Source organism: Neobacillus sp. plas4 (genome assembly GCF_057221695.1).
The window spans coordinates 3,308,015-3,365,685 of the sequence record NZ_CM170152.1 but is presented as its reverse complement, the minus strand read 5'-3'; the positions used below and the strand labels follow the sequence as shown (position 1 = coordinate 3,365,685).

The window sequence follows — 57,671 nt, the reverse complement described above, 5'->3', positions numbered from 1 at the left end:
TGCTTCTTTAGGATCAGATGTAGATAAATTATTTGCGGAAGCAGGTATTCTTGGAAAAAGACTACCGTTTCAAGCAGATCCAACCATGAGAAAAAAGATCAATAGCGGTGAACTGTTATTTGTCGATCAGCATTTGTCACACACAGCAGAATTGGTGCGCGCAAACGTGATTGCCCCGATTGATTTCGCTATTTTGGAAGCGGTGTCAATAACGGAGGATGGAATGGTGATTCCAACAACCTCCGTTGGAAATTCATTATCATTCGCGCTAAATGCGAAGTCAATCATCATTGAAATCAATTTAGCTCAAAATGAAAATCTTGAAGGACTCCATGATTTATATGACCCAGGTAAACAGGGCGAGAGGGAACCAATACCATTAACAGCCACAGATGACCGTATAGGAACAAACGGAATAACCATTGATATCAATAAGGTAAGAGGGATCGTTTTTACCAACCAGCTAGATTCTCCGTCAACCATTGTACCGCCTGATGAGGAAACGGAAATCATGGCTCAGCATTTGATCCAATTTCTACGTAAGGAAATTAAGGATGGTAGACTTACTGAACGTTTGGCACCACTGCAGTCAGGGATTGGATCTGTCGCTAACGCAGTCCTGCATGGAATGATTGATTCTGAGTTTCAAGATTTAGAGGTATATTCGGAAGTATTACAGGACGCTGTGTTTGACCTGATTGATGCCGGGAAAGTGCGGACTGCCTCCTGCTGCTCGATTACCCTCTCAGATGGAAAAATGAAAGAGGTATTTGGTGATTTTGATAAGTATCGTGATAAATTAATCATGCGACCTCAGGAAATATCGAACCATCCGGAAATTATCCGTCGTCTTGGGCTCATTTCGATTAACACTGCTTTGGAATTAGATATATATGGAAATGTTAATTCTACCCATGTATTAGGTACTAAAATGATGAATGGGATTGGCGGTTCTGGAGACTTTGCACGTAATGCCCGATTGGCCATTTTTGTGACAAAATCCATTGCTAAAGGCGGTAACATTTCCAGTATTGTTCCATTTGTTTCACATGTTGATCATACAGAACATGATGTGGATGTCATCGTTACCGAGCAGGGCTATGCAGATTTGCGCGGGCTGGCACCAAGGGAACGTGTGGAATTAATCATCGAGAATTGCACCCATCCTATGTACCGGGAGCAGCTTCGGGAATATTATCAAGAAGCCTTAACTAGAGGTGGTCAAACTCCTCATATTTTAGAAAAAGCTTTTTCATGGCACACCAATTTTGCGCAGCGGGGAACAATGTTGGAAAAGGTACTTGAAAAAGTTTAGGAAAAAGATTTTATATATTCGTTTGCTTTAACAGTAAATCTCTGTTATAGTTAAGGAGAATTATTTTTGTCAGTCAGTTTGATTAAAAAGTTTACAACTTTACGTCTAAAGAACTGAGCAAGGATAGTAACACAATGTGTGCACAGCACACGAGGAGGAAACAACAAATGGAACAAGGTAAAGTAAAATGGTTTAATGCAGAAAAAGGTTTCGGATTCATCGAAAGAGAAGCAGGAGACGATGTATTCGTACACTTCTCAGCTATCCAAAGCGAAGGTTTCAAAACTTTAGACGAAGGTCAAGCAGTTACATTTGAAGTAGAACAAGGTCAACGTGGACCACAAGCTACTAACGTTCGTAAAGCATAATTAGAACCAACCATATATAAAAAAGACTCTCACTAGAGAGTCTTTTTTTCTTGTCTGATAAAATGCATACAAAAAACCCTGCTCATAAAATGAGCAGGGCGGTTACTCGAAAAACGTAAAACGTAAAGCAAATGGTAGACACAGTATAGCACACATTCGGCTCAATCCCTAATCTTTTTTAAAAAATTTGCTTTCACGGCAAATATAGCATGGAAACCCCTGCCAAAAGTAGAATTTCTAATGGAAAATATCAAATTTTAAAGGTTTAGAACCATTTATGTTGAAATAAGTATAGTAAGTTTTCCATTGGTGAGGTGGGATAAAAATTGAATGATATCCAATATGCTTTTATTAATGAATTTGGTCATTACGGATTCGATTTTGATCAACCAGAGACTTCGACTCACTTTGTAATCGCATGCATACTTGTAAAAGGTTCTGATAAAGAAATTCTTGAACATGAAGTTGAAAAAATAAAGCGAAAACACTTTCAAAATGCGAAATTCGATGAACAGAGTATAGACGATGCTGTTCGAATAGAAATCTTACATGATTTAAAGGATCTCCCCTTTAAAGTCTATGCGTACGTCATCGACAAGCGAAAAATTAGAGAAGACAGCGGCGTTACATATGAAAAAACGTTTATTAAATTTTTCAACCGAAATGTATTTGATGATTTGCATCGTACCTTTGATCATCTTGATCTTATAGTTGATGAACAAGATTCCAAGGAATTTATGCAGGAATTTTCCTCTTATGTTAAAGAGAAGTGCATACCAGATCTGTTTAATTATTCAACCTTTGGTTTTAACAATAGCAAATCTGAAATTCTCCTTGATCTGGCAGAATTAATCGCTGGTACAATTGCAAAAGGTTATGACGCCAAACATCGCTCCAATCACTATCCATCATTTTATAATCTTATCAAAAATAAACTCATCACGATTAATCTTTGGCCGCATGATTATAAGCACTATCTTTATGACTATCATTTTGATAAAACCGACTCAGAAACCGATCAAATTATCATTAAACAAGCTGTCAATTTGGCTTATCAATACATTGAAGAGCATAGAAAGAGTGAAGACGAGGATGAAAGAGTCCGAATTGATTTACTAAAATTTCTTCTATTTAATCTGAAAGAAAATCCAGATGAATATGTGTACACAGAGGAAATTCTTAATAACCTTAACTCCATTAGAATTAACAAAATTAAACAGCATTATTTTCGGTCTAATATTGTTTCAAAGCTGCGCGATCATGGATTGTTACTTGCATCTAGCAATAAAGGCTATAAACTTCCGGTTTGTTTAAATGACTTGTATGACTTTGTAAATCTTTCCAGTTTAACGATACACCCGATGATTCAAAGAGTCGCCAAATGCCGAGAACAAATTCTGCTGGCTACAAACCGTGAAATTGATATTCTCGAAAAAGAAGAATATGACTATTTAAAAAAAATGATTGAGATGGAAAAAATAAAGGTTATGAATGAGTAAAGAGGGATTCAGCAACCAGCTGATTCCCTCTTTCGTCAAAACCATTTCTTAGCGATATTCTGTAACGTTCACCGCTTGTATTTTCCTCTTAAATAACTTCGTATTCGTTCCAATATAAACTCCACTTAAAACAAACGCAGCTCCAATTCCATGAGCCCAAGTAAAGGTCTCATCTAGATAGATAGTAGCCATCAACACAGCAGAAACCGGCATGACATTAATAAAAATCGAAGCTTTGGCCGCACCTACTTCTTTGATTCCGTAATAATACATAATAAAAGAAACAACGGTTACAAATATACTCATATGCGCAATTGCCACCCAGGTTGAAAGGTCAGCCTGCATAACATCTTGCCATGAGGTTTCAACCAAAGCAAACGGAGCTAAAAAAACTGTACCAAACGCAACTGCGTATGTGGTAGATTCAACCGCGCTATATTTTTTTAACACCACTTTGCCAACAACACTGTACAACGCCCAGCTAATGACCGCACCGAGTAAAACAAAATCAATGGTCTCAAAGCCAAGCTGGAACAATGTAACGATATGCCCATCTGTGATAATAAAAGCCGCTCCCGAGAGCGCAATTATCATACCAATGATATGGTTCTTTGTTATTTTCTCTTTTAAAAATATGCCTGATAAAAGGACGATTAATACTGGGTTTGACGAAATAAACAGTGAACTCTTAATAACTGGTGCCTGTTTGGTCGCAATAAAAAAGCAAATATTATAGAGTGCGATTCCGGTAAATCCTAGTACCGCAAATAATCCATAATCTTTGAGTGTTGGTTTCTTTCGGTTTTTTTCCATGAGCCACATAAGTGGAAACAAAAGGACAGCTGCCCCTAAAAAACGTAAAAAGGCGACGGTTGCTGGTTCAAAGCTTTGGACAGCTATTTTACCCGCAATAAAGGCACTGCCCCATGTTGCCGTTGCAATAAACAACATTCCGTAAATTATCCATTTATTTTTCATTCTATTCCCCAATCCAATCATATTAATATCTAGTATTGTACCATCATTTTCGTATGTCGAAATATTTTTTCTTTAAATATATGGAATATAAGCCCAAAATACTTTTTAGTCTCCCTAACATACATAAAAATCCTATTAATGGAAAACGATATAAAAACTGGGAGGGGTTTAGGATGAAGAAAAAGATCTCCAAATTATTGATTAAAAGTCTTACGAAAGAACCTGAATTTAGTGAACAATCCAATACGGATGTTATTGAATTAAAAAAACAAGACATAAGCAGTGATTATGAACAAAATTTAGAGACCTTTAAGTGGATATTTTCTATACCAAAAAATATGGATGTAAAACTACATGAGTTTACCATCCCTTCACGAGAACGACGTGCATTTATCATCTATATAAGTACTGTAGTAGATCTTAAATCCATTATGGAAGGCATTGTAGAAAAACTTATTGATAACAATCAATCTACTGGTAAAATTCAAGATATCATTTCATACCCAGTAACGAGTACTTCCACCAATATTGGAGATATAACGGAATTTATTACATCTGGAAGTACTGCCCTTTTTATAGATGATGATCGTCAATGCTATTTATTTGAAACAACGAAAATTCGCGGCCGTTCGATTGAAAAATCAGACAATGAAGTGATTGTTAAAGGAGCAAAAGAAGCATTTAATGAAAAGGTTATCGATAATATTTCCTTGCTTCGAAAAAAAATTAAAAATGAAAACCTTATTGTTGAAACTCATGCCATTTCAAAACGGTCAAGAAATAATGTGTTCTTAGTTTATCAAAAAGACCTTATTAACGAGGAACTGATTCAAACAATTCAGGATAAATTAAATTCTTTTGATGTTGATACCGTTATTGATTTAAGTGTGTTAGAGCAATACTTAGAAGAAAGGCCGAGGTCTTTATTCCCGACGCTATTATATACGGAACGCCCTGACCGTGCAGCAGCTTTTATTCAGGAAGGTCATATAATCTTATTAATGGAAAATTCTCCTGCCTGTTTAGTCCTGCCTGCTACCTTCTGGGCTTTGCTCCATTCTCCGGAAGATCATTATCTGCGAGCACCGTATGGTAATTTCATCAGAATACTTAGGTTTTTAGCCCTATTTATTGCTATATTCACATCGCCTTTTTATCTTGCGATTACCAACTATCACGTCGGAATGATCCCGCCTGATTTATTAATGGCGATTGCAGGTACAAGGGAGAGGGTACCGTTTCCATCCATTGTTGAGGTAATTATGATGGAACTTGCCTTTGAACTGATTCGAGAAGCTGGATTGCGGGTACCATCTCCGATTGGTCCAACCATTGGAATTGTAGGTGCGTTAATTTTAGGTCAGGCTGCCGTCCAAGCAAATATTATTAGTCCGATAGTTATTATTGTAATTGCTTTAAGCGGGTTAAGTTCGTTTATTATAATCGATGTCAGTATGAATTTTGCAATCCGGATTACTCGTTTCCTATTTATTTTTGCAGCTGGATTCATGGGCATTTATGGAGTGACGGCATTGGGTATTGCTGGACTCTTTTATTTAGTGTCATTGAAGTCATTTGGCACAGATTATTTTGCCCCAATGACACCACATTTTTTCTCTTCCAAAGACATGCTGATTCGGCATGTTCCGATGAAAGAAAGATTTCGACCGGGATATTTAAGACCAAAGGATATGGTGAAACAAAGAAAGGGATAAAACATATGAACATGCAACCTGAAAAACTTGGAGTTCGAGAACTTGCAGCGATTGCAATATTAATGGTGGGGTCAAAAGCCACGGAGGATACACCATCCCTCATATATAACCAGGTGCAAAATGCTTCCTGGATGATCCCGCTTCTTTCAGCAGGTATCTTTTTTATCCCTTTTTATTTATTGATGAAAACGTTGTCGCTCTATCAAGACAAAAATCTATTTGCTGTAATTCAAAAATTACTTGGAAAATACATTGGTTTTTTTGTATGCCTGCTTATATTTTGTATCAACTCATTTGCTATTTCCATTGATTCAAGAACGTATACGAATATCATTCGGTCGTTTTATTTTACTACGACCCCTAACGTGATTCTTTTTGGGATTTTAATGTTTATTTGTGCATATGGAGCTAAAAAGGGAATTTTACATATTGGATCTGTTTCCTATTTAATTGTTTTCTATGCGGTAGTTTCTTTGTACCTCGTCTTCATAATCAGTACGCAGGACATCATTATCCAATCAATATTTCCAATTTGGGGCTCGGGAATCGTCGAGGTGATCAAGGGAAGTTCGCAGAAAACAACCATTTTTGCTGACTTTTTTCTCATGACCATGCTGTTACCTTATATGAAATCTTTTAAAACGTTTAAAAAAGGAATTTGGTTTTCCTATATTTACGTCAGTTTCCAAATTTGCCTGACCATTCTCGTTTTTATTTGTATGTTTGATACCTCCTTAGGAGGAATTGGATATCCCTTCCATACAGCTATCCGTTATATTTCACTGGGAACATATATTCCGAATGTCGAAATCATCTTCTTCATTATTTGGGTCATGTCTGCAATTATCCGTTTCTCTGCATTTTTGTATATAAATGCACTCATGTTTGGCCATATTTTTAAGATAAAAGACTTCGAATACTTAATACCATCACTGGCGACTATTTATTTATTAATTGGAATGGTTCCGGAAACACCCATGGAAGTGAGTATTGATATTAAACCAGTTATAATAAGTGTTGCAGGCCCAATTTTTGCTGTAACATCGATGATCCTATGGGCGACAGCATATATAAAAGGAGAATTTAAAGGTGCTAAAAATAAAAACATTCTTTAGATTATCGTTGTTGTTCGTCCTAATTGGCTTATTAACGGGATGTTGGGATCGAGAAGAGCTTGAGGATAGGTCGTATGTTATTGGTATAGGTCTTGATCAGTCTAAAGAGAAGGGGAAAATTAAGGTAACCTTGCTTCTTGCAAATCCCGAAGTTGGAAGTATGCAAGGAGGCGGAGGTTCAACGGAAAAGCCCCGGGAGATTATCACCTTCGATGCAAATGATTTCATTGTGGCCAAAGCAACGGCAAACGCAGTGATCTCGCGTGATATTAGTTATGAACTATTAAGTGTCTTTGTCGTATCTGAGGAGTTTGCCAAGGACCCGGTTTTCGCACAGACGTTTACCGATGTTTTAAAGGATAAAGAAATCCGCTTAAGTAGTTATCTTGCCGTTTCGAAGGAACATGCTTATGAATTTTTTAAAAGAAATCGCCCTAAAATGGAAACACGACCCCATAAATACTTTCAATTCATGATTAGCCATGGAATTGAAAATGGTTTTATTCCTGATTCTACCCTTTTTCGCTACTTTCAAACTACGGAAAGAGGGACAGACCTCTTTCTAGCGATGTATACAACGACAAAAAGACAAAAGCACCCAAAAATAAAAAATGATGACCAGTATCTTGCTGGAGAATTGAATGTAACAGGTGAACTTGATGATACTCAGTTTATTGGGTCTGCCGTATTTAAAAATGGAGTAATGACGGCAAAACTCACGGGTCAAGAAACGAGGATTGTTAATATTCTGGATGACACCACAAATATTAAAGACATTTTGGTGAATATACCTAACCCTTTCTCAGACAACAAGAAACAAATGGCTGCAAGGATTCTAAAAACAGAAAACAATAAAATAAAAATGAATTTGATAAAGGACAGGCCAAAAATTTATTTTACCATTCCTTTACAATTTGAAATTATGTCAAACCCGTCTGCAGTCGATTTTAGTGATAAAAAAAATCGAGAAATCTTAAAAAAGCAACTTCATCAACATTTAAAATCGATTACAGAAAAATTTCTTAAAAAAACGCAAATAGAATTAAAAGGTGCCCCATACCCTTTACCTATGTATGCCAGGAAATATTTTACTAATATGCCGGAATTCCAGAAGTATAACTTTCCTAAAGCTTACCTAAATGCCGATATATACGTTAGGCCGAAAATTGAAATTATTGATTATGGGAAGAAGGTAATAAAACCAGTAAAGGTGGGAGAGTAGCTTGCAAGGTTTCATTATTATTACAATGTTATTGATTTGCAGCTATACGATAGGATTTGCTATAAGCCTATGGAAGGCAAAACAGAAAATAGGCGCTTTGGTCGTTTTTTTTCTGTCCATCTCCATTATCGTCCTCCCTTTTTTTACAATCCTATAGGTTTATTTTGGGCGGCAATTCAAGCTTAATTAAAAGTATTTAATCGGTTGATTTTGGAAATTATATTATCGAGGTGATAGAATGGCTAACGCACAAATTGGTGATAAGATTTCCTTTAAACGAGAGGGGAGCTCTTTAGAAGGTGTTGTAACGGGTGTAAGGGAAAACTCTGTGATGGTACAATATGGTGTTTCAAAGGATAAAGATGAACCGCTGATAACCATTGTTAACCATAAGAATTACAAAATAATTAAATAAGTCCAATAAAATAAAATCCCTTCATTGGAAAGGGATTTTTACTTGGAATTGCTTACATATATTTTAATTAATCATTACTGCGGTCTCTATTGTTTCCATTATCGGTTAAATAATCTGCAGCATTTTTAGTGGCATCTACTGCATTCATAGCAACATTCTCGGTGGTTTCTAAGGCACTATGAAGAGTATGGAAGGCAGCACCTGCTGTTTCTTTAATTCCTTCTGCTATACCTTTATTATTTTGATTCTTGTTTTGGTTAGACATCTGTTTTTCACCTCCTGAACAGAAATAGGTTATGTAGAAAAATAGGAACTATTCAGGTGCCTTGTTGATAGTAAAACTTCAAATATTTCCAAATATCCTTTTCGATGTAAAGGGAACAGTAAAGGTAAGGTAATTACGAAGTTCTCCTTAAAATGCATCAGGAGGTAATCATTTGGATAAACATAAAAAAATGGAAAAACTGCTTCGTGATTATGGCTATCCTGAAAAAGCGATTCCAAGATTAATGCAAGAAATTAGTACGATGAACTATGATCGAGTGGAAAAGCTTATTTTGCCATATAACGATTTTACAGCCAATCGCACCTGACGATTGGCTGTAATAAAAATGGATTGAATTTTTTCTAAGCAGCTATTCGTAACATCTTGCAGGAAATTTGTTACTATAATACTAGAGAAATAGATAAGAGAGGAATAACTGGATGAATAAAATTTACTTTGATTACAACGCCAGTACGCCACTGGCGCCGGAGGTGGTTGATGCTATGCAGCCGCTGCTGAGTGATTTCTATGGAAATCCTTCAGCACTTCATTGGGCAGGAAAACCTGTGAAAAAACTATTACAAAATGCGAGAATTCAGGTTTCTGAGTTGATTGGCTGTTCTCCTATAGAAATTACATTTACATCAGGTGGGAGTGAGGCAAATAACCTGGCATTAAAAGGTTTTTATTTTAAGAATCAGCATAAAGGGAAGCACATAATTACCTCAACAATTGAACATCCTGCAATAGTAAATCCTTGTAAGTTCCTAGAAAAGGTGGGGGCAAAAGTTACATACATTGGTGTTGATCAATATGGGAGGGTTTCCCCTGAGGAAATAGAAAAGGCAATAACAAATGATACGCTTCTAATTACGATTATGCATTCAAACAATGAAACAGGAACCTTGCAGCCAATCAAAAAAATTGGGGAGATAGCTGGAAGGTATGGGATTGCCTTTCATACAGACGCTTCACAATCAGTTGGTAAGGTACCAGTCAATGTGGATGACTTAAAAGTAGATATGTTAACTATAGCCGGTCATAAGCTTTATGCTCCGAAAGGAATTGGCTCACTGTTTATTCGTGATGGTGTGGAGCTTGAACCACTTATTCATGGTGCGGGGCATGAAAATGGACTTCGGGCAGGAACTGAAAATACATTAATGGCAGTTGGGTTAGGGAAGGCATGTGAAATCGCCAGTACGCAAATAGGGGATCCTAAATTAAAGGACTTAACTGATTATTTTTGGTCAAAATTAACGAGTGAATTTGGTGAAAAGGTTGTCTTAAATGGACATCCGGAAGACCGTTTGCCGAATACATTAAATGTGAGTTTTGTTAGAAAGATAGGGCAAGATTTGTTGGACGCCATTCCACATCTTGCCGCTTCAACTGGATCCGCATGCCATGCTGGCAGTATTGAATTATCTCCGGTATTAAAGGAAATGAACGTACCTGGAGAAGTCGGCATGGGTGCGATTCGATTTAGTTTGGGAAGATATACCACGAGGGATGAAATTGATACAGTCATGAATTGTCTCATACAAATCGTGAGGTAGATTTGGAGTTAAAATCCTTTGTGAATTGGAAATGGAGGGTTAAGATAAAGATAAAGTAACAATTACAATGCGTAATACATAGGAGGAAAGTTATTGTGGAAATCGGGTTAAGTACATTTGTGGAAACCACACCGGACGTGGAAACCGGTAAGGTGATTAGTCATGCACAACGAATCCGTGAAGTCGTTGAGGAAATAGTACTCGCAGATCAAGTGGGGTTAGATGTATACGGTGTAGGGGAACATCATCGGGAAGATTACGCGGTCTCTTCCCCAGCTGTTGTACTCGCTGCGGCGGCGTCAAAGACAGAGCGGATTCGACTGACCAGTGCGGTGACCGTCCTTTCTTCGGCGGATCCAGTCCGAGTTTTTCAAGATTTTGCAACAGTCGATGCGATTTCAAATGGCCGTGCCGAGATTATGGCAGGTCGAGGTTCTTTTATCGAATCCTTTCCACTGTTTGGATACGATTTAAAGGATTATGACCAGTTATTCGATGAGAAGCTTGAACTGTTGTTGAAAATTAGGGACTCCGAGAAAGTAACTTGGAAAGGCGGGCATCGACCTGCGATTCAAAATCGTGGTGTGTATCCAAGACCAGTTCAGAATCCATTGCCAGTTTGGATAGGCAGCGGCGGAAGTCAGGATTCTGTCATCCGTGCGGGTCTGCTAGGATTACCACTTGTTCTTGCCATCATTGGCGGCAGTCCCCAGCATTTTGCGCCACTGGTTCAGCTTTATAAGAAGGCTGCGGAACATGCAGGTCATGACGCTTCAAAGCTTCCAGTTGCTTCTCATTCACATGGATTTGTTGGTGAAAGTACAGAAGAGGCAGCGGCGAAGTTTTTCCCTTCTACTCAACAGGCAATGAATAAATTAGGCCGCGAGCGTGGTTGGGGAAAATATGATCAAGCAGCCTTCGATTCTGCGCGTAGTTTACATGGAGCTTTGTATGTAGGTGATGTGAAAGATGTAGCAGAAAAAATCATTAACCTTCGTAAGAATGTTGGAATTACAAGATTTATGCTGCACTGCCCAGTTGGTACCATGCCGCATAAAGATGTCATGCGGTCCATCGAACTATTAGGTAAAGAAGTAGCGCCGATTGTTCGTGAAGAAGTAGCTAGGTGGGAAAAGGAAAATGAGGGACTTTAATAGATAAAACAAAAAACTCGCCAATAATTTGGCGGTTTTTTTAATATGCAGCCATCAATTTGTAGATATCGGTTGATAATTTGTAGAAATCTACAGAGGAAATCATAAAATTTTCCTGTAACTAGATAAACAACGCAGCTACTAAATAGATCGCAATCGAAATAACTCCACCTATCACGGAAACCTTTAACTTATAACGTGCATATTCAACAATCGGTAAATCTAGGATCGAGGCTGTTGTAATCGTTGTGTCCCCCAATGGTGATGCTAATGCTCCAAAAGCACCACTTGCAAATACAGCACCTACTGTTAATGGAATCGAGGCACTGGTAGCAATTGCCAATGAAACTCCCAATGGCATGAACAATCCCCAAGTTCCCCATGAAGAACCGATAAAGTAACCGACAACTGAGCCCAGAAGAAAGATAGTTGCTGGAGTTAACCAAGCCGGTAAAAATGAACCTAGGCTTGAACTAATGAAGGCGGAGAAACCGAGATCCTCAGCTGAAAGTGTGAGTGACCAAATTAGAATCAACAAACTAATTGCTTCCATCATCTGATTCCCGCCATCATAAAAATGGTATAGCAGTTCGCTTAGAGATTGCTTGCGAATCAAATAAAAAATAATTGACAAGATGAGCGTAATAAATACTGCTAATAGCATGACAAAGGTGGCGTCAGCAATAGAAAATGCTTCAAATACAGTTTTTGCTCCTTTTTCCCGACCATCCTTCCACAAAAGATATAAAGATAATCCAAGAAGTAAAAAAACAGGAACAATCAAATTCCACGGTTGTGCCTTTACCAAGGACAACTCTCTCTTTATCCCGATACGGTGATATTCATGCTCTTCCTCTTCCATCTTTTCTTGCTCACCTTTTATATTGGCCTCTTTTTTAGTACGATTCCAAATGGTTTGCACCAATCCAATAACCAAGGTAACAATTGCAAAAAAATTAAACAAAATACTGAGCAGGAACACTTCATAGGGTGACATATTTAAGCCCAATCCGCCAATACTGCCTTCTACAAGAGAAACCATAAAACCAACAAATGCAGTGGCAACCGGGAGAAGCACAATAACTGACTCTGTTGAAATGTCCATCGTCAGTCCAACCTTTTGTTTAGATACGTTCATTTTTTTAGCTAAGGATTTAACCACAGGGCCAATCATCATGATTCGAAACATCGGCATCATAAAGGTAAAAGGGAGGGTGAGCCAGATGAGGCCAAGCAGCCCGCGTTCATTTTTAATCTTTGTCCCTACCCATTCCGAAAACCCTTTAATTCCGCCAGAAATGTTCATCATCCCCACAAGACCGCCAAATAAATATAGAAAAGCAATAATTTTTATGTTGGTCTCATCCGAGAGTGTGGTAACCATATAGGTAACACTCTTGATTGTTCCATCCAACAAATCTGTTGTATAAATCATTGAACCAACAACCAGCCCAACGATTAGCCCGGGTAAAATGTTTTTTAACCAGATAGACATTCCTATTACAATTAGAAATGGTAGTAGAGAAAGCCAAGTATGTTCCAATGTTCTTCCCCCTATTACTGAATAAGGTTATTGTTTGGATATCTCGTCATAAATACTCTTTTTTAGTTGTTATCAGAAAAGTCTATTATTTGATAGTAATAAATATATAAATTATAATATATATGAATCATATATATATTGTGTTATATAAGCAAATGGAGGTAACCATGGATGTCATTGATTTTAAAAATATTATTTGGAATAACTCGAGAAAAATAAGTGAGAAAATCACTAGTTTAATTAACACTTTATGTGAACATCATGGGATAACCACACTGCAAGGAAGGATACTAATAGAAATACAGCACCATGGTGCACATACAATTGGCACTCTAGCCAGCACATTAAATATTGCCGGAACCAATGTCTCGACGATGTGTAAAAAACTTGAAAGTAAAGGTTTTATTGAACGTGTAAGAGATGAGGGAGATGAGAGGGTCGTAAAGGTTGCTCTCTCGGAGAAGGGGATAAAGGTTGTAGAAGAGATTAATGAAGAACTAATTGAAAAAATTACATATGCCATTTTAGGGGAATCGGATCAAACCTTGCATGAAATTATCAATGGTCTTCAAAAACTGAATCAAATATTGGAAAAGATGAATTAAGCTGAATTGAAATTATAAAGGAGAAATGTAAAATGTGGGAAGGAATTTTATCAACCTATGCTTCCATGTTTGATTGGCATATGTGGGCAGAGGTTTTATCATCGCCAAAAGCATGGGGGTTAATACTTTCATTAGCCGTGCTAGAATGTATTTTATCTGCAGATAATGCATTAGTGTTATCTGCTTTTGTAAAGCCATTACCTAAAGCGCAGCAAAAGAAAGCTTTGGTTTATGGTTTATGGGGAGCTTATATTTTCCGTTTTATCTTTATCGGATTAGGAACTTTTTTAATTAAACTTTGGTGGATTAAATTAATTGGAGCCCTTTACTTGTTGTGGCTTGCCGTTAAATTCTTTAAAGACAAGCTAAGCCACAAGGAGACAGGTGAAGAGGAAGAACAAGTTCAACCAAAAGGCTGGTTAGTGAAAATATTTGGTGTCTTTTGGGCAACTGTAATCAGTGTAGAGTTAATGGATTTAGCCTTTTCGGTCGACAGTATTCTGACTGCACTTGCTGTGTCGGAGGAAGTATGGGTCATTTTACTTGGTGGTATGATTGGTATTCTTCTTATGCGGGGTGTGGCGACATTCTTTATCTTATTAATGGACAGAGTACCTGAGCTTGAAACAACCGCCTATATTTTAATTACCTTTATTGCGATTAAAATGGGATTAACACTGGTAGATATTCATATCCCGAATGAAATCTTTATCGGATTCTTGGTTTTGTCATTTGTCGTTACATTTATTATCCATTATATTCGCAAATCGAAAGCAGAAAAGTATACTCATTAATATAAGAGTGTCTTTTATTATCTAAAGCAGATTTATTTAAGCAGTTTGTATAAGAGAAGATCATATAAACAACGATAAAAGCAGTGTGATTCCTCCAATCACACTGCTTTTACTATTAATAACAACAATCTACCATATATCACCGCGCTCTTGTTTCAACGCTTTCATCTTTTCGACCCATTCATCCACCCTCTGACGAATTTCCTTGCTTTTTGCTTCGGCTTTTTCACGATTCTTCTTGGCCATCGCAGTATAAACTTCTCTCATGGCTTCACTACGTTCCATAGCCCAATCTCTAAGTTCGGATTGCTGGTCATCGGTAATTAAATTTTTCTCGCCCATTATAGTTATGGCATCTCGTAAACGATGTGACTCGCGTCTGCCAATTGTCCATAACTGTTTTGGATAATGTTCTCCAATTTTATACTCATCCAACATCTCCCAAGCATCGGGTGCCATGGTGAAAGCCCAAGCAAGATCAAGTGTGGAGGGAAGCCACTCATATTGAATGGTATTTTTCAATTCTTCAGAACTGTCGGCTTTAAAGTACTCGCCGTTTCCTGCTTCGGCAACAGCTTTTAATTGATTTTCTGTTTTGCCATCAACATCAAAGCCGATAATGTTGACCGTATTGTTACTGTTCTTCGCAACTAAATCTTTGCTTGCTTGGATAGGATCTCCGTCACAGGTTTCGGCTCCGTCACTGACTATGTAAATCGTAGTTCCTTCCAAATAACTACTACTCATATCTGCCGCCTTTTGAATGGCACCTGCGAGCGGTGTCCAGCCCTTACTTTCAAAGGAATCAACGGCGGCATGGAAATTTTGTTTTGAATAGTTACCCATTGGATAAATCTCTTCAATGGCAGAGCAAGATTCAAATTTATCTTTATCCGATTCCGAACCCTTGTGACCATAAACTACAAGTGAAACCTCGTTTGATTGTCCAATTGTTTGGGCAAAGCTTTTTACAGCATCCTTGGCAATGTCCATTTTTAATTTGCCATCTGCTTGAAGCAGCATGCTAGAGCTAGCATCTAGTAAGATTATTGCTTTATTGGCAGCTGTGATCTCCTTGCCGCCCTCAGACCTAGTGGGATCCGGAAGATATGGTTCTTCAAACTGTGGTTGATAGGCATTGCTATTTTGAATGATTTCCTTATAGTGGGGACTGGCAAGCAGGGCAACCAATCCTTTTTTAATCGTATCCAAATCATCCGTTTCATTTATCAATAGTTCTAGTTGTGCTGGTAATTGGTTTTCTAAATCGTGATCCAGTTGAGGAATAGTATTGCCGATTTCTACCACATCCTCCTCGTATGAGAAATCGTCCATCAGTTTACCAGGAGGTATGTTGCCCAGCTCCTCCTCGGATACTTCTAAATTTATTTTCTCCAATTCTTCTAAAACGCTATCCTGCTTTTCTTGTTTTTCTACTGCTTCCTTCGCGGTAAGGTTGGTGGTTACATTTTCTTTTTCACTATTACATGCCGAAAGAACTAACGAGATAAGCAGCAATAATAAAAATATATGTCGTTTCACACGAATCCTCCTCTTATTGGTAAAAATGATGTAATTGTTGGTAATAAACATTCTTATAAGTTTAACATGAAGATAATTCCTGCTGATGAGTCATCGGTCATAGTTCATTTATAGCAGTACGGATTTATTTTAGACTGAGCTATTCGAATATAGCGGTCAAATCACTAGAGATGCGGAGTCAGTGAATAAGAGAGTGTTCTCAACTCATTGAATTTTAAGCAGGAATCCAACTATAAAAAAAATAGTATGATATAATTACTAATGTTTTTTAGAAAAGTTCTTATCAACTACGATTAAACAGAAACTGGTGAATAATATGGAACGTGAATCTATAAAAGGTATGTACTTTACTGCAGGCGCATATGTATTATGGGGAGTCTTACCTATATATTGGAAATTTTTAGGGGGAGTTCCTGCACTAGAAATTTTAGCCCATCGAGTCATTTGGTCGTTCATTTTCGTTTTACTCATCGTAGTGCTTTTGAAGAGAAAACGATTAAAAAATTTCTTTCAAGTTCAGATGAGACTGAAAAAAACATGGCTTGGACTATTGCTGGCTTCACTATTAATTAGTATTAACTGGTTTGTTTATATCTTTGCTGTGAATACGAATCACATTGTGGAAGCAAGTTTAGGCTACTTTATTAATCCGCTAATAGCTGTATTATTAGGGGTTTTTGTATTAGGTGAAAAGATGAATGTATGGCAGGCAGTATCATTTGTAGTTGCGGGAATTGGTGTGGTCTATATGACGCTGTCGCTTGGGACTTTTCCATGGATCGCGCTATTATTAGCCTTATCCTTTGGTTTTTATGGCCTGTCAAAAAAACTATTAAAAGTAGATTCCATATTAGGTATGCTGCTGGAAACACTATTTATTGTACCGTTTGCCTTAATGTTTTTAGCGTATTTAGGAATAAATGGTGAACATAGCTTTGCAACCGGAAATCTTAAGAATGATTTATTTTTAATAGGATCTGGTATTGCTACTGCCTTGCCACTCATATGGTTTGGTATTGGGGCACAAAAGATTCCACTCTACTTAGTGGGTTTCTTACAATATATTTCCCCAACTATTAGTTTACTTCTTGGAGTTTTAATTTACGGAGAGTCTTTTACAAAAGACCATGCCGTTTCCTTTTCTTGCATCTGGCTTGCATTAGTAATCTTTAGCATCTCCAATATCCGTCAGATGATAAAAAAACGAAAAGAATCAACAGTAACGATACATGCAAAGAGTGCATAAAAAAGGTGACAATAATGTCACCTTTTTTTTTTAGAATTCTCCTACTTATTTCAAAAACAAAACTTAGCATAAAGTGCTCCAGTATCTAGTAGAATTGGTTTCGGAATTCTGTTCAATAATGGAATAGGCTGCATTTGTGATTGCTTGTGCTAACGTATCACCCTTCGCGCGAATATTATTAAAGCTAACTTCAGATTCCCCAGATGTTGAAAAGGTAAATCCGAACTCCTCTAATCGTATTACAATCTTCATTGCATGTTCAAGGTTATGCTCCGGCTGAAACTCAGAATCGTGAATGAAAATTCCTTTTTCATAGTCAAACCAGCGATCCCAACGATTTAATTTCCAACCAAGTATTCTCCGTGCAATTGAATCTGTTTTGTTCATACCCTAGTCCCCCTTAAATGTTATATAACAGTTGTTTTATTATTAGTTATTATATAACACAGTATTTAAAACGACCACACTTTTTTAAATATTTTTCTGTCTTTTTAGAAAATTTATTTCCGTCTTAAACATTGGGAAGAATAAGTTGATGAAGACTAAGGAAGTAAGGAGTGATTATGATAGCAAGCTTAAAATATGAAATTATAGAAACAATAGGAGTCATTTCAGAAGGTGCAAAAGGATGGAATAAGGAACTGAATCTAATCAGTTGGAATGATCGCGAGCCGAAATACGATTTGCGGGATTGGGATCAAAATCATGAGAAAATGGGGAAGGGGATTACCCTTTCACAGGAGGAGTTAATACAGTTGAGGGATTTAATGAATGGATTGAAATTAGAGTAGACAACAAAATGACTTCTCCAAATCTTCGGGGAGAAGTCATTTTGATTATAAAGTTGTAGTTGTCCTTGGTTTTCAATTTTTCTTTATCATCGATGTTGATCGAAGAGAATTTGGTTCCCATCTGGATCTTCAAGTGTAAAATGTGCCGGTCCTTCGCTAGTTTCATCTGCTTCAGTCAGCAATTTCATCCCTTTTGCTTTTAGCTCTTTTTGAAGATCTCGTATGTCTGTAAACGACTCAAGATTTTCAGCATTTTGATTCCAGCCAGGATTAAACGTAAGAATATTTTTATCAAACATTCCTTGGAAAAGTCCAATAATGGTATCGTCATTCTTCATAATGAGCCAATTTTGAGAAATATCTCCTCCTAAGGATGAAAACCCTAAGTTCTCGTAAAATTCTTTTGATTTATGTATGTCTTTAACGGTTAAACTTACAGAAAATGCGCCGAGTTTCATTTTTTTCCTCCTTTAATGGAAAACTTTACATAATTGAGTATAAATTAGTAAAATACGAAAAACAACAAATGAATATGAAGTTCTTATTCACAAATAGAAAATTCGTAAAGCACAAAGGTTCTTCTTTTAATAAATTGTCATAAGTACCTATTCGTCTAAAAAAGTTTTTTGGTAAAATTAGGTGTAAGAGAAATAGTTATCGTTATTCCTAGCTAGTCTTGTAAAAAAGGGGAGAACTGTTTTGCCTAGTGTTTCTAGTTATTTTATAAAAAAAGGTATTAATGTGGGTGCAAAAAAACTCAATTTGGAAGAAAAGGATATTAATGAAAGCAGAAAAATTATTGATACTTTTGCTCGGAAATTCTCCAAACTACCAAAAAACAGTAACGTTGATCCAATTAAAATTAATGGGATTTACGCTGAATGGATTTCAAACAATCAGACCAAGGAAGGTAAAGTAATTCTTTATTTGCATGGTGGAGGATATAGTTATTGTTCCGCAGATACCCATCGCTCCTTGGCTGCAAGAATTATGATTGAAGCTGGTGTAAAAGTCCTTCTTCCTGAATACCGACTTGCACCTGAGCACCCATTTCCTGCTGCTATAGAAGATACTATCACCATTTATCGATGGCTTCTAAATCAGGGTTATTCATCCTCCAATATCATATTTGCGGGTGATTCTGCAGGAGGAGGCCTAACGGTGGCAGCAACACTTGTGTTACGAGATCAATATGAACCACTTCCAGCGGCGCTAGTATGTCTCTCCCCTTGGGTAGACTTAACAAGCTCCGGTGATAGCTACAGGAAAAACAGCGAAAAAGATCCGTATTTGAGGTGCGATCTTGTTCAGAAAACTGCTCAGCTTTATGCGGCTGATGAGTCTCTTGACAATTGCTTCATTTCTCCAATATTTGCTGATCTTTGTGGATGTCCACCAATGTTTATTCAAGCTGGAAGTATTGAAATTTTGTTAAGTGATGCCCAATTGTTAGCAGATAAAGCTCGTCAAGCAGGGGTAGATGTCCATTTCAAAGTTTGGGATGGAATGTGGCATGTTTGGCAAATTAGTAATCGATTACCTGAAGCAAAAAAAGCTACGAGGGAAATCGGTCAATTCATTAGGAAAATATTCAAAGTAAATTAGTCAAAAACTACATTAAACTTTTTGTGTTTGTTTTCTGAATCTTCAATTTGTCCTATTGTAAGCTGCTATTTTTCAATGTAAAATACAAGTAATAGGAAATGAATGATTATTCATTCATTTGAGAGGTGGCGAAAAGATAACTTAAAATCATGCGTTGAAGAGCACAAAAATATTATCTGCAGAAAGTTAAAAAAGAACCAGATCTGACAGCAAAATAAAGGGTGAAGGTGGAATATATGATAGCGGTTAAATCACTCGTAAATATCCCTATACTCAATCTTGAAACCGAGCAACAGCGGTGGAACACGATCTATAAAGTTTTTAGTGAACCAAAGCCTGAAATTGAGTCTACACCTAGAAAAGCAGTATGGAAAAAAAATAAATCTGTTTTGTGGTACCATCCAGCACAAATTAAGAAGTATCATACTCCTTTGTTCATGGTTTATTCCCTATTAAATAAAGCCTATATCCTAGATATCTCTGAGGAAGGCAGTGTCATTGGAAACCTTACTAAAAAAGGGTACGATGTTTATTTGCTGGACTGGGGTTCACCAGGGTTAGAAGATAAGGATCTTACTTTAGATAACTATATTTTCGATTATTTAGAAGTTGCGATAAAAAGGGCACTAAGGCATTCAGGTGTAAAAGAAATATCTTTAGCAGGGTATTGTATAGGAGGAACACTATCTGCTATTTTAACCTCAATGACGGATCTGCCAATCAAAAATCTAGTACTGGCTGCAGTTCCGATTGACTACAGCGATGTCATTGTTCCTAATAAATGGGTAAAAGCCATCCAAGACGGTACACTTAATTTTGACAGGTTGGCAGATGCATACGAAGTCATCCCTTCCGAGTTTTTATACGCTGTTTTTATGGCACTGCAAGGCTATAATATCGGTCCAACGATAAACCTGGTTACTCGTGCACATGATATCAGATATGTAGAGAAATGGCGGAGAATGGACAAATGGATGAAAGACGCCGTTACATTTTCAGGTGCAGCATTTAAGCAAATGTTCAATGAATTATATAAAAACAACAAACTGGTCAAAGGTGAAATGAAGATTGGCGGTCATAAGGTAGACTTATCTGCCATTACATGCAGTACACTGGTTATTTCATCTAAAAGGGATGAATTAGTATTAGAATCACAAACCCTTCCTGTTATGGATCTTATTTCAAGTGACGATAAAACCTATCAGCAAGTGGAAGCGGGGCATGTATCGCTGTGTTTAACCGGTCAGTTTGCATTTGCCATTGAACCGTGGCTGGCAGAACGGTCAACTAAAATAAAATAGTTCGAACAATGCAAACACACGCAAATGTGGATTTTTTCCATCTTTTGTGTGTGTCTTTTTATATGGGGTCTTTTGTGATGTTCTCATTTTTATTTACATTCTAGAGTTGTACGTATTTTTTCTACTAATCCAAAATAGTTATCTCAGTCAAGTTTTTGGCGTATTTCAATTATTTGAGCTAACGCTTTCTTTTCTTTGGTGGATTAAAATGAATGTAACATTTGTCCTAACAGTTGATAAAATCAGGGACAATTGTGAAAGATTGAAGTGAAAATAATAGGCATTAATGTGACTTTTATTCATTAATGTATATGGTTTTAAAAAAGGAGGCTGCTCAGAATTGACTCAAAAAATAGTTGAGGGGCAAACAATGTTAACCGAAAAAATTGAAAATCAATTTAACAACATTAATAAATTAAACTTTAATACTGAATGGAAGTTTATTAAAGAAAATGTAGAAGAAGCAAAAAATCTAAAATTTGATGATACAAACTGGACCACTGTAAGTCTTCCGCACACTTATAATGAGACTGATACTTTTGATAATTATATGGAAGGTGGACATAATGGCGAACGGAGCATGTTCACAGGCAAAACGTGGTACCGGAAGTACTTTATATTAGAAGATAAGTACAAAGATAAGAAGATTTTTATCGAATTTGAAGGTATTCGTCAAGCCGCTGAAGTTTTTCTTAATGGAAAGAAACTAGATGGGAAAAGTGAGAATGGGTTTATTCCATTTGGGTATGATTTGACCCCTTTAATAAACTTCGGTTCAGATCAGGAAAACGTGCTATCCGTGATGGTTGATAATACATTTCCATATAAAGCGGATGGCACTGATGATGTCCTAAGCTGGCATGACTCCCACTGGCATCCCACACATGGCGGTATCTGGCGAAATGTGTTTCTTCATATTAAAGATAAGCTGCACATCACACTGCCTTTATATAGTTTTTTAAACACTCAAGGAACGTATGTATATACTTCAAACATTACTGAAGATCGTGCTGTCGTTACCGTTAAGGTGGAAGTGGCCAATGAGCACCAAACATCCAAAAAGGTTGATTGTGTTTCAGAAGTAATCGAACAGGATGGGACAATCGTACTTAAATTGAAAAATACGCAAACGATTGAGCCAGGTGACAAAGTTATCTTCGGTGCAACCGATCTATTGGAACACCCACACCGATGGTCTCCGCAATACCCTTATGTGTATACAGTCAAAACAAAGCTTTATACAGAGGGAAAATTAGTGGACACCTATGATACCCCGCTAGGAATTCGAACATTTGAATTTACCAGTGATCAAGGATTTTTTATCAACGGACAGAATGTGAAGCTAAAAGGCTGGGGTCAAAGGCCAACGAATGAATGGGCTGGACTCGGGACTGCCTATCCGAATTGGATGCATGGCTTTATGTTTAAATTAATGAAAGATGCAGGAGGAAACTTCATTCGCTGGGGTCACTCAGCTGGTGCACCGGTTGATGTTGAACTTGCAGATCGATACGGCTTGGTTACAATTCAGCCTGGTGTGGATGGTGAAGGAAGCACAGTTGGAGGAGTCTACAGTGATGCAGCGTATAAGATTCGTGCAGAAGCCTTCCGTGATATGATTATTTATTTCCGTAATCATCCTTCCATTCTAGTATGGGAAGGCGGAAATCAAAGTGTTCCGGATCAGGAAGCTGTGACCTTAAAAAATATTGCCGAGACTTGGGATCCAAAGGGAATGCGCGCCTACGCCCATAGACGGTCAAACTTGGATATGGCTAAATATATTGATCTCTCCATTGGTACGGAAGGAAGTTGGGAATTAAAGAGTAAAGGCAAGCCCGTCGTCGAGGGAGAATACAATCGGGAAGAAGCTGCAAGGCGCGTTTGGGACAGACATACCCCAGGCTATGAAAATTATCAAACGGCACCTGGGTCTGCTTATAATCTCACTTCAGAAGAATTTGCCAAAAATCAAGCAAAGCACTTTCTGAAGATTAGTCATCCTGCCCATTGTGGTGGAGCGAACTGGATTTTTTCCGATTCAACCAGTCATGGGCGTGTCTATTCAGAAGTGTCCAGAGTAAGTGGACAGGTTGATGGTGTGATGCTGCCGAAAGAAGCGTATTTTACAACAAAAGCCATTTATCGGGAAGACCCACAAGTATACATCATCGGTCACTGGAACTATCCAAAAGGAACAGTAAAAAACATTTACATCATGTCCAATGCCGAGCAGGTTAAACTGATTGTGAATGGTAAATCACAAGGCTTTGGTTCGAAAAGTGATAACTATTTGTTCACCTTTGAAAATATAGGGTGGGAGACAGGAACCATTAAAGCAGTTGCCTATGATAAAAATAATGTGGTCGTTGCAACAGATGAAAAGAAAACCAGTGGTGAACCTGTGGCAGTTAAGCTTTCAGAGATAACCGGTCCTGGTGGACTTAAGGCCGATGGGGCAGATGTTTTTTTAATTGATGCCGAAGTGGTGGATGCTGAAGGAAATCGTGTTCCAACCTATGAAGGCCGGATTGATTTTACACTTGAAGGGGAAGCGATTTGGAGAGGTGGCTATAATAGCGGGAAAGAAGGAACAACCAATCATACCTATTTGGACATCGAAGCAGGGATTAATCGAGTGGCTGTTCGCTCAACACTTACTCCTGGAACCATACACGTAACTGGTGTCATTGACGGGTTGAAAACAGCTGCGTTAAAAATTGCATCCATCCCAGTTCCATCTCAGAATGGTTTATCAACGGAGTTTCCTTTATTGCCTGAATTTGTGCTTGGACAAGAGCCGCCGCTTGGTAATGGTCCAGAAGAAAACAAGGTATCTTTTGAAAGTGATGAGGAAGGTTCCCAGTTGATTACCGACTTTTCCTATTCTGGAATTGAAGAAATTGGCGGTGTCAAAACAAATGTCAATATTGGGGACAGGATATACAATGATAGGGAATATGAGTTTCAGTTCCTCTTGGAGCAGTTACTTGGCAGTGACTATATCCAAGTTGCCAACAATGAAACAAACTATAAAGCATTAGACCTAATGCACTTAACAGTAGCGAAGGACGCAGATGTGTTTATTGCACACGATGATCGTCTTAGCCGGCCTGAATGGCTGCTTGATGAATATCTCGAAACAAATAAAAAAATTATCGTACATGATATACTTCACACCGTTTATGAAAAATCAGTTAAGGCTGGTACTACCCTAACTCTTGGCGGAAATCAGGATGAAACAAATGAAAACAACAGCAATATGTATGTTGTCTTTGTAAAAGAAAGAAAAACTGTATAATTTTCGAGAAGATGAAGGATATAATTTTTCCTTCATCTTTCTTTGTGTATAATGGTTAGTAGTTCATCTAGTAAATAATAATTTCTTTCTGGATGATATTTAGAGAAAAAGAGGGTGTTTTTTTGGAAAGTAATCGTAAAATTCAAACCTCTAATCCTCGTAAATATAAAGTATTCTCCATCGCACACCAAAAAGGGGTTTCTCAGAAACTTGACTTCCATACCCATTTTTATTATGAAGTTTTTATTTTTCATAATGGAAATTGTAAGTATTTAATTGACAATAAGATCTATGACCTTTTGCCAGGCGATATCATTGTAATGGACGGAAGTAAATTACATAAACCTTCCATAATAGGAGATAAATGGCGGTATGAGTGGAGTATTGTTCAATTCTCTCCGGAGTGGATTGAACCATTAGTGAAATTTCTTAACAGTGAGTATCTTTTAGATCCATTTCGAAAGAAACATTACACTCTGTATCGAACAAATAATGGTTTGTTGTTAAGTGTTCTTTTAGAGTTGGTCATTAAGATGGAAGATTTGTTAAAACTTCCGAATCCATTAGAAGAGGAAACGGAATTAAAAATCATTCTAGTTGAATTATTATTGACGATTCAAAAATTAATAGATTATAAAATGACGGAAACGGAGAACCTTTTGGATGAGCAAAATGAATATGTTCAACAAATCGCAACCTATGTTCAGGACCATTATAATCAAAAATTTCATCTTGATCACATTGCAAAGGAACTCAATATTAGTAAATCCTATCTGGTTCACTTATTCAAAGAACAGACAGGATACACGATTATGGAGTACGTAATGCAGTATCGATTAACCCAATCCCTTCATTTATTAAAAATGTATCCAAACGAAACGATAAAAGAGTTATGCAACCAATGCGGCTTCGAGAGTGAAGCCCATTTCAGCCGATTCTTCAAAAAAAATCTTGGAGAATCTCCCAGTGCATACAGGAAAAAGCTGTGATAGGATACTAGGATAAATAGCCTTACAATTAACAAGCAGTACCCATTGATTAATGGATACTGCTTGTTTTGTTTTTATTTAAAAAGATTACTCTGTTTACTAGACTCGATGGTTTCAATAAATTTTTCGATCGTTGGACTTAAGTACGTATCGGCCCTTCTTATAAAAACAGTTTTTATCTTACTATATTTTTCTGGAACCTTGTGAAATTGAATGAGTCCTTCATTTTCTAATTGTTTAACTTCTGACTTTGGAACGAAGGCAACGCCAAGTCCCATAGCAGTACTCCGCAAGATGGTTTCTAATGTTCCGAATTCCATGATTTTTTTTGGAGTAATGTTTTGATCTTTATACCATTCTGCTAAACGTGCTCGATATCCGCACCCTTTGCTAAAACATAAAATAGGTTCTTCTTTTACTTCTTCTAAATTGGAAACATGCGTATCAGAGATTAAAACCAGTTCCTCTTGAAACACTTCATGGGACACAAGGTCGGGATGTACTTCCATTTCTGAAATGAATGCACCGTCCAGTTTATGATTTAATACATCTTCCACTAATGTTTCTGTAACTCCCGTAAATACCGATAAATCGACATCTTTATATTTTTTAATATAGCTAGACAATATTTTTGGTAAATGAATAACGGTTTCAATTGTACCAATTTCTAATTTCCCAGACGGTTCTTTATTCGTTTGAACGGCATTTTTCATTTCTTCCGTTAATAATAATATTTTTTTACTATAGGTTAATAGTTTTTTTCCCTCAGGTGTTAAACTCATCCCTCGTCGATGGCGATTAAACAGTGGCGTATTCATTTCAGCTTCTAACCTGCGAATTCTAGATGTAATATTTGATTGCACGTAATTCAATTCATCTGCAGCTGCAGTAATCGTCCCTTTCTCTGCGACCAATTGAAAAATCTCCAGGTCTTTAAATTCCACCATTCATCGCCCCTCTGAATAATTTCTTAACTATATGATATCACAAATAATGATGGTAAATCATCATTATTAATGATTTTACAAGATATCAAAAAAGATAGATAATCTATCTACTAATAATTATGAGAGGCTGATGGAATGTGAAAAATAATGTATTATGGGGAGCTTTTTTATGTTTTATTGCTGCCGTTTCATGGGGAGCGATGTTTCCGGTCGCTCATGCTGCATTTAAACATATTGATCCTTTTTACTTTACCATCATTCGTTATGGTGCTGTTACTGTTATTTTGACAGCAATGCTTTTTTTGAAAGAAGGAAAACAAGCTTTTCGATTTGAAGGCAAAGGTCTGTCATTATGGTTCTTTGGAACAATGGCATTTACCGTTTATAATCTATTTATCTTCTGGGGAGAAGATTTAATGGGTGAATCAGGCGTAATGGTTGCATCCATAATGGAGTCCTTAATGCCGATGATTTCCATTATAATTGTTTGGATGATTTTTAATAAACGACCTTATTCCTTTACTTTTATATGTGTTCTCGTATCATTAATCGGAGCAATATTCGTGATTACAAAAGGTGATATACAAGCATTTTTAGGTGCAACAGATGCGCTCATTCCTACCATACTCATTTTTATTGCAGTCATTGGATGGGTTATTTACACGATGGGTGGGAGTAAGTTTAGAGGTTGGTCCGTTTTGCGGTATTCAACATTAACCTGCTTACTTGGAACGTTAACAGCGGTTGTGATTGTAGCGGCAGCAACATTGTTTGGATATGTATCTTTTCCAACAGAAGAAGTAATTGTAGCAACAAGTCCGCATTTACTGTTTATGATTCTATTTCCTGGCCTCATTGCACTTCTCGGTTGGAACATTGGTGTAAGTATTTTATCACCAATTAATTCACTTTTATTCATTAACTTTGTCCCCGTAACCACACTCGTCATTTCGATCTATCAGGGAAATGACGTAACGATGTTTGACATTCTAGGTACTGTCTTGATCATTCTTTCACTACTTGCAAACAATATTTTTGTAAGGCTGCAAAAGAAGGGATACAAACAGGTGGTTCAAACTAAATTACATGAGCGGGTATCATAAAAAACAAAAAATGCCAGGCACCTATCCTAAAAGAGGAAGGCGCCTGGCATTTTTTATCTTATTCTGGATCATTTATTTTTTTACAAAATATTTTTCACCAAGCACTTCATTTTCTTCGTAAGTAGAAAGAGTTAATTCTTTTTCAATAAATGCTTGTAGTTCAGATTGCTCTAAATCATACATGACTTCTATTTCTTTTGAGAATAGTAGTTTTTCTGTAGCTAGTAAGTCCGAAAGAGATGATTGTTGTTTCGGAGTCGGCTCTTCACCATTTAGAACTTTAGATAATCCGTTCACATAGTTTTCTAACGGACGGCTGCCAACAATTTTTACTCCCTTATTTTCCTCATTTATCATGATAATGGTTGGAAAACCTCTAGCACCAAGTTTTCTTGCAAGTGCGAAGTCTTCATTTAATAATTGCTGTCCGGATTGCTCTTCGGCTTCTTTTACAATCGCTTCTCCATCAAGACCTATATTGTTTACGATTTCAATCATAACGGCTTTCTCAGCAATATTTTGATTAAAGGCAAACAGTGCTTCTCTTGCACGGCGTAAGTATTCAAATGCTTTTTCATCATTATGATGTTTTTGAATCACTTTAAAGACGCGAGACGGAGGGAAGGATGATTGAACAGGATTGTCAACCATGAGTGATCCATCGATTGGCATGCGTGAATACTCTCCGACTTCTCGCCAATGACCTGCGACATCTGCAGGTTTAAATATACCGTTTGCAGGATCAATGGGTCCATCATGCCATTTTTCAAGCAATCCACCCATCACCGTATGGAAGTTGAAATAATGGCCGTACTGTTTTTCAAAACGGCGAAGGGTAGGCTCAAGCGCCCAACAATGCGAACAGATTGGATCTGTTACATAATAAAGGTCAATCGTTTTCTTTTCTGGATTCAGGTCAATGAACTCCATTTCTTCCTCTCCAGGTACACCACACACACCCGTTTCTAAATCACAAATCAAATTATTATTGTTCGTCATTTCATTTTTCCTCACTTTCTTAAGTCAAATTTTAGAAGTTTAATTCATGGTTTGATACAATTATCTTTAGTTAAGGAAGTTCCCATTGTTGCATAGTTTTATTTTAATCGATAATGAAAGCAATCAATACCAATAGTTCGTTGGATATGTCGTTTATCCAACACATTTGCATAAATGTTAAAAAAGTCGGAGGGAATTTTGATATGAGTGAAACAAAGACGGATCCCAGAGTTCTGCGTACCCGTAAATTAATCATGGATTCTTTTATTGAACTTTCGGAAAAAAAGGAGTTTAAGGACATAACAGTTAAGGATATTACAACTGAGGCACTGATTAATCGAGCCACTTTTTATTATCATTTTGAAGATATATACGATCTTTTAGAGAAGGTGCTATCAGAGGTATTGTTAATTAATTTGGATTCCACTGTCTATCAGCATAGCGAATTAAATGAAGAAGTGATTGTAAATATCTTTAAAGCAATCACGAACTTTCAAAAATCTTTATCTAATCGGTGCCATCGAGGATACGAAGATACAATCGCCCGTATCATTAGGGAACAACTAGAGTTGATCTTTTACAAAATACTAGTAAAACAACATTCAACGGATGATGAGAAAGCCCTCAGGGTTATGGCAGTCATGTTAAGTTGGGGAATTTACGGAGCTTCTGTAGAATGGAAAAGAAACAGTCATACGATAGCTCCGGAGGAATTTATTAAATCAGCCATTCCTTACATTACGAGCGGGATTAATTTTACTTCTAAATTGTCATAGATTTATAATATCTTGTAGCACAAAAAAGAGCCATTTCAGCTCTTTTGTGATTGCTTTTTCACTTTCTCTTTCCCATAAATCTCATTTAAATGTTCGATGTGTGCCAAACCCCAATTGTGCATGGACTCTAGAAGTGGCATGAGTCCTTTTCCATATTCTGTCATGGAATATTCAACTTTTGGAGGGATTTGTGCATAAATTTTACGATTGATAATATCATGGTGCTCTAATTCCCTTAACTGGGATGTCAGCATTTTTTTGGTTACATCAGGGATCAATCGATGCAGTTCGTTAAAACGTAATGTTCCATTAGATAAAATATGGTAAAGAATAACAGGCTTCCATTTTCCAACGAGTATATCGAGTGCAGTTTCAACCTTACAATCATGACCCATTTGCTTTTCCCCCTTTAGGTATCTTTTTGGATACTATGGAACATTAAAGTGCCTACTTCTAAATGTATTCCTTGGTGCTTACTATATACTCAGAAGGGAAATTTTAATAAGGGGGATTGGTTTAAGATGAATATTGCATTATGGGCTGTTCAAATCATATTGGGTTTGATGTTTTTATTTGCAGGTTCTACTAAAGCTTTTACTTATGAAAAAGCAAAAGCCAGCATGCCTTGGGTACAGGATTCCTCTAAAGGGTTGGTTGTTTTTATCGGATTAGTGGAAGTGCTTGGAGCAATTGGGTTGATTCTTCCTTATGCTCTGGGAATTGCCCCTATCTTAACACCGATTGCGGCACTTGGGCTGGGTGTCATCATGATTCTGGCGGCTGGTTTTCATATCAAGAGGAAGGAAAATCAGGCCATTGGGATGAATATTATATTATTTGTTTTAGCTCTATTTGTCGCAATCGGACGCTTTTAGGCGGAGTTTAGATGGTCCCGTCATTGTTTATTGGTCATGGTTCAACCTATATAGCTGCCAAGTTGGCGGCTTTTCTTTTTGATGTAATCATATAAATAATATTATTATGTAAACTGACAATCTATTAAAACTTGTCTGAAAATAGAATTGGAGGTAATCTATTATTATTAATACCTACATGAGGAGAAATAAAATGAATACGAGAGACAAATGGAATAGTAAACATCTAGATCGAATAAATCAACTGAAGGAACCTGAACCAAATCCAAGGTTAAAAAGACTGGCTGCCTATTTTAAAGAAGGAGGCACAGCGCTTGATATCGCTTGCGGACTTGGCGGTAATAGTATGTTGCTTGCTCAAAGTGATTATCAGGTTAAGGCAATGGATATTTCGGATGTGGCGATCAACTATATTCAAGAACAGGCTTCAAAAGAAAATCTTGCTATTCAACCTCAGGTAGCTGATCTTACCAACGTAAATGCTCAAAATTGGCTGAATGCCTATAACGTAATGGTCATAACCTATTACCTTGACCGGGCACTATTTCCGATTGTTAAAAGCAGTATAAAAGAAGGTGGTTATTTTTTTATGGAAACCTTCTATCAATCGCCTGAGACTGAAGGCCAAGGTGTATCCGATCAATATAAACTGAGGTCGAATGAACTGTTAGAGGAATTTAGAGATTGGAAAGTTATTTATTTTGAAGAAAATGAACAAGAGGGATGGCAATCGATATTTTGTCAGAAACGATAATCAAGAATATACTTTAAAAGGCCAATTTTTAAAAATGCTCCGAAAGTTTTTGTTCAGACTACTTTCATGATATCCTAATTAGGAATTAAGAAGCAGGAGGTAGAAGGATGGCTATTGTAGATATTACTGTTATTCCAGTAGGGACAGGCACTCCAAGTGTCAGTGAGTATGTAGCTGAGATACAAAAAGTTCTTCAACAGTATGAAGGGAAAGTTAAATATCAGTTAACTCCAATGAGTACACTTGTTGAAGGTGATTTAACACTACTACTAAAGATTGTTCAGGAACTTCATGAAGTACCATTTAATAAAGGCTTACAACGTGTATGTACAAATATTCGAATTGATGACCGGCGCGACAAAGAAAATACAATGGAGCGAAAGCTACAGTCGGTACAGGCAAAATTATAAATTAGAATGATACATAGGTTCCTAATAATAAAATTATGTAAACTAAATTATTAACCAACCCAATTTTAAAATGACTAAAGGAGTTTTTAGCGGCATCTTCATAAACCGCTAAAACACTCCTTTTTATTTTAGAATGCAATCCAAATGAAATCTGTGGGTTTTCCTTTTGTTTCCGAACGATGACCATTTCAAATAGACCAATCATTATAATATCAAGTGTTGCCTTGATATAATAGGATAGGGGGATTGAATAGGAAGCAAAGAATAGAATACATCCAATTACGTAGACTAGAATGTAGGAAGCCCGCAAAACCATATTCCATATTTTACTATTTTTTTCTTTGTTATGGAGAACTTTAATAATAAATAGAAAAATTAGTGCCAATACAAGAGTGGTTAAATGTGCGTGTGTCATTTGAAAATGCTCCTTTTTTTAAGTTGATTAAGTTATTACCTATATACCTAGTCTAATAGGAAGATATAATCTAAATTTATCCTTGGAATTTTCTTAAATAATATCTAAGGAAACTAATATTATTGAAAAATTTTCTAAAAATTTCGTAGGAATTTACTTGAATAAATAATAATGATTAATAATAGAATAAAAAGAAAATTTTATATAAAATGAAATCAAATTTTAGGTCTTGATATTTTTTAAAATCTAGTATAAACTAATAAAAATTGGAAAATTCAGATTAAGTTTAAACACAATGATTGGGAGTATTAAGGAATATTTATTGCTTAGAGAGCTGTCGGCTGGTGAAAGACAGTCAATAAATTCCCCAACTCGCCCCGGAGTGGTAAGGCTGATATGTAGGTCTTAACGGTTGACCACCGTCATCAAGTCTCAAAGTGGATTCGTTTGTTTTGATACGAATCAAAAAGAGTGGTACCACGTAGGTAAAGCCTATCGTCTCTTATGAGATGATAGGCTTTTTTTATTGTTTTGAAACTAAAATGAAAAGGTGGTTATAAAAATGAGAAATATTGCAAAGTATTCTAGAGGATATTTTATGCCCCCAGTCAAAAGTTTGAAATGGACAGAGAAAGAGTACATAACAGAGGCTCCAACGTGGTGTAGTGTGGACCTAAGAGATGGAAATCAAGCGTTAGTCGTCCCGATGAGCCTAGAGGAGAAATTGGAATACTTTCAGCTGCTATTGGAAGTTGGATTCAAGGAAATTGAGGTTGGATTTCCTGCAGCTTCGGAAACGGAATATGCCTTTTTACGCACCTTGATTGAACAAGATTTGATTCCAGAGGATGTAACGGTCCAAGTATTAACGCAGTCAAGAGATCATATTATTGAAAAAACATTTGAAGCGCTTAGAGGTGTGAACAAAGCAGTCGTGCACCTTTATAATTCTACTTCTGTGGCACAGCGTGAGCAGGTATTTAAGATGTCGAATGAAGAAATAATCGATATTGCGGTAAGTGGTGCAAAAATGCTTAAAGAATATGCAGAAGAGACGGAGGGTAACTTCCAGTTTCAGTATTCTCCTGAAAGCTTTACAGGTACAGAGATGGAATTTGCTCTTGAAATCTGTAACCAGGTCCTTGATATTTGGCAGCCGACTTCTGATAATAAGGTAATTATTAATCTTCCAGCTACTGTTTCAATGTCCATGCCTCACGTCTACGCGAGTCAAATTGAGTTTATGAGTGAACATTTAAATTACCGGGATAATGTGATTCTATCAGTCCATCCGCATAATGACAGGGGAACGGGTGTGGCTGATGCTGAACTTGGAATGCTTGCAGGAGCGCAGAGGGTAGAAGGGACTCTGTTTGGAAACGGAGAAAGAACGGGTAATGTAGATATCGTAACGCTTGCAATTAACATGTATTCACATGGGGTAAATCCGCAACTTAATTTTGAAAATATCCGTGAGATTATTTCAACGTATGAAAAATTAACTAGGATGAGGGTCCATGAAAGACATCCATATGGCGGCGAACTTGTCTTTACTGCGTTCTCTGGATCCCACCAGGATGCCATCGCCAAAGGTATGAAATGGCGTGAGGAAGAGAATCGTCAGTATTGGACAGTACCTTATCTATTAATTGACCCAAAGGATATCGGCAGAGAGTATGAAGGCGACATTATCCGTATTAATAGCCAATCCGGTAAAGGGGGAATTGGTTATATCTTAGAGCAAAACTATGGACTAGATTTACCTGCCAAGATGCGTGAAAACTTCGGTTATAAAGTAAAAGATCAATCTGATCGTTTGCATAAGGAACTAATGGCAAATGAAATCTTTGACATATTCAATAATGAATATGTTAATATAAAAACCCCAGTTGAGTTCAGAAATTACCGATATACTCAAAATGACCATTATCAAACCATTATATCCATCATCATGGATAATGAAATTCTTGAAATTACCGGTGAAGGGAATGGAAGACTAGACGCGATAAGCAACGCTCTTCAAAGCAAACTCGGGATCCGTTACAAAGATTTAGTCTATAAAGAACATGCTCTAGAAATAGGGTCCGGATCAAATGCTGTATCTTATGTAGGGATTACTGATTCCAATGGTACTGTTTATTGGGGATGTGGGATTGATGCGGATATTATGACATCTTCTGTGAAAGCTTTGTTTAGTGCAGTTAACAATATGGTAACTAGTACACAATTACCGATATTTTCCTATTCTGAAGCCGACCAGGTGAAATAATAAGATAAGCAGTATGTGTCCAGTTTCTTGCAACGAATGTTATAGGATTGCCAAAAAAACAATTCATCGTTTATATGGTGATCAAGTTTGTTTTATGAAATTGGCACTTCACAATCTTTCTCAAAATGACTATGAATAATTCCATTCATTGAGTTGCTCTTCCATTAGAGCAACTTTTTTGTTAGGGTATTTACTATATTAATTTTTAGACTAAGGAAGGTACATATGAATTATAATGAAACATCAACTAATAAAGTAGTAGAAACGATGATGGCTCATCGTTCCATTCGAAAATACTCTGATAAACAAGTTCGTAAAGAAGATCTAGATACAATTATCCGTTCTGCACAAGCTGCACCTTCGTGGGTTAACGGACAACATGTTACGATCATCTCGATTAACGATCCTGAGCGAAGAAAGAAAATGTCGGAGCTAGCAGGAAATCAAAATTATATTATCGAAGCCCCCGTATTTCTTGTATTTTGTGCAGATTTTCACCGTATTAAAGTAGCTTGTGAAATGGAAGGGAAAGAGTTTAAGGCTGCGGTGAATCCTGATTTATTAATTGTAGGATCAGTAGACGTTGGAATTTCTTTGGCAAGTGCCATTACAGCAGCAGAATCGCTGGGGTTAGGTACGGTCCCAATCGGAGGGATTCGGAGAAGTCCTTTAGAATTTATTGAGCTTTTAGATTTACCTGAATATGTTATTCCTATTTCCGGTTTATGTATTGGCTATGCGAGTGAAGTTCCTAATCAAGTACCGCGTTTACCACAAGCAGCCATTTTCCATGAAGAACTGTACAATCAAGATATAAATGAAGAAATCAAAGAACTTAATAATATCCATCTTGAGGCTACTAAAGGAAGAAAAAGCGGTGGATCTACCTGGACACAAAGGATGGCTAATTTTTATATGTATCCCTTTTATGTAAATGACAGTTATAAAGACGTTGGGAAAATGCTGAAGCAACAAGGTTTTCGAAAAGGAGAATAGTTTTTCCATTGGTTTTTATTCTTATAGGAGCATATTGAACATAAAACGTCCTCGCTGTCTCGAAGACAGGAGGACTGACTTTCTAAAATCATGTTTGATTAGCTTTCATATAAGTCTCTTCGTAAGGCTGGATAACTACAAAACCTTCTCCTTCGAATTTCATTTGAATGGATTCACCGCTGCCTCTTCCTAAAAGTGTTTTTAAGGTAATATCGGTTTGAAATGTTGGCATGAGATTTCCAGACCAAGCAACGGTAGCATTTGGATCTGTGATGACAGGACTGCCAGGTAATACCCTTAACGTGATGGGTTCATAATGCGTAGTAAAAGCAATCATACCGGTTCCTTCGCAGCGAACATTAAACAAACCGCCTGCAAGCATTCCGGCAATACGCTTCATTAATTTAATCTCCCATTTAATACTAGGTTCAAAGGCTAGTAAGTCATTCCCGTTAATATAAATAGAATCATTTTGGAGGTTAAGGATAATAATTTTCTTCCCTGTATCAGCGAGGTATAACTTCCCTTTCCCGTTGGCTTTCATTAAGGAAGCGCCTTCGCCTGTAAATGCCTTTTTGAATGCTGTACCCAGCCCATGTTCTAAAATTCCTTCGCGTACAAACTTTATTTCTCCATGATAAGCAACCATTGAACCAGCTTTTGCCCAAACCTGTCCGTCTAAGTTTACCTCCAACATCCGAGGAGTTTCTAATTCAAAAAAACCCTCGCCTTTATCTTGCTGCTCTGTTTTTTGGATAAATTCTTCTATCGAGTATCTGTTCATAGCTCTCACATCCTTCCATTCCTTTATTACGGGTATCTTTCATTTTTGTTTCATTTAATTGATAGAAGGAATGATAAATTTATTCTGTAGTTGTGTAATCCAAACCGAACCTTACGAATGACCACTTAAGGGACACAATCTTTGAAACCATGTTCTTAATTAGTTTATTTTTTCCTAAAAAGATTAATGGGTGTTCCAAACCCTTCATTTCATGTAAAATAAGAAAATGAGTGAAATAAAAATTGTAAATAAACAAAAGTATGGGGGACATAAAGTGCCATATCAACTTAAAAAAGGATTTAAATTATTTGCATTAAATTCAAATAAAAGCTTAGCAAAAGAAATGGCTGTGCTTTTAGGCTGTGAAATTGGGAAGAGCTCCGTCACGCAGTTTAGTGATGGTGAAATTCAAGTGAATATAGAAGAAAGTGTACGGGGCTGTGATGTATATGTTGTCCAATCTACTTCACATCCAAATAACGATCATATTATGGAGCTTCTTATTATGATTGATGCCTTAAAAAGGGCTTCAGCCAAAATGATCAACGTTGTTGTGCCGTACTACAGCTATGCACGTCAAGATCGAAAAGCAAGATCAAGGGAACCGATTACAGCCAAATTGGTTGCAAACCTTTTAGAAAAATCAGGTGCAACACGGCTTATAACCATGGACTTTCATGCTCCACAGGTTCAAGGTTTTTTTGATATACCAGTAGATCATCTAATTGGAATTCCGATTCTGTCCGAGTATTTTGAGAAAAAAGGACTCGAAGATGTTGTTGTTGTTGCACCACATAATGGCGCTGTAGGGAGAGCACGGAAAATGGCAAGTCTTTTAAATGCTCCCATTGCCCTCATTGATCGCCGACGCCCTGAACCGGATGTTTCCGAAATATTAGAAATCATTGGGAATGTAGAAGGTAAAAATGCCATTATTGTTGATGACTTAATAAATACAGCAGCAACACAGACTTATGCTGCAAAGGCCTTAGTGGAGTACGGGGCAAAAACAGTGTATGCTTGCTGCACGCACGCTGTTCTCTCTGGGCCAGCTGTCGATAGAATTGAATCATCACCTATTCAAGAACTAGTAGTAACAAACACGATTGAACAGACTGATGAAAAGCAGACGAAAAAAATTACTATTCTATCTGTAGCACCGCTGCTGTCAGAAGCAATTGATCGAATTCATCATGAAAAAGCAGTAAGTCCATTATTTGAATAAAATGGAAGGAGCCGTAATGACACGGCTCCTTTACTATAATCCAATTTTTTTATTAAACATCCCAGGTTTTTTTGTTCCATCAATAACGGTATATTCATTCTTTTTATAGGCAAACCAATACGCCATCCCAATAAAAAGTGCACCGCCAACAGCATTGCCTAAAAAGACAGGAATAAAATTACCTACATAATCCATCCAGGTGAAGTAGCCTGCAAATATGGCTGCAGGTATTACAAACATGTTGGCTACAACGTGTTGGAATCCAATGGCGACAAAAGCCATGGTTGGAAACCAAATTCCTGCAATTTTTCCCATCATATCCTCACTCCCATAAGATAACCATACAGCGGCAGCAACTAGCCAGTTGCACCCGATCCCTGATACGAAGGCTTGAAGAAAGGTTGCATTTAATTTATGTTCCGCAATATGAACGGTACTGTCCAAATAAGCACCCGTTTCGGTTAGCCCAGCAACATGTCCGAAAAAGTAAGCAACGAATATGGCACCTAGAAAATTACTGATGGTTATAAGGGTCCAGTTATGAAGTACCTGCTTGGTATTAATTTTATTTGCAAACCTTGCCAGTGGAACTACCATCATATTTCCTGTGAGTAGTTCACCGCCAGCTATTAATGTGAGAATAAGACCAATCGGAAAGACAGAAGCACCTATAATAGAACTTAATCCTGATAAACCTTCTGATAATGGTGCGGTAACACGAATATAAAGTAGAAATCCTAATGAAATAAAAGCACCTGCTTGGAATCCAAGTAGAAGGGTTGTTAGTAGCGGGTAACTTGTCTTTTTAATTCCATTTTTAATTGATATTTCTAGTATTTTATCTGGTGTGTGTAATGACATAACACGATTTCCTCTCTAAATCGTTAATTGTGAAGTACGTCACATATTGATTTGACTTTATTTTAACCCACTCAACACGAATATGCTGTGAACATTTCTTTAACTTTGCATATTTAATAAAAACTATACCAAATAGTAAGATTTTTTGTAGTAGTCATGTGTTTTGGTATAAAATTAGATTAATAATTATTGAATGTAATGCTTTTTGGAGGAATTGTTTATGGCTGTTGTAAAATCGGTAAAAATTGATGGTGAAAAGATCCATGTATTTAAGAGCGCGATTTATATTTTTGAATCAAGTTCTGGATTTACGTTAGAATTAGACCTAATTGTTACTGAGGTTACAGTAAAAAAATATAGTAAAGAACAAACGTTAATTATGGCGATAGAACTAGAAGATGGTCGAGTCATTGAATCCATTATGCATGTAAAAACCCTGTCAGGGGGACTGCCTCAGCTTAATTTATTCTGCGATGTAGATGATATTGACGAATACGATCATATGGATAGAATAAATGAAAATAGTACATGGTTTCCGAATATAGAAGAGGGAATTACCATTGAAGAAATTAGAAAAGTAGAAATGCCTAACGAAAACATTAGTTTAAAATTAAACCTGCCCATTGATCAAGTAGAATGGTTGAAGAAGCAAAAGAAGAAGGATTTAAATCAATTATTTACAGAAATGATTCATAAACAATGGAAGAAATAAATCTTTAAAGATGGTGTTATTTATAAAGGGGATGACATTCATGCAAGTTACATTTGAGAGTATTTTTACACATGGTCATGTTGTAGTTGAAAATAACTTATATAAGCATTACCATTTTCCAGAGATGTTATCAAGATACGATAGTAATTTTATCGAGTATAAAACCTTACCGTCACTGGATGAATTTAAGGAAGCTGAAAGTTATTTAAGAGAATATCACCTGAAAAATGGACAAATGCACGTTAAGTTTAAATTTCCAGAAAACGAAAAAATACCTATGGATCTAGTGAATTACCTAAATCTAGCAGAATATGATATTGGGTTCCTTGAACTCTATACCATCCAGCCTGATCAGTTTCCCGCTGTGAAGGATCATCCTGATATTGAAGTTCAAATCGTAACCCAAAAAAACCTTATGGCTTTTCTTAACCTACAGTATCAGCAAGATATCGTATTTGGCAGTAATTATGCTAACCAAAAGGCAGAGTTAAATAAGAAGACTTTTGATAACCCAAATTTCATGCAACTTCTTGCATTATATAAGGGAACACCTGCTGGAGCAGTAGATGTAATTATTAAAAAGGATACAGCTGAAATTGATAATCTTGGAGTGGACGAAGCCTTTCAAAAGAAAGGAATTGGAAGCCGGATTCAAAAATTTGTCATGGATACATTTCATGATAAGACCATCATTTTAGTTGCGGATGGTATGGATACACCAAAGGAAATGTATAAGAAGCAAAACTACCAATATCTTAGCTATCAATATTATTGCCAAAAAGTAGAAGAAAGATAGATTAGTAAACGAAAAAAGGGTTAAAATAAAATACGCAGAAAAAGCGACGGCAGAGCAGGCGGCAAAAGAAAAGGCAGAAGCTGAGAAAAAGGATATAGAAGAAGTTGAGAGAATCGGTTATGAGACTGGAATTACGTATGATCAATTGGCACGAACCCCAGATGACTTTGAAGGAAAGAAAGCAAAGTTCAGTGGAAAGGTAGTGCAAGTGATGGAAGGTAAAGGAGAAACTCAATTAAGAATTGCTGTAAATGATAATTATGATACGAATTATTCGTTGTATACGAGAGTGATATTCTTTCCTCAAGAGTACTAGAGGATGATAATGTAACTGTAAGTGGTAAAAGATTAATTACCTATCAATCAACATTAGGTGGAGATATTAGTATTCCTGCAATGGAAGTAAAGGTTATAACTATAAATAATTAAATTTATTCAAACTTTTAAATAGAAACTTGGATTACCTTTTATCTCCAAAATGCAGAGACACTCCTACATGATGGAGTGCTCTGCATTTTACTCGAGATAGGAAAGATCATGGAATCCTATTTCACGATATCAGATGTAAATCTAAATGGATTATTCGCCGCCTTTTTAAATTACCTGTATTGCTTAAGGTTCCATATCATGAATGAACCGCCCCGTATCAGGGTTTTTATAATCATTGTTACTCTCATTGTCATTCGAATTGAGATCATTTCGTACGGGACGGAAATTTACATCATTTTCTTGATTCAATGAATTTCTTTTATCAACATTACATCCGGCTAATAGTCCAAACGATAGACCAACGGATATCGCAAGGATTTTCCATTTGTTTTTCATGTCATTACTCCCTATATCATTTTATTTTTACTATGCACGAACTGAGAATTTTTTAGTCGAAAAACAACAAATAAGACTATTTTTTCTCGCCGTTCTATCGATAGCTTTCTAAAAATATATTTATCTAATATATGGATTTCGAATTTTTGAATTAAGCTTTAAAATGTTATACTTTTCTTGTAATGAAAAACATATTACTGGAGGAAATGGAATGTATACTTCTATCTCGCATTTTATTAATGAATGGAATCAAGAAGCTGCTTCTACGCAAAAAGTATTGGATGCCTTGACGGATGAGTCGCTTCAACAAAGAGTTTCGCCAGAAGACAGAACGTTAGGTTCCATTGCTTGGCATATTGTATCCAGTACACCTGGTATGCTTATTGAATTTGGTGTTACGGTTGAAGCAGTAAAAGACGAAAGCACTATTCCAACTTCAGCTAGGGAAATCGCAGAAACATTTCGAAATGTAAGCGCAGATACGAGTCAAGCAGTAGAGCAACAATGGACAGATCAATCACTAAGTGAAATGAAAAATGTATTTGGTATGGACTTGCCGAGAGCCGTAATGCTTAATATGCTTATCAAGCATATCGTTCATCATCGCGGTCAGATGACAGTACTCATGCGTCAAGCTGGATTACAGGTACCAGGCATTTATGGCCCATCAAGAGAAGAATGGAGCAAGATGGGTATGGAAGCTCCATCTATCTAAGCATTACATAATACGAAGGAAGCACTCTGAAAAAGGGTGCTTTTTCGTATGGAACTGCTATTCTGTTGATTGTGCTTACCTATAGTCAACCACTTGGATAACAATCCCCCAAAATGAATCGCTCTTAATAAATATACCAATTGAATTCCTTATTCTCCGCAATTTGACAAATTTCTCAGACTTTCGACGTATTTTGAAAAATCAAATCGAAAATTTACTGTTTTAGATGTATAATAGTTACTTGTGTTGTTCTATTAAAAAAAAGGAGGTTTTCATTTTGATGGAATGGACTTTAACTGGATTAATTGTGATCTCCGCTTTACTGCTTGTGTTTTCTTTAGTTAAGTCATATCGCGATTCAAAAGCTCAACATAAGCAAATTGATTTAGTTCATGTATCTCTTATGAAAGAAATCAATAGCATGCAAGACACTATCCGTGATATTGAGCTTGACATAGAAGTGGTCATGAAGGAAGCAGGAATTCAACTTTCAACAGACGAAAAGCTTTTAATGCGTGAAGTAATAGACTTATATAGACGTAATTACTCGATTGAAAGCATTGCAGAGAAAAAACAGGTAACAGAAAATGAAGTAGAGGAACTGCTAGCACCTTATCTGAAAGCAAAAGATGAAGGGGGACTAGCTGCCAATGCGAATTAACTTATTAAGCAGCTTTGCTGCAGGAATACTTCTTTCGACAACCATTAGTGCCGTCGTTTACTTTTCTGATAATGGTCATGACCTAAAGGCATCAGCTAAAACATCAGAAAAGGCTCAACTAACTGAAACCGAGATGAAAGATAAACTTGTACAAGCAGGCTATGTTGTTCAAACGAAGGATGAACTGGAAAAGACATTACAAGCTGCTAAGAGCTCAGAGACCACTTCATCAGATTCTAAAGAAAAAGAAACTGTAACCCAGGTGGTAGTTAATGTTGCGGATGGCATGACGAGCATAGATGTTGGTAATGTCCTTGCTCAAGCGAAATTAATCCCAGATGCTTTTGCCTTTACGAAGGATATTGAGAGCAAAGGATTGCAAAACGCTTTACGTCCAGGTTCATATGTAGTCGATAGTGGAATGTCATACGACCAAATCATTGCAACAATTTTTCCAAATTAAATAACTTTAAAAAAGCCGTTCTCATTTGAGTTCGGCTTTTTTTTGTAGGATATATATTACATTCGCCAATCCTTAGATATGAAAAATCAGTTCATTACTTTAGGTAAGATGATTAATTTTTTCATATTCATGTGTCCAATAAAATAACATATACTTAGAGTTTCGAAATAAATTGTTGTTTTATAAAAAATAAAAGGTGTTGGGATATATGAAAAAAATGGAAGAGTTGGATTTGAAAACGTTGTTGTTTTTCTTTATTCCTCTAGGCTTGTCTGCAAGTCTTGTAACGTTGTCCCATATCATCATCAATAGCACATTGGTAAGGGGTGAAAATCCTGAGTTTATTATCGCGAGCTATGCAATTGCAATGAGTTTGTTTGTTATAACGGAAAGGTTAGGAGGCTTACTTCGTCAAACCTGTTCTTCCTTAATAAGGGATAAAAAGTCGTATAAAATAATGGCGAATTTCTCCACCTATTTAATCGTTAGTTTAATGTTGGTTGCCTTTTCAGTCGCCTATACACCTGCAGGTGACTTTATTTTTGCAAAGATTTTTGGGGCGGAGCAAAATATGGTGAAGGATATTAAAGGGATCTATCAGGTACTCATTTTTGTAACGATTTTTTCGGCTTTACGCTGTTTATGCCAGGGTATTATTATATATAACCGACAAACAAAATGGTTAACCATTGGAATGGTTATTAGACTCGCAGCTATGTATGTATTGTCCTTATACTTTATTCACACAGGTAATATTACAGGGAAAACAGGTGCAATCATTTTTCTGTTTGGAATGATTATCGAATGTATCATTAGCTTCATTGAAGCAAGGGTTTTAGTTCGCAAAATGCCTGAAAATCATGAGCAGCAGATAAAGTCAAAGCGGACTATTTTTAAATTTTACAGTCCGTTGATGTTTTCATCCGTTATTATTGTTTTAGTTGGACCAGCAATTAATATTTTTTTAGGTAAAACTTCCGATATAGAACTCGCCATCGCAAGTTACGCCATTGCTGGAAGTGTGGCACAATTATTTTTAAGCTTTTTCTCCTATATCCATCAAATTGTCATTAATTTTTATGATCATCATGAATCACAAGTAAAAAAGTTCTCATTTGTGGTTGGATTTATCCCATGCATAATGGTTGGCGTTTTTTGCTACACACCATTTGGTGCCTTTTTCTTAGAATATGTGATGGGGATAAATGGACGACTGTTACTTGCAAGTCTACAAGTCTTAAAAGTCTTTATGCTAATGGCACTTCTGTTTCCGTTCATCGATTACTTTAATGGACTATTAATGGTTTATAAAAAAACAAAAGTAACGATTTATTCTCAATCTGCCCATCTAATTTTTACCATATTGGTACTAGTGATTGGTATTAAATTTGCTGCACAATGGAATGGAATCATAGGTGCATTAGGAAGTTCAGTTGGTTTTTTAGCTGAATTAGTTGTCCTTATTGGTTTTGTCCATAGCTTCGAGCGCAAAAGAGGCAAACCCTCTACCCATTTACTAAAAAACCTAAAAAGTCAGAAAGGAATCGGTCATTAAACATTCTCGCTAAACATATAACGATTGGGATAAGCGAGAAGTTAAAGGACACCACTTGCAAAAGATAGAGTGAATAATTTAATCTTGATAGGTAAGTTTGTCCATTGCATGGAGGGAATATCATCATAGAATAGTAGCAATTAATAAATGGTGGTGACCTACATGATTACGATACACCAACCTGAAAAAGTTAACATCAACGGAAACGTACGCCTTCAGGCTATGTATGAAATCGATGGAATAAAAAGTGTACTTTGGTATGAGACAGATAATAAATACGGACAATACATGACCACGGAGCGTGTTGACGCATTTCTGGTGGGACTCCTTTGGCTTGGTCTTAAAAAAGGACGAAATATTCAAGTAAGAGGACCGTTATCCGAAAAACTTTATTATGGATTAAATCATCATTTAATCCCTTTAATTGCCCAAATTTATAAATACAAACCGATACAGATTCAATGCGATCACCTAATTTCAACACCTTTGTCGAATGAAGGGGGAGTTGGTACAGGGCTTTCCTGCGGAATTGATTCCTTGTGTACGGTCTATGAACATCAAGGGAAGTCCATTCCGGAACATTACCAGATCACCCATTTTACCTTTTTTAATACGGGCTCTAACCAAATGATGGGAAGCAAGCAATGGCAGGAGAAAATTTTTCAAGAAAGAGCAGCTTGGGCTAAAGCTTGTGCTGCTGAACTAGGGAAAGAACTTATTGTTGTAGATAGTAATATTCATGAAGTACTTAAGATGAGCTTTGTGAGAACTCATACATTACGGAATATATCAGCCTTGTTAGTATTTCAAAAGCTATTCCAAGTCTATTACTATTCAGCTGGGTATCATATCCTTAATTCTAAATTTAATCAGGATTCTGCTTCCTATGATGCAATTAGCCTGCCCTTACTGTCCACCGAGAATGTAAATTTCTACTCCGCTGGAAGCAACTATAGCCGTGTGCAAAAAACCCAAATGGTTTCTAACTTTAAAATCTCATACAAATATTTAAATGTTTGTCTTTTTAAAATCAAAAATTGCGGTCGATGTCTGAAATGTAAAAGGACCTTGCTGACATTAGATATTTTGGGTGCAATTGAAAAATATCGAAATGTTTTTAACCTTGATGCCTTTTATAAAATAAAAGACTCTTATATACAAGAGGTCATAGCTTCCAGAAATGCTGATCCATTATATAAAGATATTTACGATGAGATGATACGTAGACGCTACTTAAAGCAAAAGAATGATACCTAAAAATCATTTAGAGCAATTGGCGCGATAGGACTTTCACTTGGATTATTAGCTGAATTAATCGTTGTATGCGGCTTTGTCCACGCCATAGAACGTAAAGAAGGTAAAGCTAAAATGTTTAGCGTAAAAGGATTATTGAGAGCAGGAAAGTAGCGATAGTCAGGATTTTAGGGTAAAAGGTAACCGCCAAATCTGCATTTGGTGGTTTTCTGCGTTATTTCTGAAAAATTATGAATTCGGGAGTCCTTAATAATCCTTTTAAACTATTAGAACTAATTCTGTACTTTTTCTAATATCTCCTTCAAGTAAATGGCTGGAATGGCAGCACCAACAATTTCTTTTGTTTCGATATCAGGGTTTTGTAATGTGGCAAATATGACACCAATCACCTCACCTTGTTTGTTTAGTACAGGGCTTCCACTATTACCTTTATAAATGGGAGCCTCGATCATCATAACCGGGACGTTCCAGCCAGTTAACTGCACTTTGCCTATCATCGTACCTTGATTAGCGATTTGGGTAAATGCTAAAGGATTCCCAATAAAAATGATTTTCTCCCCAGCCCATTTTTCCCACTTATTTTCAAAGGACAAGGGGAGATAGGGCAGGTTTTCTGCCTCAATATCGACTATTGCAACATCCACGTCTGGATATCTAGCAATTACATGGCCAATATATGAATCTCCGGAATTAAAATGGACATTAACTCTATTTGTTCGCTCGACCACATGTTCATTGGTAACGATAAATCCAGTAGGGGAGACGGTAAATCCTGTCCCTTTTACTCCATCCCATTCAATCGTCACAACAGATCTTTTGTATCTTTTTACCTGTGGCTCTTGTGATAATTGAGTCGACACTTTCACAAAGTTAATAGCAGGAATATTGAATATAGAAACCCATACCTCTAACCCGCTGATGGCAAGCGCCAGCGCTAGCATTGAACTAATGATTTTAATAATAAATTTTCTTCGTTTTTTGTTTTTTTGTTTCTCTTTTTCCCATTCAAGCTTATCATCTGGGTTAAAGAATGCTTCCCAGTCCATTTCATCATCTGTAGGTTTTGGATTGTTATTTTCGGTATCCACGTATTATCCCTCATTGCGAATTTTATATATTCTATTATATCGAAATTGAATGAAAAACGAATGATTATTATCCAACACCAATTTCATGATAAAATTTAAAAAAAGGCTGAGAGGACTTATATGATGGAAATAAAAAAAGTATCTATTATCGGATTAGGAGCATTAGGGATATTATTTGGGAACCATTTTGCTAAAAGAATGCCAAAGGATGATGTAAGGATTATAGCTGACCGTGAGCGAATCGAAAAATATAAGAAAGCAAATGTCTATTGTAATGGAGAACCTTGTGACTTTCATTATGTAACACCTGAAGATCAATGCGAACCAGCAGATTTACTGATTTTTACAGTAAAATATGAAGGCTTACATGATGCTATTCAAGCAGCGAAACAACATGTGGGAAAGGACACAATTATTTTATCAGCCTTAAATGGAATTACAAGTGAAGGTATCATTGGCCAAGCTTATGGTATGGATAAGATTCTTTATAGTGTCGCCCAAGGGATGGACGCAGTAAAGGTAGGAAATAAGCTTACATATGACCATATGGGAATGCTTTGCTTTGGTGATCAAAAGCCTGGAATGATTTCAGACAAGGCTAAGAGTGTGGCTGATTTTTTTGATAAAATTAATTTTCCATATGAGGTAGACACGGATATGAATAAGCGGTTATGGGGAAAATTTATGCTGAATGTTGGAGTCAATCAAACCGTTGCTGTTTATAAAAGTAATTATGGTGAAATTCAAAGGGATGGTGAAGCAAGGGCAACCATGATTGCAGCCATGAGAGAGGTCATTACCTTATCTGAATACGAGGGGATCAATCTAACAGAAGCTGACCTGAATTATTGGTTAAGTGTATTAGCCACATTGAGTCCAGAAGGGAAACCGTCCATGGCACAAGATTTGGAGGCGCGGCGTTACAGCGAGGTGGCTTTGTTTGCGGGAGCCGTTTTAGAAATGGGTGAAAAATACCGAGTGCCAACCCCTGTGAACAAAAAACTTTATGATACGATTAAAGCTATTGAAAGTACTTATTAATAAGGTAACCTTTTTAATATGGATGGTTTAAATCAAGAAAAGTGCAGGGCACCTTCCTCAATGTTGGGATGGTGCCTTGCATTTTAAATACAGGAGTATATTAGTTTATAGCCCGTTTTTCTTCATCTTTCTCTTCTTTTTTATACCCATTTGCCCAGAATTCTGCATTCTTAATCCCTAATGCGGTAGAGTTAAATTCAGGGTCTTTTCCTTGTTTCAATTGCTCTTCATAGTCCTTTAAAGCGATATTTGCCGGTTTGAATAATAAAAGAATAGCGATTAAGTTCAACCATACCATGATTCCAAGTCCGATATCACCCATTGCCCAAGCTGTCTCTGCCGTCCTTACGGATCCATAGAAAACGGATCCTAAGAGAATTAATTTTAATATGGTCATAGCTAATTTTCTTTGTTTGCCTTTAACTAGGTAAGCAAGATTTGTTTCTGCAATGTAGTAATAAGCAAAAATCGTCGTGAAGGCAAAGCAGAATAGAGCCAGCGCAATAAATCCTGATCCGAATCCCGGAATAATTGTATCAACGGCTGCTTGAGTATAAGCAGGACCACTTTCTACTCCTTTAAGATTCTCCACTAAGACTTCCCCAGTTTTTTCATTTACTGTATTGTACGAATTTGTAAATAAAATCATAAACGCAGTCGCTGTAACGATTAAGAACACATCTAGATAAATTGAAAATGCTTGGACTAGTCCTTGTTTTGCCGGGTGTGATACCTCTGCGGCTGCTGCAGGGTGAGCGCCTGTTCCTTGTCCTGCTTCATTCGCATATAGACCACGTTTTACACCCCACATAATGGTTGAACCGAGAATACCACCGAACATTCCCTCAGCGCCAAATGCACTTTTAAAAATCAGAGTAAATACTTCTGGAATTCTATCGAAATTCACCACAATGATTGCTATGGCGACAAGTAAATATCCGGCAGCCATAAAAGGCACGAGAAATTCCGCAACTCTCGCGATCCGCTTAACCCCGCCAAAAATAATAAGTCCCATAAGTAAGACAACTACTAAACCGGTAATGGAACTTTCAATTCCAAAAGCATTGCTAACACCTTCAGCAATTGCATTCGCCTGAATACCTGGCATGAGTACAGCCATTGCGAGGAGTGTTGCAATGGCAAAAATAACGGCAAACCATTTCCACCCAAGCCCTTTTTCAATGTAGAAGGCAGGTCCTCCTCGATACTCTCCATCTTGCTTTTCTTTATAGATTTGGGCAAGGGTAGACTCAACAAATGCAGATGCTGCACCGATGAAGGTGATTACCCACATCCAAAATACAGCTCCAGGTCCACCGAAGGCAATTCCCGTTGCTGTCCCGGCAATATTCCCGACTCCAATACGGCCTGATAAAGACATTGCCAATGCTTGAAAGGAAGAGACACCCTCATTGGAGCTCTTGCCAGAAAATAGTAGACGAACCATTTCCTTTACATGACGAATCTGCAGAAATCTTGTGCGTACACTAAAGTACAATCCGACTGCACAAATAAAGATGATGAGTGGTGCACTCCATAAATAACCATTAATGCCATTAACAAGTTGCTCGATCATAAATTTCCTCCTTTGTTATGTATTAATTAAGTAATAATATCCAGATGTTGTATAACAAGATGATAATAAAATTATAGTTTAAGATAGGATGATATATCAATAGAATATTCAATAAATTCTATATATTACGATAAATAAATAATATGTACTATGCTAGAGATAGATAACAGTATTAAAACATGAGGATGTCGGGGTTGTGCCAAACGTAAAAAAGGACAAACTTCTTTTATGAAGATTGTCCTTTTTCCTCGTAATTGCTGTGGCAACTAAGATTTACTGTTTTTTGAAAATGCATGGGTTAAAACATTTTTAATGATACTCGGCTTCATCAAGGATGAAACCGGACTAACTAGGTTCATTACTTTGACAAAATTGTCGTAGACATCTTGATTTTGTGAGGATAAAATAAAGATGTTTTTTGCATACCATTGCTGGAGGGTGAGACCGTATGGTTTTTTTCCAGTAGTAGCTGGATAACGGTAATCTTCTGTTATGACCATATTCCAAATAGGGGAAATGATACTAGCAGACTTTTTATGAAAGAATCTAGGGATTTTGTGTAATTCATTCTTATGCTGCTGTAACAGTTTTTGTAACGAAAGTGCTTCTAATATGGCAATACTCATACCTTGACCAAATACAGGATCAATCCTGCAAATCGTATCCCCAATTAATAATAGACCATTCGGTAAATTTCCTATCTTATCAAAACGTCTCCAAATGATAGTCGGGATACGATAAATGGAAGTCTTAGATAATGGTTTGGCTTCTTTAATTTCTTGATAAATATCTAGTATCGGCAATTTTTTTGATAGTTCTATAAAACCTCTGTCACCTTTTAATACCTCTTTTTCGTTTATTGCACCATGATAACCCATAAGTGTGACAATATAACGATTTCCTTCCACCTTCGAAATCGTTCCGCCAATTTTTTCTTGAGGGGGGTTAGGATATATCATCTTAATTTTCCAGTCTCGTTCATGATGATTATTTAGTTCAAATTGTTTACTAATATAGCTTAAGTCAATATCTACCTTTTCTGAAGGGATTGAAATTCCACGTTTGTTCATCCAACTGGAAGTAAGACTGCTTACGCCGCTTGCATCTACTACTAAATCTGCTCGTAATGAACCAGTTTTTAGTTCCACACCAATGATACGATTTTCTGCTTTATTATATAAATAATCCTGGACGATTTGATTATATTGAATTGTAACATTCGGAATTTTTTTCATATATTGCTCTATATGCCATTCTAAATGTGGCCGTGTCTGAAGCGTAGTCCTATAGCCGCCATCAAATCGGACCTTCCATGACCCATGATGAAACCATGATAAATCGATGGTTGAATTGATATTTATAGCTCCGCTGCTATAAAATTTCTCCGTAATATCAGGAAATAACTCCTCAAGACCATATTCACCGGCGTGCAGGAGCGCGTGTAAATGCTCTCCTTGCGGGGCACCTTTTCTAGGAAACGGTCCTTCTGGTTTCTGGTCCCTTTCGATGATTATGATTTCATTATAATAATCCGATAACACTCGTGCAGCTAACTTACCAGAAATACCGCCGCCAATAATGATTGCCTTTTCCTTTGAAGACATGGGATGAAACACCTGCCAAACAAATAAATTTTCTCATAGAAAAAGTAACCCGATCTCAGGTTACTTAAAGGTTAGGCACCAAGCCTATCAGAAATATACAAAGAATTACTTTCGTCCCAATGAAAAATCCCTTCTTGAAGTCTTATGACTGAATCGAATGGGCGGGGGATTGGTAATTTCCCAACTTCTTTTAACAATTCCTCTCGTAATTGCAAAAGTTCTGTTTTGGAGGCGATTCGGACAACACTATTCAATGAAATATTCTTTACATTTATTTGTTTACTGGAACAAATGCTGTCTTGAAACGGCTTGTTAAATTGAATCATCATTTCTAAATCATTCAGGCAGGCTACACCAAAAACATCTTTTATTGTGTCATCGTATTTAAGCTGATAACCAGTCGCAAATTTAATAATATTTTTCTCTGGGTTTTCTAAAATATAAATGGTATCAATATGATTTTTCACTTTTTTCACCCTTTTGCTCATATTTAATTAAAATCTAGTCTATTTATCGTCTACAGTAGTAAAACAACGCTTTAGTTTATTAAAGCACATCATTATTTTATTATAGCATAGATTCCATTTTTGGTGTAAGAGACAAGCTTTATATTACATTTGTCATACTCTGCATATGACACCTGGTACTTACACGATTATCTATCCTTCTTTATACTTGGATTAACGACACAAACTGAAGGGAATTAAAAATATGTCAGTACAAGATAATACGAAAAATTTAAGAAAACAAGTTGCTCCATTTGAAAAATCTACCACAAAACAAAGTGTAATGCAGATTATTAACACAGTTGGACCGTTTATCCTTTTATGGTTCCTTGCCTATCAAAGCTTATCTGTTTCTTATTGGTTAGCATTGGTTCCAATTATTGCAGCAGCCGGGTTTTTAGTACGAATTTTCATTATATTTCATGACTGTACGCATCATTCTTTTTTCAAAAATAGAAGTGCCAATAGAGCAGTCGGTACTGCAATGGGAGTTTTAACACTGTTTCCGTTTGATCAATGGGGACACGAACATTCTGTTCATCATGCAACAAGTGGTAACTTGGATAAGCGTGGAACAGGAGATATTTGGACACTTACTGTTGATGAATACTTGGCAGCACCACTGAAGCTTCGTATAGCTTATCGTTTATATCGTAATCCGTTAATTATGTTTGGCATAGGACCAATCTATCAGTTCTTGTTGAAGAATCGTTTCAATCGTAAAGATGCACGCAAAAAAGAACGAATGAACACCTATTTAACCAATGTTCTTATTGTTACTTTGATTGCATTGCTTTGCTGGGCAATTGGCTGGCAGTCATTTCTACTCGTACAAGGAACGATTTTCATGATTTCTGGGTCTTGTGGAATCTGGTTGTTTTATGTGCAGCATACCTTTGAGGATTCTTACTTTGAAGAAGATCCTAACTGGGAATATGTAAAAGCAGCTGTGGAAGGTAGTTCTTTTTACAAGCTTCCAAAACTTTTGCAATTTTTAACTGGGAATATCGGTTTCCATCATGTTCACCATTTAAGCCCTAGGGTTCCGAATTATAAACTAGAAGAAGCTCATAATCAGGCGCTTCCATTACAAAACGTACCAACAATTACACTTGCAACGAGCTTAAAATCACTTCGTTTCCGACTTTGGGATGAAAACGCCAAGAATTTTGTTGCTTTTAAAGATGTAAAAGCTTTAGCAAAAAAACGAATTTCAGTTCAAGCAAAACCAGAAGTGTAAGACCCACTCTGCAGACTCTCCTTAAATGAAGGGGAGTCTCTGCATGATTCGCAGCTGTCTGATAAGGAGAGAGAGAAATGATTCGAATTGTAATCGCAGAGGATCAGGGGCCGCTATTAGAGGCAATGGGTAATCTGCTAAATTTAGAAGATGATATCGAAGTCGTTGGTCAGGCAGTTAATGGGGAAGAGGCACTATCACTCGTCCGCCAATTACAACCAGATGTTTGTATTATGGATATAGAAATGCCTGAAAAGAGTGGTCTGGAGGCGGCAGAAGCTTTACAACTTACAGACTGTAAAGTAATTATTCTTACAACCTTTGCTAGACCGGGCTATTTTCAACGGGCATGGGATGCAGATGTAAGAGGGTATTTATTAAAAGATAATCCTAGTGAAGAGTTAGCTTTTTCCATTCGTAGTGTTATGGATGGAAACCGAATTTTTTCAAATGAACTCATGGACGAATTTTCTAGCGAAGAAAATTCTGCTGTCCCTCAAAAGAACTACGATCAAAATAAAAATACGGGTACAGTAAAAAATTATTTTACATCCATTTTTGATAAATTTAAATTACCTACAGGTTAAAAGCATCCAATCAATTTGGATGCTTTTTTTATGAATATGGGTATTATTGGACTTAAAAACATTAGAGCAAGCATATGAGGGCTAGATTAATACACATCGAACCACATTGGTTCATCATCATCAGGATCGCCATTGTAATTGATAAAAATTTCTTGACCCTTTTTTATATTTGTATAAGCAAAAATATCAATCGTCTTATTTTGTAAATTTAACTTATATAAAGCATTGGGGGTGTAGGAGTGGTTAAACAGAGAGCCATATCCCAGCGCTAAGGCACAATCTTCTAGATCTTCACCCCACCAGAATGCATATTCAACTAAGATTGTTTTTTTTAAATACTTATACTCATCCTTAGGGGAAATAATGACTGGTGCTTCATGGATCAGCTCGCCTTTCCTAATATTACGAGTTGCAAAGATTCCTCTGCCGTACTTCGATTTCTTCAATTCAAACATTGAGACATCACCACCATTTTAAACTTTTGGTTAAAAACACCTTCGTATTAATTTATGAATGAATGGATATTTTTGTTTAAGTAATCCTATAAAAAGAAGATAAATTAGGAGGTGCTCCATGACACTAACTTATAAAACCTATTGTAGAAGTGAATACGATGAATTAAAACGTGTTATTCTTTGTCAGCCTCAATATATGACAATTCGAGAGGTAATCAATGACACACAGAAGGAGTTTAAGGATGAAGGCATACATATTAAAACTGCACTCGAACAGCACAGGGAATTTGTTAGAACCTTAGAAGAGAATGGTATAGAGGTTATTTTGTTACCCTATCATAAAAAATTTCCTGAACAGGTATTCACAAGAGATATTGGTTTTACCCTGGGACAAACCATTTTTGTTGCCAAGATGGCACATGATGTTCGTATCGGGGAAGAGGGTGTGTTAAGACAGTGGCTTGATGATGAAGAAATGTCTTATTATCATTTGGCAGAAGGCAGGATTGAAGGTGGAGATGTAATCATTGATGGGGAAACCATATATGTTGGGTTAAGTAACCGGACCCATCAGCAGGCGGTTGACCATTTGCAAAGTATACTCAACCAATTCGATGTAAAAGCAATATCCTTTAAGGAAAAATATCTCCATTTGGATTGTGTTTTTAATGTTATTTCACCAGATGTGGCCTTAATTTATCCGCCGGCATTAACAAAAGAGGATATCGAGCTTTTTTCATCTCGATATGAATTGATTGAAGTTAGTGAAGAGGAACAGTTTACGTTAGGTACGAATGTATTAAATATTGGGAACAAGAAAATTTTAAGCTTACCCGTAAATAAACACGTAAACCGAGAGCTTGTGAATAGAGGGTTTGAAGTTATTGAGGTCGACATAACTGAAATCATAAAATCAGGCGGTTCCTTCCGCTGTTGTACTCTTCCAATCTTGCGTGGTTAATAAAAGACTGTCCGAGTATTTCGGACAGCCTTTCCTTAGAAATCATCACAGGTTATTGACCTTGCTGATTTCTTAAAGTTTGTTCAGCGTAGGCAACGAGACGTTTGGTCATTTCGCCTCCGACTGAACCATTTGCTCGTGCGGTCGTATCAGCACCAAGTTGAACTCCAAACTCGTTGGCGATTTCTTCCTTCATTTGATTCAGAACATTGTCTGCACCAGGAACCAGTAGTTTGTTTCTAGCCATGATACATCACTCCCGACGAAGTTATTTGAGCAATCAAGAATTGCTCGTATATAATTTGCCCTTTTTATCTATCGTGATTCTGTCATTAGTTGGTGTAATAATTCTGGGTATAATAAGGCTGCGATTTTTCATTAAAAGCAACGCCCACTCCTAAGTACTCGTAGTCTTTACGTAAGATATTCTCACGATGCCCAAGGGAGTTCATTAAACCTTCATGGGCAAATATACTGCTTAATTGTCCATAAGCAAGGTTTTCCCCAGCCAATTGAAAAACAATGTCATCTTCTTTCATTCGGTCAAATGGTGATTGACCCTCAAGATTCTTGTGATCAAAATAATCCTTCTCTGCCATATCTGCACTATGTTCACGAGCAGTTTCTCTAACATGATCATCCCACGTTAAGATGGGGAGCTGATGATTGACTCTAGCAGCATTCGTTAAATCAAACATTTGATATTCAAAGCCCTCTTTCAAGGCTGGAGTCGCATTTGTATAAAAATCCTTTTTATTTTCCTCTAATGATTTGCTAATAATTTGTATGGCTGTTACAGTATTATTCTCATGTTTATCATAAAAAATGGTTACATAGGTATCATCGACTAAAAATAAATCATTGTCATTATTCTCTTGCAGCTGATAAATAACCATTCCTTTTTGAATTTTGGTGATTGGCTCACCAAGGATGGTACGTACTGTTTCTTTTTCACTTCCTATTTTAATCCCATTCGTTGAAGTAAGTAGGTCTTGATTCGTATATAAACCTGCTGCTAGGTTGTTTTCGTTATACATTACCATAAAAAAATCATGGTAATTCTCATGATAAGCATACCAATTTACACCATATTCATTAAGTGTTACCCGCTTAGCTATCCCTAAATTATGTTCAATGTCAATTTTGGCATTGCCAAGCTCAGTATTATGAATGGAAAAGGTTTGTTTAGCTGGTTGTGTTAACTCCAACTTATCCTGCTGCTCTTCCACAGTTTTATCTTCCTTTAACGGCATTTCTTCTATTTGGAAGCCAAGCTGTTTCAACATTTGTTGGATATCATCGTATAAAATACTAATCGTTTCTGGTACTTCTAGTTTCTCTTTTAATGTAGATACAAAATTCGCATGGATATTGGAATTGTCCAGCTGTTTTGAAATAAAGGGCCAAGAAATATATAATAAAAATAATAATGCAACTAATCTAAGTAAACGGAACATCATCATTCCTCCAATTCTATTAGGAGTTTAGCCAAGTTCGAATAAATATAAAATAAATTTGCCAGTAAATCAAGATATATCTGCTTAATTTTAATTTTATCTGCGAAAATAAAAATTTATCTGCGTTAAATTCATTTTATTTGCGATAAAGCAAATATATCTGCGAAGCCCGAAAATAGAAAATGTCAGGCACAATTTTGGTGCCTGACCTTTTCTTTAAATTTCTAGGATGATCGGTAGAATCATCGGTTTTCTTTTTGTGTGTTTGAATAAATACTGTCCTACAGATTTTTTGATATGCTGCTTCATTACATTCCATTGGCGAATATTATCTGCTTCTAGCTCAAGAATCGTTTTCTTAACTAGTCGATTGATTTCTCTAATCAGGTCTTCCGATTCTTTTACATAAACGAAACCACGAGTTATTGTGTCCGGTCCTTGGATAATCTTTCGATCTGATTTACTGATGGTTAAGACAATAACGAGCATACCATCTTCAGACAGCTGTCTACGGTCACGTAAAACAACCTCCCCGACATCGCCAACACTAATGCCGTCTACATACGTATCCCCAGCAGGAATATTTCGAGTCTGACGCGCCACTGAATTTTCAATATCTACGACATCGCCATTTTTAATAATGAATGTATTTCCTTTTTCTACTCCAACGGATTCAGCTAACTGCTTGTGATGATGGAGCATTCTATATTCACCATGAATTGGGATGAAATAGGCTGGCTTCATAAGGGTAAGCATGAGTTTTAAGTCTTCCTGATAGCCATGTCCGGAAACATGCATACCGGTAGAACTGCCTGAGCCATAAATCACCTTAGCCCCAAGCTGAAATAAGTTGTCGATAATCTTAGAAACACCTTTTTCATTTCCTGGGATGGGTGACGCCGCTAGAATAACTGTGTCCCCAGGATAAATGGTCGCATCACGATAATTTCCTGTTGCTAAGCGAGCAAGAGCTGCATTTGGTTCTCCCTGACTGCCGGTACAAAGAATCGCAACCTTATCAGGAGGGAATTGTTCAATCTCATTTGCACTGATGAGCATCCCTTCCGGCATTTGTAAGTATCCACGTTCAAGTGCAACATCCACGACGTTAACCATACTTCGTCCTAATAGGGCAAGCTTGCGGTTTGTTTTTATCGCTGCTTCCACCACCTGCTGAACACGGTTTACATTTGATGCGAAGGTGGAGAGGATGATTTTTCCATCGGCTTTTATAAAAGCCTCTAATAAATGGTCTCCGACCATTTGCTCAGATGGAGATAGTCCCTTGCGTTCTGCATTGGTACTTTCTGATATCAAGGCGATTACACCTTTTTGACCAATTTCAGCCATTTTATGAATATCACTATATTGGTTATTTGAAGGTGTTAAATCAAACTTGAAATCTCCGGTATGAACAACATTTCCTTCTGGTGTATGGAAGACGATACCTAGGCAGTCGGGTATACTATGACTCACCTTAAAGAAAGAAACACCAATTTTTCCGAATTCAACTGTTGATTCAGAGTTAATGGTAACTAACTCAGTTTCCCGTAGAAGGCGATGCTCTTCTAACTTTAATTCAATTAACCCCAATGTAAAACGCGTCGCATAGATTGGTACATGATTAAATCTTTTTAAAAAGAAAGGAATTCCGCCAATATGGTCTTCATGTCCATGTGTCACCAGCATGGCACGAATTTTATCCTGATTTTCCTCTAAATATGTCATATCCGGAATAATCAGGTCAATCCCCATCAAACTCTCGTCAGGAAATTTACCACCGCAATCGATGATGATGATATCATCATCATATTCAATCGCATACATATTTTTACCGATTTCATTTATGCCTCCTAAGGCAAAAAACGACAATGATGTTTCACTCATTATTAATATACCTCCCGATTTTAAATTACATAGGTTTTAGTATCCCCTGAGAAGAGAGGAGTATGAAGAAGAGGGACAGTTACTTTAAAAATTAAATGAAAAGATTATTTATTTTAAAAAAAATGTATTGATTTTTCTAAAAATAACAATTAATATATTTTTATATTAAACCAATAGATTTAATCGGAATTAAAAACAATGATTCCGAAAGACATAGAAAAGGGCGCTATAGACAAGTGCCCTTTATGTAACCAGTGAATATATCTATAACTAACTTATATCCATTTTTCAGTATACAAGTGGATTATTTTTGGGAAGGAATGTTGACTGAATTACTCAACATTCAATGAGGAGGGATGGAATGAAGGTATCGAGCAAGGGCGAATATGCTTTGCGAGCATTACTACAGCTGGGGAACCATCAAGGAAATGTACTCGGTATTCAAGAAATTTCTGAAAAAACCCTGGTCAGCATTCATTATTTGGAGCAAATCTTACTTCAATTAAAAAAGCTCGGTTATGTTACGAGCAAACGAGGCGCAAAGGGTGGTTA

At 36.7% G+C, this 57,671-nt stretch carries 59 protein-coding genes, 1 pseudogene and 1 other annotated feature (2 of these 61 running past the window's edge); of the genes and pseudogenes, 39 read left to right on the top strand and 21 right to left on the bottom strand.

Going from position 1 to position 57,671, the window contains the following annotated elements; translation table 11 throughout:
• The 3 genes from scpC to AC2TFD_RS16685 form a co-directional block, all read left to right on the top strand.
• Positions 1-1,315 carry the 3' portion of a succinyl-CoA:acetate CoA-transferase ScpC gene (gene scpC, locus AC2TFD_RS16695; RefSeq protein WP_484676332.1) on the top strand. Its footprint begins 200 nt before the window's first position, so only the last 1,315 of its 1,515 coding nucleotides appear in the window; the start codon falls outside the window, past its left edge; the stop codon is at positions 1,313-1,315.
• A gap of 167 nt (positions 1,316-1,482) precedes the next feature.
• Positions 1,483-1,683: a cold-shock protein gene (locus tag AC2TFD_RS16690; protein WP_026568674.1), complete on the top strand. Its 201-nt coding sequence runs from the start codon at positions 1,483-1,485 to the stop codon at positions 1,681-1,683.
• 326 nt (positions 1,684-2,009) lie between these two features.
• Positions 2,010-3,182: a DUF3800 domain-containing protein gene (locus AC2TFD_RS16685; protein WP_335509135.1), complete on the top strand. Its 1,173-nt coding sequence runs from the start codon at positions 2,010-2,012 to the stop codon at positions 3,180-3,182.
• A gap of 48 nt (positions 3,183-3,230) precedes the next feature.
• On the opposite strand, the gene AC2TFD_RS16680 is transcribed toward AC2TFD_RS16685, so the two are convergent.
• Entirely contained in the window at positions 3,231-4,160 is a 930-nt protein-coding gene (locus AC2TFD_RS16680) for a DMT family transporter (protein ID WP_335509137.1), read from the bottom strand.
• 173 nt (positions 4,161-4,333) lie between these two features.
• Here AC2TFD_RS16680 and AC2TFD_RS16675 point away from each other — a divergent pair, with 173 nt between their 5' ends.
• From AC2TFD_RS16675 to AC2TFD_RS16660, 4 genes are all read left to right on the top strand, one after another.
• Complete coding sequence (locus AC2TFD_RS16675) at positions 4,334-5,875, top strand: spore germination protein (RefSeq protein WP_335569319.1); 1,542 nt, start codon at positions 4,334-4,336, stop codon at positions 5,873-5,875.
• Positions 5,876-5,880: 5 nt separating this feature from the next.
• On the top strand, positions 5,881-6,990 hold the full coding sequence (locus AC2TFD_RS16670; RefSeq protein WP_335569320.1) for a GerAB/ArcD/ProY family transporter: 1,110 nt from the start codon (positions 5,881-5,883) through the stop codon (positions 6,988-6,990).
• Positions 6,965-8,212, top strand: coding sequence for a Ger(x)C family spore germination protein (locus tag AC2TFD_RS16665; protein ID WP_335569321.1), 1,248 nt, complete (start codon positions 6,965-6,967; stop codon positions 8,210-8,212). The genes AC2TFD_RS16670 and AC2TFD_RS16665 overlap by 26 nt, the downstream gene beginning before the upstream one ends.
• 238 nt (positions 8,213-8,450) lie before the next feature.
• Positions 8,451-8,627, top strand: coding sequence for a DUF2187 family protein (locus tag AC2TFD_RS16660; RefSeq protein WP_335519020.1), 177 nt, complete (start codon positions 8,451-8,453; stop codon positions 8,625-8,627).
• Positions 8,628-8,694: 67 nt separating this feature from the next.
• Here AC2TFD_RS16660 and AC2TFD_RS16655 read toward each other — a convergent pair whose 3' ends face one another.
• On the bottom strand, positions 8,695-8,892 hold the full coding sequence (locus AC2TFD_RS16655) for a hypothetical protein (protein ID WP_335569322.1): 198 nt from the start codon (positions 8,890-8,892) through the stop codon (positions 8,695-8,697).
• A gap of 172 nt (positions 8,893-9,064) precedes the next feature.
• Between AC2TFD_RS16655 and AC2TFD_RS16650 the strand changes: the two genes are divergently transcribed.
• From AC2TFD_RS16650 to AC2TFD_RS16640, 3 genes are all read left to right on the top strand, one after another.
• Complete coding sequence (locus AC2TFD_RS16650) at positions 9,065-9,220, top strand: hypothetical protein (RefSeq protein WP_335509950.1); 156 nt, start codon at positions 9,065-9,067, stop codon at positions 9,218-9,220.
• Between the two features lie 112 nt (positions 9,221-9,332).
• On the top strand, positions 9,333-10,451 hold the full coding sequence (locus tag AC2TFD_RS16645; RefSeq protein WP_484673596.1) for a cysteine desulfurase family protein: 1,119 nt from the start codon (positions 9,333-9,335) through the stop codon (positions 10,449-10,451).
• A 95-nt stretch (positions 10,452-10,546) separates the two neighbouring features.
• The gene (locus AC2TFD_RS16640; protein WP_484673595.1) at positions 10,547-11,605 is read left to right on the top strand and encodes an LLM class flavin-dependent oxidoreductase; all 1,059 of its coding nucleotides are present in this window, start codon (positions 10,547-10,549) and stop codon (positions 11,603-11,605) included.
• A 121-nt stretch (positions 11,606-11,726) separates the two neighbouring features.
• On the opposite strand, the gene AC2TFD_RS16635 is transcribed toward AC2TFD_RS16640, so the two are convergent.
• Entirely contained in the window at positions 11,727-13,148 is a 1,422-nt protein-coding gene (locus AC2TFD_RS16635) for a Na+/H+ antiporter NhaC family protein (protein ID WP_484673594.1), read from the bottom strand.
• A gap of 167 nt (positions 13,149-13,315) precedes the next feature.
• On the opposite strand from AC2TFD_RS16635, the gene AC2TFD_RS16630 reads away from it, so the two are divergent.
• Together AC2TFD_RS16630 and AC2TFD_RS16625 are read left to right on the top strand one after the other, a co-directional pair.
• Positions 13,316-13,753 (top strand): MarR family winged helix-turn-helix transcriptional regulator, encoded by a 438-nt coding sequence (locus AC2TFD_RS16630; RefSeq protein ID WP_335569324.1) that lies wholly within the window; start codon positions 13,316-13,318, stop codon positions 13,751-13,753.
• Between the two features lie 32 nt (positions 13,754-13,785).
• A complete protein-coding gene (locus tag AC2TFD_RS16625; RefSeq protein ID WP_335520661.1) occupies positions 13,786-14,547 on the top strand; it encodes a TerC family protein in 762 nt (253 codons plus the stop codon).
• 129 nt (positions 14,548-14,676) lie between these two features.
• On the opposite strand, the gene AC2TFD_RS16620 is transcribed toward AC2TFD_RS16625, so the two are convergent.
• Positions 14,677-16,089 carry a vWA domain-containing protein gene (locus AC2TFD_RS16620; RefSeq protein ID WP_484673593.1) on the bottom strand — a complete coding sequence of 471 codons (1,413 nt, stop codon included), beginning with the start codon at positions 16,087-16,089 and terminating at the stop codon, positions 14,677-14,679.
• A 316-nt stretch (positions 16,090-16,405) separates the two neighbouring features.
• On the opposite strand from AC2TFD_RS16620, the gene rarD reads away from it, so the two are divergent.
• Positions 16,406-17,335 (top strand): EamA family transporter RarD, encoded by a 930-nt coding sequence (gene rarD / locus AC2TFD_RS16615; RefSeq protein WP_484673592.1) that lies wholly within the window; start codon positions 16,406-16,408, stop codon positions 17,333-17,335.
• A 63-nt stretch (positions 17,336-17,398) separates the two neighbouring features.
• Here the strand turns inward: rarD and AC2TFD_RS16610 are convergent, their stop codons facing one another.
• A complete protein-coding gene (locus tag AC2TFD_RS16610) occupies positions 17,399-17,722 on the bottom strand; it encodes a BC1872 family protein (RefSeq protein ID WP_335515367.1) in 324 nt (107 codons plus the stop codon).
• A gap of 176 nt (positions 17,723-17,898) precedes the next feature.
• On the opposite strand from AC2TFD_RS16610, the gene AC2TFD_RS16605 reads away from it, so the two are divergent.
• Positions 17,899-18,126, top strand: coding sequence for a YdbC family protein (locus tag AC2TFD_RS16605; protein ID WP_335515364.1), 228 nt, complete (start codon positions 17,899-17,901; stop codon positions 18,124-18,126).
• A gap of 86 nt (positions 18,127-18,212) precedes the next feature.
• Here the strand turns inward: AC2TFD_RS16605 and AC2TFD_RS16600 are convergent, their stop codons facing one another.
• Complete coding sequence (locus AC2TFD_RS16600) at positions 18,213-18,584, bottom strand: VOC family protein (protein ID WP_335515361.1); 372 nt, start codon at positions 18,582-18,584, stop codon at positions 18,213-18,215.
• A 241-nt stretch (positions 18,585-18,825) separates the two neighbouring features.
• Between AC2TFD_RS16600 and AC2TFD_RS16595 the strand changes: the two genes are divergently transcribed.
• The 4 genes from AC2TFD_RS16595 to AC2TFD_RS16580 all read left to right on the top strand — a co-directional run bounded on the left by AC2TFD_RS16595 (position 18,826) and on the right by AC2TFD_RS16580 (position 25,322).
• Complete coding sequence (locus AC2TFD_RS16595; protein ID WP_335515358.1) at positions 18,826-19,731, top strand: alpha/beta hydrolase; 906 nt, start codon at positions 18,826-18,828, stop codon at positions 19,729-19,731.
• 236 nt (positions 19,732-19,967) lie between these two features.
• Positions 19,968-21,032, top strand: a complete 1,065-nt coding sequence (locus AC2TFD_RS16590; RefSeq protein WP_335515354.1) for an alpha/beta fold hydrolase — start codon at positions 19,968-19,970, stop codon at positions 21,030-21,032.
• A 370-nt stretch (positions 21,033-21,402) separates the two neighbouring features.
• Positions 21,403-24,333 (top strand): glycoside hydrolase family 2 protein, encoded by a 2,931-nt coding sequence (locus tag AC2TFD_RS16585; RefSeq protein WP_484673591.1) that lies wholly within the window; start codon positions 21,403-21,405, stop codon positions 24,331-24,333.
• A 122-nt stretch (positions 24,334-24,455) separates the two neighbouring features.
• The gene (locus AC2TFD_RS16580; protein ID WP_484673590.1) at positions 24,456-25,322 is read left to right on the top strand and encodes an AraC family transcriptional regulator; all 867 of its coding nucleotides are present in this window, start codon (positions 24,456-24,458) and stop codon (positions 25,320-25,322) included.
• 74 nt (positions 25,323-25,396) lie between these two features.
• Here the strand turns inward: AC2TFD_RS16580 and AC2TFD_RS16575 are convergent, their stop codons facing one another.
• Positions 25,397-26,266 (bottom strand): LysR family transcriptional regulator, encoded by an 870-nt coding sequence (locus AC2TFD_RS16575; RefSeq protein WP_335515372.1) that lies wholly within the window; start codon positions 26,264-26,266, stop codon positions 25,397-25,399.
• Between the two features lie 140 nt (positions 26,267-26,406).
• Here AC2TFD_RS16575 and AC2TFD_RS16570 point away from each other — a divergent pair, with 140 nt between their 5' ends.
• Positions 26,407-27,372 carry a DMT family transporter gene (locus AC2TFD_RS16570; protein WP_335515343.1) on the top strand — a complete coding sequence of 322 codons (966 nt, stop codon included), beginning with the start codon at positions 26,407-26,409 and terminating at the stop codon, positions 27,370-27,372.
• A 72-nt stretch (positions 27,373-27,444) separates the two neighbouring features.
• Here AC2TFD_RS16570 and AC2TFD_RS16565 read toward each other — a convergent pair whose 3' ends face one another.
• The gene (locus AC2TFD_RS16565; RefSeq protein ID WP_335515341.1) at positions 27,445-28,371 is read right to left on the bottom strand and encodes a DsbA family protein; all 927 of its coding nucleotides are present in this window, start codon (positions 28,369-28,371) and stop codon (positions 27,445-27,447) included.
• 203 nt (positions 28,372-28,574) lie between these two features.
• Between AC2TFD_RS16565 and AC2TFD_RS16560 the strand changes: the two genes are divergently transcribed.
• Entirely contained in the window at positions 28,575-29,147 is a 573-nt protein-coding gene (locus AC2TFD_RS16560) for a TetR/AcrR family transcriptional regulator (protein ID WP_335515338.1), read from the top strand.
• Positions 29,148-29,182: 35 nt separating this feature from the next.
• Here the strand turns inward: AC2TFD_RS16560 and AC2TFD_RS16555 are convergent, their stop codons facing one another.
• A complete protein-coding gene (locus tag AC2TFD_RS16555) occupies positions 29,183-29,542 on the bottom strand; it encodes a winged helix-turn-helix transcriptional regulator (protein WP_335515336.1) in 360 nt (119 codons plus the stop codon).
• A gap of 126 nt (positions 29,543-29,668) precedes the next feature.
• On the opposite strand from AC2TFD_RS16555, the gene AC2TFD_RS16550 reads away from it, so the two are divergent.
• The 3 genes from AC2TFD_RS16550 (at position 29,669) to AC2TFD_RS16540 (ending at position 31,186) form a co-directional block, all read left to right on the top strand.
• Entirely contained in the window at positions 29,669-30,022 is a 354-nt protein-coding gene (locus tag AC2TFD_RS16550; RefSeq protein ID WP_335515333.1) for a DoxX family protein, read from the top strand.
• Between the two features lie 193 nt (positions 30,023-30,215).
• Entirely contained in the window at positions 30,216-30,776 is a 561-nt protein-coding gene (locus tag AC2TFD_RS16545; RefSeq protein WP_335569327.1) for a class I SAM-dependent methyltransferase, read from the top strand.
• A gap of 107 nt (positions 30,777-30,883) precedes the next feature.
• Entirely contained in the window at positions 30,884-31,186 is a 303-nt protein-coding gene (locus tag AC2TFD_RS16540) for an MTH1187 family thiamine-binding protein (RefSeq protein WP_335518818.1), read from the top strand.
• 1 nt (position 31,187) lies between these two features.
• Here AC2TFD_RS16540 and AC2TFD_RS16535 read toward each other — a convergent pair whose 3' ends face one another.
• The gene (locus AC2TFD_RS16535; protein ID WP_335518815.1) at positions 31,188-31,601 is read right to left on the bottom strand and encodes a YisL family protein; all 414 of its coding nucleotides are present in this window, start codon (positions 31,599-31,601) and stop codon (positions 31,188-31,190) included.
• A gap of 286 nt (positions 31,602-31,887) precedes the next feature.
• Positions 31,888-32,107 (top strand) — a binding site (T-box leader).
• Between the two features lie 56 nt (positions 32,108-32,163).
• Here AC2TFD_RS16535 and AC2TFD_RS16530 point away from each other — a divergent pair.
• Positions 32,164-33,870, top strand: coding sequence for a 2-isopropylmalate synthase (locus AC2TFD_RS16530; RefSeq protein ID WP_335513904.1), 1,707 nt, complete (start codon positions 32,164-32,166; stop codon positions 33,868-33,870).
• A 225-nt stretch (positions 33,871-34,095) separates the two neighbouring features.
• A complete protein-coding gene (locus AC2TFD_RS16525) occupies positions 34,096-34,866 on the top strand; it encodes an NADPH-dependent oxidoreductase (protein WP_335513903.1) in 771 nt (256 codons plus the stop codon).
• An 88-nt stretch (positions 34,867-34,954) separates the two neighbouring features.
• Here AC2TFD_RS16525 and AC2TFD_RS16520 read toward each other — a convergent pair whose 3' ends face one another.
• Positions 34,955-35,650: an AIM24 family protein gene (locus tag AC2TFD_RS16520; protein WP_335513901.1), complete on the bottom strand. Its 696-nt coding sequence runs from the start codon at positions 35,648-35,650 to the stop codon at positions 34,955-34,957.
• A gap of 274 nt (positions 35,651-35,924) precedes the next feature.
• On the opposite strand from AC2TFD_RS16520, the gene AC2TFD_RS16515 reads away from it, so the two are divergent.
• Positions 35,925-36,875 carry a ribose-phosphate diphosphokinase gene (locus AC2TFD_RS16515; RefSeq protein ID WP_335513908.1) on the top strand — a complete coding sequence of 317 codons (951 nt, stop codon included), beginning with the start codon at positions 35,925-35,927 and terminating at the stop codon, positions 36,873-36,875.
• 33 nt (positions 36,876-36,908) lie between these two features.
• Here AC2TFD_RS16515 and AC2TFD_RS16510 read toward each other — a convergent pair whose 3' ends face one another.
• Positions 36,909-37,736, bottom strand: a complete 828-nt coding sequence (locus tag AC2TFD_RS16510; protein ID WP_335569328.1) for a formate/nitrite transporter family protein — start codon at positions 37,734-37,736, stop codon at positions 36,909-36,911.
• Between the two features lie 220 nt (positions 37,737-37,956).
• On the opposite strand from AC2TFD_RS16510, the gene AC2TFD_RS16505 reads away from it, so the two are divergent.
• From AC2TFD_RS16505 to AC2TFD_RS16495, 3 genes and pseudogenes are all read left to right on the top strand, one after another.
• The gene (locus AC2TFD_RS16505; protein ID WP_335569329.1) at positions 37,957-38,448 is read left to right on the top strand and encodes a hypothetical protein; all 492 of its coding nucleotides are present in this window, start codon (positions 37,957-37,959) and stop codon (positions 38,446-38,448) included.
• Positions 38,449-38,488: 40 nt separating this feature from the next.
• Positions 38,489-39,244 carry a GNAT family N-acetyltransferase gene (locus tag AC2TFD_RS16500; RefSeq protein ID WP_335569330.1) on the top strand — a complete coding sequence of 252 codons (756 nt, stop codon included), beginning with the start codon at positions 38,489-38,491 and terminating at the stop codon, positions 39,242-39,244.
• Positions 39,245-39,278: 34 nt separating this feature from the next.
• A pseudogene (locus AC2TFD_RS16495) lies at positions 39,279-39,673 on the top strand (hypothetical protein); the annotation flags it as partial.
• Positions 39,674-39,856: 183 nt separating this feature from the next.
• On the opposite strand, the gene AC2TFD_RS16490 reads toward AC2TFD_RS16495, so the two are convergent.
• On the bottom strand, positions 39,857-40,069 hold the full coding sequence (locus AC2TFD_RS16490; protein ID WP_335518756.1) for a hypothetical protein: 213 nt from the start codon (positions 40,067-40,069) through the stop codon (positions 39,857-39,859).
• 211 nt (positions 40,070-40,280) lie between these two features.
• Here AC2TFD_RS16490 and AC2TFD_RS16485 point away from each other — a divergent pair, with 211 nt between their 5' ends.
• From AC2TFD_RS16485 to AC2TFD_RS16465, 5 genes are all read left to right on the top strand, one after another.
• Positions 40,281-40,784: a DinB family protein gene (locus tag AC2TFD_RS16485; protein WP_335518758.1), complete on the top strand. Its 504-nt coding sequence runs from the start codon at positions 40,281-40,283 to the stop codon at positions 40,782-40,784.
• A gap of 280 nt (positions 40,785-41,064) precedes the next feature.
• Complete coding sequence (locus tag AC2TFD_RS16480) at positions 41,065-41,445, top strand: hypothetical protein (RefSeq protein WP_335518769.1); 381 nt, start codon at positions 41,065-41,067, stop codon at positions 41,443-41,445.
• Positions 41,435-41,908, top strand: a complete 474-nt coding sequence (locus AC2TFD_RS16475) for an aminodeoxychorismate lyase (RefSeq protein WP_484673589.1) — start codon at positions 41,435-41,437, stop codon at positions 41,906-41,908. Before AC2TFD_RS16480 ends, AC2TFD_RS16475 begins: the two co-directional genes overlap by 11 nt.
• A gap of 208 nt (positions 41,909-42,116) precedes the next feature.
• Positions 42,117-43,463, top strand: coding sequence for a polysaccharide biosynthesis protein (locus AC2TFD_RS16470; protein ID WP_484673588.1), 1,347 nt, complete (start codon positions 42,117-42,119; stop codon positions 43,461-43,463).
• Positions 43,464-43,625: 162 nt separating this feature from the next.
• Positions 43,626-44,720: a hypothetical protein gene (locus AC2TFD_RS16465; RefSeq protein WP_335569333.1), complete on the top strand. Its 1,095-nt coding sequence runs from the start codon at positions 43,626-43,628 to the stop codon at positions 44,718-44,720.
• A 269-nt stretch (positions 44,721-44,989) separates the two neighbouring features.
• Here AC2TFD_RS16465 and AC2TFD_RS16460 read toward each other — a convergent pair whose 3' ends face one another.
• Positions 44,990-45,805 carry a S1C family serine protease gene (locus tag AC2TFD_RS16460; protein ID WP_335520445.1) on the bottom strand — a complete coding sequence of 272 codons (816 nt, stop codon included), beginning with the start codon at positions 45,803-45,805 and terminating at the stop codon, positions 44,990-44,992.
• Between the two features lie 120 nt (positions 45,806-45,925).
• On the opposite strand from AC2TFD_RS16460, the gene AC2TFD_RS16455 reads away from it, so the two are divergent.
• A complete protein-coding gene (locus tag AC2TFD_RS16455) occupies positions 45,926-46,846 on the top strand; it encodes a ketopantoate reductase family protein (protein WP_335569334.1) in 921 nt (306 codons plus the stop codon).
• 100 nt (positions 46,847-46,946) lie between these two features.
• Here AC2TFD_RS16455 and AC2TFD_RS16450 read toward each other — a convergent pair whose 3' ends face one another.
• The 3 genes from AC2TFD_RS16450 to AC2TFD_RS16440 form a co-directional block, all read right to left on the bottom strand.
• Entirely contained in the window at positions 46,947-48,422 is a 1,476-nt protein-coding gene (locus AC2TFD_RS16450) for an alanine/glycine:cation symporter family protein (RefSeq protein ID WP_335520436.1), read from the bottom strand.
• 266 nt (positions 48,423-48,688) lie between these two features.
• A complete protein-coding gene (locus tag AC2TFD_RS16445) occupies positions 48,689-50,026 on the bottom strand; it encodes an NAD(P)/FAD-dependent oxidoreductase (RefSeq protein ID WP_484673587.1) in 1,338 nt (445 codons plus the stop codon).
• 71 nt (positions 50,027-50,097) lie between these two features.
• A complete protein-coding gene (locus AC2TFD_RS16440; protein ID WP_335520430.1) occupies positions 50,098-50,493 on the bottom strand; it encodes a hypothetical protein in 396 nt (131 codons plus the stop codon).
• A 244-nt stretch (positions 50,494-50,737) separates the two neighbouring features.
• Here AC2TFD_RS16440 and desA point away from each other — a divergent pair, with 244 nt between their 5' ends.
• Positions 50,738-51,772 (top strand): Delta(5) desaturase DesA, encoded by a 1,035-nt coding sequence (gene desA / locus AC2TFD_RS16435; protein ID WP_335569337.1) that lies wholly within the window; start codon positions 50,738-50,740, stop codon positions 51,770-51,772.
• Positions 51,773-51,849: 77 nt separating this feature from the next.
• Positions 51,850-52,359 carry a response regulator gene (locus AC2TFD_RS16430; RefSeq protein WP_335513115.1) on the top strand — a complete coding sequence of 170 codons (510 nt, stop codon included), beginning with the start codon at positions 51,850-51,852 and terminating at the stop codon, positions 52,357-52,359.
• 86 nt (positions 52,360-52,445) lie between these two features.
• Here AC2TFD_RS16430 and AC2TFD_RS16425 read toward each other — a convergent pair whose 3' ends face one another.
• The gene (locus AC2TFD_RS16425; protein WP_335513113.1) at positions 52,446-52,814 is read right to left on the bottom strand and encodes an SET domain-containing protein; all 369 of its coding nucleotides are present in this window, start codon (positions 52,812-52,814) and stop codon (positions 52,446-52,448) included.
• A 118-nt stretch (positions 52,815-52,932) separates the two neighbouring features.
• Between AC2TFD_RS16425 and AC2TFD_RS16420 the strand changes: the two genes are divergently transcribed.
• The gene (locus AC2TFD_RS16420) at positions 52,933-53,775 is read left to right on the top strand and encodes a dimethylarginine dimethylaminohydrolase family protein (protein WP_335513111.1); all 843 of its coding nucleotides are present in this window, start codon (positions 52,933-52,935) and stop codon (positions 53,773-53,775) included.
• Between the two features lie 52 nt (positions 53,776-53,827).
• On the opposite strand, the gene AC2TFD_RS16415 is transcribed toward AC2TFD_RS16420, so the two are convergent.
• The 3 genes from AC2TFD_RS16415 to AC2TFD_RS16405 all read right to left on the bottom strand — a co-directional run bounded on the left by AC2TFD_RS16415 (position 53,828) and on the right by AC2TFD_RS16405 (position 57,119).
• Positions 53,828-54,022, bottom strand: a complete 195-nt coding sequence (locus AC2TFD_RS16415) for an alpha/beta-type small acid-soluble spore protein (RefSeq protein ID WP_335569338.1) — start codon at positions 54,020-54,022, stop codon at positions 53,828-53,830.
• An 85-nt stretch (positions 54,023-54,107) separates the two neighbouring features.
• Positions 54,108-55,232 (bottom strand): CAP domain-containing protein, encoded by a 1,125-nt coding sequence (locus tag AC2TFD_RS16410; protein ID WP_335569339.1) that lies wholly within the window; start codon positions 55,230-55,232, stop codon positions 54,108-54,110.
• 216 nt (positions 55,233-55,448) lie between these two features.
• On the bottom strand, positions 55,449-57,119 hold the full coding sequence (locus AC2TFD_RS16405) for a ribonuclease J (RefSeq protein WP_335513105.1): 1,671 nt from the start codon (positions 57,117-57,119) through the stop codon (positions 55,449-55,451).
• 361 nt (positions 57,120-57,480) lie between these two features.
• On the opposite strand from AC2TFD_RS16405, the gene AC2TFD_RS16400 reads away from it, so the two are divergent.
• Positions 57,481-57,671, top strand: partial view of an RrF2 family transcriptional regulator gene (locus AC2TFD_RS16400; protein ID WP_335513103.1) — the beginning only. 292 nt of this gene lie beyond the right edge of the window; the window shows 191 of its 483 coding nt (coding positions 1-191); its start codon is at positions 57,481-57,483; its stop codon lies off the right edge, out of view.

Bases quoted from the DNA above. Each gene is read 5' to 3' on its own strand.
- AC2TFD_RS16590 (WP_335515354.1), top strand. From the start codon at position 19,968: ATGATAGCGGTTAAATCACTCGTAAATATCCCTATACTCAATCTTGAA.
- AC2TFD_RS16410 (WP_335569339.1), bottom strand. From the start codon at position 55,232: ATGTTCCGTTTACTTAGATTAGTTGCATTATTATTTTTATTATATATT.
- AC2TFD_RS16690 (WP_026568674.1), top strand. From the start codon at position 1,483: ATGGAACAAGGTAAAGTAAAATGGTTTAATGCAGAAAAAGGTTTCGGA.
- AC2TFD_RS16415 (WP_335569338.1), bottom strand. From the start codon at position 54,022: ATGGCTAGAAACAAACTACTGGTTCCTGGTGCAGACAATGTTCTGAAT.
- AC2TFD_RS16655 (WP_335569322.1), bottom strand. From the start codon at position 8,892: ATGTCTAACCAAAACAAGAATCAAAATAATAAAGGTATAGCAGAAGGA.
- AC2TFD_RS16450 (WP_335520436.1), bottom strand. From the start codon at position 48,422: ATGATCGAGCAACTTGTTAATGGCATTAATGGTTATTTATGGAGTGCA.
- AC2TFD_RS16670 (WP_335569320.1), top strand. From the start codon at position 5,881: ATGAACATGCAACCTGAAAAACTTGGAGTTCGAGAACTTGCAGCGATT.
- AC2TFD_RS16520 (WP_335513901.1), bottom strand. From the start codon at position 35,650: ATGAACAGATACTCGATAGAAGAATTTATCCAAAAAACAGAGCAGCAA.
- AC2TFD_RS16420 (WP_335513111.1), top strand. From the start codon at position 52,933: ATGACACTAACTTATAAAACCTATTGTAGAAGTGAATACGATGAATTA.
- AC2TFD_RS16600 (WP_335515361.1), bottom strand. From the start codon at position 18,584: ATGAAACTCGGCGCATTTTCTGTAAGTTTAACCGTTAAAGACATACAT.
- AC2TFD_RS16680 (WP_335509137.1), bottom strand. From the start codon at position 4,160: ATGAAAAATAAATGGATAATTTACGGAATGTTGTTTATTGCAACGGCA.
- AC2TFD_RS16545 (WP_335569327.1), top strand. From the start codon at position 30,216: ATGAATACGAGAGACAAATGGAATAGTAAACATCTAGATCGAATAAAT.
- AC2TFD_RS16605 (WP_335515364.1), top strand. From the start codon at position 17,899: ATGATAGCAAGCTTAAAATATGAAATTATAGAAACAATAGGAGTCATT.
- AC2TFD_RS16490 (WP_335518756.1), bottom strand. From the start codon at position 40,069: ATGAAAAACAAATGGAAAATCCTTGCGATATCCGTTGGTCTATCGTTT.
- AC2TFD_RS16660 (WP_335519020.1), top strand. From the start codon at position 8,451: ATGGCTAACGCACAAATTGGTGATAAGATTTCCTTTAAACGAGAGGGG.
- AC2TFD_RS16610 (WP_335515367.1), bottom strand. From the start codon at position 17,722: ATGAACAAAACAGATTCAATTGCACGGAGAATACTTGGTTGGAAATTA.
- AC2TFD_RS16535 (WP_335518815.1), bottom strand. From the start codon at position 31,601: ATGACACACGCACATTTAACCACTCTTGTATTGGCACTAATTTTTCTA.
- AC2TFD_RS16445 (WP_484673587.1), bottom strand. From the start codon at position 50,026: ATGTCTTCAAAGGAAAAGGCAATCATTATTGGCGGCGGTATTTCTGGT.
- AC2TFD_RS16525 (WP_335513903.1), top strand. From the start codon at position 34,096: ATGAATTATAATGAAACATCAACTAATAAAGTAGTAGAAACGATGATG.
- AC2TFD_RS16550 (WP_335515333.1), top strand. From the start codon at position 29,669: ATGAATATTGCATTATGGGCTGTTCAAATCATATTGGGTTTGATGTTT.
- AC2TFD_RS16560 (WP_335515338.1), top strand. From the start codon at position 28,575: ATGAGTGAAACAAAGACGGATCCCAGAGTTCTGCGTACCCGTAAATTA.
- AC2TFD_RS16405 (WP_335513105.1), bottom strand. From the start codon at position 57,119: ATGAGTGAAACATCATTGTCGTTTTTTGCCTTAGGAGGCATAAATGAA.
- AC2TFD_RS16465 (WP_335569333.1), top strand. From the start codon at position 43,626: ATGATTACGATACACCAACCTGAAAAAGTTAACATCAACGGAAACGTA.
- AC2TFD_RS16455 (WP_335569334.1), top strand. From the start codon at position 45,926: ATGATGGAAATAAAAAAAGTATCTATTATCGGATTAGGAGCATTAGGG.
- AC2TFD_RS16625 (WP_335520661.1), top strand. From the start codon at position 13,786: ATGTGGGAAGGAATTTTATCAACCTATGCTTCCATGTTTGATTGGCAT.
- AC2TFD_RS16530 (WP_335513904.1), top strand. From the start codon at position 32,164: ATGAGAAATATTGCAAAGTATTCTAGAGGATATTTTATGCCCCCAGTC.
- AC2TFD_RS16505 (WP_335569329.1), top strand. From the start codon at position 37,957: ATGGCTGTTGTAAAATCGGTAAAAATTGATGGTGAAAAGATCCATGTA.
- AC2TFD_RS16425 (WP_335513113.1), bottom strand. From the start codon at position 52,814: ATGTTTGAATTGAAGAAATCGAAGTACGGCAGAGGAATCTTTGCAACT.
- AC2TFD_RS16485 (WP_335518758.1), top strand. From the start codon at position 40,281: ATGTATACTTCTATCTCGCATTTTATTAATGAATGGAATCAAGAAGCT.
- desA (WP_335569337.1), top strand. From the start codon at position 50,738: ATGTCAGTACAAGATAATACGAAAAATTTAAGAAAACAAGTTGCTCCA.
- AC2TFD_RS16500 (WP_335569330.1), top strand. From the start codon at position 38,489: ATGCAAGTTACATTTGAGAGTATTTTTACACATGGTCATGTTGTAGTT.
- AC2TFD_RS16675 (WP_335569319.1), top strand. From the start codon at position 4,334: ATGAAGAAAAAGATCTCCAAATTATTGATTAAAAGTCTTACGAAAGAA.
- AC2TFD_RS16510 (WP_335569328.1), bottom strand. From the start codon at position 37,736: ATGTCATTACACACACCAGATAAAATACTAGAAATATCAATTAAAAAT.
- AC2TFD_RS16540 (WP_335518818.1), top strand. From the start codon at position 30,884: ATGGCTATTGTAGATATTACTGTTATTCCAGTAGGGACAGGCACTCCA.
- AC2TFD_RS16470 (WP_484673588.1), top strand. From the start codon at position 42,117: ATGAAAAAAATGGAAGAGTTGGATTTGAAAACGTTGTTGTTTTTCTTT.
- AC2TFD_RS16475 (WP_484673589.1), top strand. From the start codon at position 41,435: ATGCGAATTAACTTATTAAGCAGCTTTGCTGCAGGAATACTTCTTTCG.
- AC2TFD_RS16480 (WP_335518769.1), top strand. From the start codon at position 41,065: ATGGAATGGACTTTAACTGGATTAATTGTGATCTCCGCTTTACTGCTT.
- AC2TFD_RS16645 (WP_484673596.1), top strand. From the start codon at position 9,333: ATGAATAAAATTTACTTTGATTACAACGCCAGTACGCCACTGGCGCCG.
- AC2TFD_RS16630 (WP_335569324.1), top strand. From the start codon at position 13,316: ATGGATGTCATTGATTTTAAAAATATTATTTGGAATAACTCGAGAAAA.
- AC2TFD_RS16565 (WP_335515341.1), bottom strand. From the start codon at position 28,371: ATGACGAACAATAATAATTTGATTTGTGATTTAGAAACGGGTGTGTGT.
- rarD (WP_484673592.1), top strand. From the start codon at position 16,406: ATGGAACGTGAATCTATAAAAGGTATGTACTTTACTGCAGGCGCATAT.
- AC2TFD_RS16430 (WP_335513115.1), top strand. From the start codon at position 51,850: ATGATTCGAATTGTAATCGCAGAGGATCAGGGGCCGCTATTAGAGGCA.
- AC2TFD_RS16585 (WP_484673591.1), top strand. From the start codon at position 21,403: ATGTTAACCGAAAAAATTGAAAATCAATTTAACAACATTAATAAATTA.
- AC2TFD_RS16555 (WP_335515336.1), bottom strand. From the start codon at position 29,542: ATGGGTCATGATTGTAAGGTTGAAACTGCACTCGATATACTCGTTGGA.